The following is a 57,181-nucleotide window of genomic DNA, read 5'->3' as shown; positions in this document are numbered from 1 at the left end:
TCGACGAGGACGAGTCTGCACGGGAAACCAGAGGCTTCAATTGAGCGCAGAGGGAAAACGCCGGCTTCGCCTCGGCGAGGTGCCGGAAGATATATATATTCGCGAACTGCCACTCGGCGCTCCGAGCACCGGCAAGTCGCGGTAGCGTATGCGGGCGTGAATTCGCACTTCGAATGAAGCGCTGACGCATTGCGGGAATGTTGGAGACACAACGACAAGCCGCGGCGTCGGGTGAAGACGTGCGCGAAAACGATCAGATGGTTCCAGGAGATACGCGTCGGCGCGCGCAGCGCCGCCGGAAGTATGACGCCCTTGTCACGAACGTCGAATGTGCGAGAACACAGATTCCAGATGCACCACGATCCCCTCCAAGCCAGGGGACCCGCTTAAGAACTAGCGGTGTGAGCCGCTTTCTCTTGCTTACTTCTCTTTGCGGCGGCAAAGAGAAGTAAGTGCCCGCCCCGCACAGGGGCGACGCTGATAAACCAATAACAATTCAAGGAAAGGCCAACGCCATAAAAACACAGACAAACAAGCGCCGAACACGCATCAGATCAAGAAAAACCCAACGCCGTAGGCAATCAAAAAAACACCCCCCGCCGAACAGGCAAAAAAAACCTTAATCCGGCAATTCCGCCGCCCCCATCCGCCGGGCAATCACGCGCGATCGCTGCGCAAGATACCCCGAGCCTCTGTGTTCGTCGAAATACTTAGGCTGCGGCAGCATCACCGCCAACCGGGCCGACTGCCCAGCCGTCAATTTAGCAGCGGACGTCTTGTAGTAATAATGTGCGGCCGCTTCAGCACCATAAACCCCATTCCCCCACTCAACGGAGTTGAGATAAATCTCAAAGATCCGCTGCTTGTCCATCAGCGTCTCGAGCATCCACGTGATGATCAATTCCTGACCCTTTCGGATATAACTCTTCTCCCGCGACAAAAACAGATTCCGCGCCAACTGCTGGGTAATCGTCGAACCGCCGCGGACAATCTTGCCCTTGGACTTATTCCGCTCCCACGCCTGCAAAATGGCATCCGTCTCGTAGCCATTGTTATTCACGAAATTCGCGTCTTCGGAAGCGATAATCGCCCGCTTCAGATTGTGTGAAATCTGCTCATACGGCACCCACGTATGCTGCACCGACAGATCGGGCCGATCCTCCGACAACTGCCACGCGTCCGACCGCATGAAAGCCGTCGACTGAGGATTCACGTAATTCCACACTGCGATCTGCGCGAAGTAAAACGCCTGCGTCGCAAGCCACGCGATCGCCACCACGGCACCCAGATAAAACATCCATCGCACCGGACCTGGCCGGCTCGCGCGCCGCGTTGCTGTCATCGTGGTCTCAGTCCCCGAGTCGGTGAGTTCCGGAAAGTAAAACAGCGGCCTAAGCGGGCGACGGCGCGGTCAACAGCGCTCGCAATTCGGTCAGCACCGGCGCGCCGTCGGGCCGCACACCTCGCCACACGTAAAACGATTCGGCCGCCTGCTCGACCAGCATGCCGAGACCGTCGGCGCCGCGCGCACCCAGCTTCTGCGCGTGTTCCATAAATACCGTTGGATGCGCGCCGTACATCATGTCGTAAGCGAGCGTCCCGCTGCCGAACGCACGGTCGTCGCACTCTGGCAACGAAGCATCCAGACTACCCGCCGTCGCGTTGACGATCACGTCGTACTCGCCCGCTTCGATCGCTCGCGCACTGCCGCCGGTCAGACGGCAAGCTGCGTCGGCCGCAGCTTGCGCAAACTGGTCGGCAAGCGCTTCGGCCTTCGCCGCCGTACGGTTGACGATCGTCAGCGTGTGCGGCGTGCGCTCCAGCATCGGCAACACAACGCCGCGCGCAGCGCCGCCCGCACCAAGCAGCAAAATCCGCGCACCCTTCAACGAAACGCCGAGATTCACTTCGATGTCTCGTACGAGACCGAAGCCATCCGTGTTGTCGCCATAGATACCGCTCGCGTCGAACCGCAGTGTGTTCACCGCGCCAGCCGCCGCCGCGCGCGGCGACAGGGTGCTAGCGAACGAGTGCGCGTCGAGCTTGAACGGCACCGTCACGTTCAACCCTCGGCCGCCCGCTTCGATAAAAGCGCGCACATGCGGCACGAATGCATCGACCGGCGCGAGCAGGTGGCCGTACTCGATCGGCTCGCCGGTCTGCGTGGCAAACCGACCATGAATGAACGGCGATTTGCTATGGCCGACCGGGTTGCCAATGACCGCGTAGCGGTCGCGTGGATCGCTAGCGCTCATCGCCCTGGCTCCGCCACATGCTGCTGATCGGCTGCCGCATCACTGGCGCCGTCGCGGTTTTCGGAGTCGCCCTGTTCAGTTGCACCGCCGTCGAGGTCCGCTTCGGCTTGCGCCTCAGCTTCGCCTTCGGCGCTTTCATCCGCCACCTCGATGATTTCCTCTTCACCCTCGTCGGCTTCTTCAGCTTCGCTGCCGCTCGTCACAGTCGGCGCGTCGAGCACGTGCAGCAGGCGCACGGACGCTTCGACGGTCAGCTCGTCGATCGACATCACTTCCATCTGCAAGCGCGTACCGCGTGCATGCACGCCGAGACCCGGCACATGCAGCAGCAGCGGAATCTCTTCAAGGCGCACAAGATCGCCCTTCACCACCGACGCGACCACCTGCTTACGATTCTCCTGCTTCAGCCACCGCAGGCACCAGAAGTACTCCATGCGGCGCTGGTGATCGGCATACGCGGTGTAGGTGTCGTCGAAACCTTGCACGACGGCGAACAGATCGGCGTCCTTGGGCTTGAACGGCGCGGCCAGTTTTGCGGTGACGCCATGCTGCACGCAGGCGAGCAATTGCCACTGGTTCACGAGGTCGACGTAACGGCGCAGCGGCGACGTGCTCCACGCGTATTGCGTGACGCCCAGGCCTTCGTGCGGCGCGGCGTTGGTCTGCATGCGGGTGCGTTTCGGGCCAGTCGGCGCGCCGAACGCACGTTGTGTACGGTAGATGCCCGGCACGCCGTGGTCGTGCAGGAATCCGCCCCACGACGAGTTGGCGAGAATCGCGAGCTCCGCGACGATCGTGTCGAGCGGCGACCCGCGCCGGCGCGGTGTAATCGTGATGTGCTCGTCTTCCACGTAGAAGTTGAAATCGGTATTGCGCTGCACTTCGCGGCGCAGGCCATAACCGGCGCGCGCGGTCTGACGCTTTTCGAACAGCGCCTGCGCGAACGGCCACAGCACGGCGATGTCTTCCTTGTGCGGATAATCGCCGGTACCGGCAGCGAGCGCTTCTTCGGTGACCAGTTCGTCCAGCGTGTTGTGGCGCAAATTGCTCTTCACGAACACGCGCTCGGCGCGCGTTTCGCTCGCCACGATTTCCTGCGTCTCGCGATTGATGATCACATACAGCGACAGAGCCGGCCGCAAGCCACCTTCAGCCAGCGTGAACGCTTCGACGACGCTATCCGGCAGCATCGTGATCTTGTCGCCCGGCATATAGACGGTCGACAAACGCGTGCGTGCGATCGCATCGACATCGTCGCCGCGTGCGATGCCGAGCGCCGGCGCGGCGATGTGCACGCCGATCCGCACACGGCCGTCGGCCAGATGCTCGACGGAGAACGCATCGTCGATTTCAGTCGTAGTGATATCGTCGATCGAAAATGCCTGCACATCGGCTTCCGGAAGATCTTCCGGCAACGCGCCAACCGTGACCGGCGGAAAGCCAGTGCCGTGCGGGAAAAATTCGGAGAGGAACTTCGCCTCGTGCAATGCGCGAGCCGACGGAATAGCGCCGCACTCCAGCATCAGCCGTGCCTGCGAGATGCCGCGCGCCGCTGCCGCGCCTTCGAGCGCCTTGTATTCGATCGTGTTCTTGTCGGGCCGGGTAAGCAAAGCCAGCGCCTTGCTCCCGCTGAAGCCTTCCGGCAGACGGCCTGCCTTCAGTTCGTCTTCGTAGCCGGCCTGCACCAGCGCCTGCTGGCGCTTGCGCTCCAGCCCGGCGAGGGCCATCTTGAGTTGCTCCTGCGGCGCGCGCTGGTACATGCCGCGGCCCTTGCGGCGAAAGTACACCGGCGAACTGTGCATGCGCAGCACCAGCGCCGCGCGCTCGATCGAACCAAACGATTCGCCGAAGTACTCAGCGCCAAGCGTGGCAAACGGAAATTCGTCATCCGGCGCGCATTCCCACAGGAAGTCCAGATCGATGTCCTGCGCGGCGGCGTCCGCCTGCTGCATCAACTCGCCGGCGGTCGGTTTTTCGAATTCGATCAGCACATCTTTCGCGCGCACCTTGGCGCGGCGGCCGCCCGGCAACTCGACCTGAAAAGCATCGCCCTGGCGCGACAGCACGCTGCCCGCCTTGAAACTGCCCGATTCCTCGAAGAAAACGTTCACTCAATACTCTCGTTCTGACTTGCATTTGCCGGCGTGCCCGATTGAGTTCAGCTATCGGTCACTGCGCGCGGCACGGCAACATGTTCGTGGTAGTGGATCCGCGGCGCGATACGCGCGCCAGCGGCATGAATCTGGTGATCCGCAACGGCCTCGCTGCAGGATCGTCGGGGCTCTCAGGCCGCTTCGCGCGGCGCCGGCGGCTCGACGTCTTCGGCATCGCAAAAGGCCAGCACCTCGTCGACGTATTGTGCGAATTCGCTGATCGCGTGGTCACTCCCTTCGATCAGCGTAGTGCGCGCGCCCGGATAGTGCGCAAGCATTTCACGGTAATCGAGCACTTCGTCGCCAGTGGCAGCCATTAAATAATAGCGTTCGGGGCGCGTGATCGACGCGACGCCGAGCGCGCGCAGCTCATCCAGATGATGCGGCTCGACCGTGATGCTGCCGCCACCGTGCCATAAGGGCTGCTCGCCGAGATAGGCGCTCAGGTCGCGTTGCGGCACGACTGCCGGGTTCAGCAGCACCGCCGGCCAGCCGTGTTTTTCGGCAAGATGGGTGGCGAAGTAACCGCCAAGCGAACTGCCGATCACCGTGATGTTGTCCGGTTTCGCGGCCTCGACCAGCGATTCGGCGAGCGCCACGGTCTCGAACGGCGAAACCGGCAGCATCGGGCAGCACCATTCATCACTGCGGCCGAGTTCGACGAGCCGTGCGGCCAGCACGCGTGCCTTGAACGAATTGGGTGACGAACGGAAACCGTGCAGATAAAGGATCACGAAGCGCCTCGCGCGGAAAGTGCGTCGAGCAGCTTCTGATGCACGCCGCCAAAGCCGCCGTTGCTCATCACCAGAATCTGGTCGCCGGGGCGCGCCGCGTGAACCACCGCTTTGACCAGCGCGTCGAGATTGTCGAAAGCCTGCGCTTTGCCACCGAGCGGCGCGAGCGCTTCGCCGAGATCCCAGCCAAGTGCGTCGCGGCCGGCCGGCGCGCCGTAGCCGAACACCAGGTCGGCGTCGGCGAGGCTGGCCGGCAATTGTGCTTTCATCACGCCGAGCTTCATCGTGTTCGAGCGCGGCTCCAGCACGGCAAGGATTCGCGTGTTTTCGCGGCCGACGCGGGCGCGCAGCCCGGCCACCGTGGTTTCGATCGCAGTGGGGTGATGGGCGAAATCGTCGTAGACGGTCACGCCGTCGACACTGCCGCGCACTTCCATGCGGCGCTTCACATTCCGGAAACTCGCCAGCGACTTCGCGGCTTGTGCCGGCGGCACGCCGACATGGCGCGCGGCGGCGATCGCGGCAAGCGCGTTCATGCGGTTGTGCTCGCCCTGCACCAGCCACTCGACGACACCCGCGCGCTCGCTGTCGTGATACACGGCGAAACGCTCGTCGACCGGCACGCTGTCTTCCGCCGGCAGGGTTTCCCAGCCGCCTTGTACGCCGAACCGCTCGACTTCGCTCCAGCAACCGCGCGTCAGCACGCGCTCCAGCGCGTCTTCACGACCGTTCGTGACGATTCGGCCAATGCCCGGCACCGTGCGGATCAGATGATGGAACTGCGTTTCGATCGCCGCCAGATCCGGGAAAATGTCGGCGTGATCGAACTCGAGATTGTTCAGGATCACGGTTTTCGGCCGGTAGTGAACGAACTTGGAACGCTTGTCGAAGAAGGCCGTGTCGTACTCGTCGGCCTCGATCACGAAAAAGCTGGAGTCGGTCAGCCGCGCCGACACGCCGAAATTCAGTGGCACGCCACCGATCAGGAAACCCGGATTGAGACCCGCATCTTCGAGCAGCCAGGTCAGCATCGAACTGGTGGTGGTCTTGCCGTGCGTGCCGGCCACCGCCAGCACCCACTTGCCGTTCAGCACGTGCTCGCCGAGCCATTGCGGACCGGAGACGTAAGGCAGGCCGCGATCGAGGATCGCTTCCATCAGCGGGTTGCCGCGCGTAACCACATTGCCGATCACGAACAGGTCGGCATTGAGGCCGTTCAACTGATCAGCGTCATAACCCTCGATCAGACGAATGCCTTGCGCCTCGAGCTGCGTGCTCATCGGCGGATAAACGCCGGCGTCGCAGCCCGTCACGGTGTGCCCCGCGCCGCGCGCGAGGACCGCGAGTCCGCCCATGAACGTGCCGCAGATACCGAGGATGTGGATGTGCATAAGCCTGTCGTGCCGCGCGGGCGTATTTTGCAAGGGATGGGAGTGCAAGGAAGCGGTCGAAACGACCGTCTGCAAAGGACGCTATTGTAACCGACGCCTCTGAATCACCCTATGAACGGGGCAGTCAAGGTAGCCGGGCACCTTGCCCGCGCAAAGCGGCCGCCGCGAACCGCCCAGAAAGGGCTGACATCAATCTCTAGTATGATTGAGAGATGGTTCGCAAATCACATTTCGATCCGCAGCGCGTGCGTGAGGAAATCGCCATCGCGGCTGCACGGATGATCGCTGAAGACGGTCTGGACTATGCAACGGCCAAGCGCAAAGCGGCACGGCAGGTAGTCGGCGAGAGCCGTGTTGCCGGCGAATGGCTGCCGGATAACGACCAGATCGAAGCAGAAATCCGTGAATATCAGTCGCTCTTCCAGGGCGACAGTCAGCCGGCGCTGTTGCGGCGGTTACGCCGCATTGCCATCGACTGGATGGAGCGGCTCGCGCCGTTCAATCCGTATCTGACCGGCGCGGTGCTCGGTGGCACAGCCGGCGAACACTCGGATATTCACCTTCAGGTGTTCTGCGACAACCCGAAAGAAGTCGCGATCTATTTTCTGAACGCCAACATTCAGTACGACGTTTCGGAGACGCGGCATTTTGCCGGTCGCGGCTACGTCGAGACGCTGAGCTTTCTCTGGCGCCCCACGAACGAAGGGCGCGATGGGGAGCCGGCCGGCATCCACGTCGCCCTGTACGAAACGGACGACTTGCGCGGCGCGGTCCGGGCCGATGCGCGCGGCCGCACCGCTCGCGCGAACCAGCAGGCGGTTCAGGCGCTGCTCGATAGTAGCGACGCCACCTCTTCAACTAATTAGACAGACCTGAAATGAATACGAGACGGATTCTGGCAGGCGCGCTTGTCGCGGTCGCCGCTGCGGGCGGCGGGGTGCTGGCCAATCATTTGCTGAATGGCAGCCCGGAAATTGCTCATGCGACAGAGCCCGCTTCCACGCAAAGCGCAGTCGAGCAGCTTTGGGCCGCACCGGTCACGAATGTCGACGGCAAGCCGCAATCGCTAAGTTTGCTTAAAGGCCACCCAATCGTCGTCAACTTCTGGGCGTCTTGGTGCGGACCGTGTGTCGAAGAGATGCCCGCTCTTTCGCAACTTCAGCGCGAATATGCAAAGAAAGGAATCCAGTTCGTCGGACTTGGCGTCGATTCGGACAAAAACGTTCAGGCGTTCCTGCAGAAGGTGAAAGTAGCCTACCCCGTCTATGTGACCGGGTTCGGCGGCGCCGACCTCGCACGCGCGTTCGGCAATACTGCCGGCGCCCTGCCCTTTACCGTCGTAATTGACGCAAAAGGCAACATCCGCTCGACAAAATTAGGGCAAATCGACCCACAAGCGCTGAGACAGACGCTCGATGCGCTCTAAATTTCACATTCTTTTGACGATCAGATAGAGGCAAAAGGCGCGAAATTGCGCGCAGATTGCTCAAATTTGAGAGAAGATGGGCGCCCGGAGAGGCGGCGAAAGGTCGCTGAGATCGTTCTGAACGCGCAGGAAACTAGACAAGTTTCTCTAATCAGCGCTAAAGTGCGCCCAATTCCACGGAAAAAGAAGCGACCATGACGCGACTGCTGGTACTGCACGGCCCCAACCTCAATCTTCTCGGCACCCGGGAACCCGAGGTCTACGGCCGCGTGACGTTGCCGCAGATCGATCAGGCGCTGGCGGACCGCGCAGCGGACGCAGGCGTCGAACTCGCGTCGTTCCAGAGCAATCATGAAGGCGCCCTGGTCGATCGCATCCAATCCGGCCGGACTGAAAAAACCGATTTCATACTGATCAATCCCGCCGCGTACACGCACACCAGCGTGGCTATTCGGGACGCACTGGCGGGGGTCGGCATCCCGTTCGTCGAGATTCATCTGTCGAACGTACATCGCCGCGAACCGTTCCGGCATCACTCGTATTTCTCCGACCAGGCAGAGGGCGTGATCTGCGGCCTTGGCTGGAAGGGGTACATGTACGCGCTCGAATTCGCGCTCGACCGGCTGTCCGCCGGCTCATCGCGCGGCTGATTCCAAACACGTCCAATTTAAGCCGGGTATTGCGATTGCACGCGCCGGCACTTTACGCATTGAAAGGGGCTTCCTGATGGATCTACGTAAACTGAAAACTCTGATCGACCTCGTCTCCGAGTCCGGCATTTCCGAACTCGAAGTGACTGAAGGCGAAGGCAAGGTCCGCATCGTCAAGAATGCGCCGCCGGTTTACGTGCAACCGTCTGCTTCCTACGCGCCGCAATACATGCAGCCGGCACCGATCGCGGGCGGCGAAGCGCCGGCCGCGGCAGCAGGCGTCCCGGCCACGCCGGCCGCCGCCGCGCCGCAAGGCCACGTGGTGACCTCGCCGATGGTCGGCACGTTCTACCTGGCGCCGTCGCCGGGCGCCGAGCCGTTCGTCCAGGTGGGCGACACGGTCAAGGAAGGCCAGACGATCTGCATCATCGAAGCCATGAAGCTGCTCAACGAAATCGAGTCGGACAAGTCCGGCGTGGTCAAAGAAATCCTCGTCGACAACGGTCAAGCGGTCGAGTACGGCCAACCGCTGTTCGTGGTCGGCTAACACGGCGCGCTTTGCGTTTGCCGCCCGCGCGCCTGCCCTCCCGGGGCGCGCGACCGATCCTCTAAGGCAGCCTGCGTTGTGATCAGCCCGGCGCCTATTGATGAGTCGAAAAACCGCTATGTTTGAAAAAATCCTTATTGCCAATCGTGGCGAGATCGCGCTTCGTATCCAGCGCGCCTGCCGCGAACTCGGCGTTAAAACGGTCGTCGTCTATTCGGAAGCCGACAAGGAAGCCAAGTACGTGAAGCTCGCCGACGAAGCGGTCTGTATCGGCCCGGCGCCTTCGAATCTGAGCTACCTGAACATGCCGGCGCTGATCAGCGCAGCCGAGGTGACGGACGCCCAGGCGATCCACCCCGGTTACGGCTTCCTCTCGGAAAACGCCGACTTCGCCGAACGCGTCGAGCAGTCCGGCTTCACCTTCATCGGCCCGCGCCCGGAAACCATCCGGATGATGGGCGACAAGGTGACCGCCAAGCAGACCATGATCAAAACCGGCGTGCCCTGCGTGCCGGGTTCTGAAGGCGCGTTGCCGGACGATCCGAAAGAGATCGTGAAAATTGCCCGCCAGGTCGGCTATCCGGTGATCATCAAGGCCGCCGGCGGCGGCGGTGGCCGCGGCATGCGCGTGGTCCACACGGAAGCGGCGCTGGTCAACGCGGTCAACATGACGCGCGAAGAAGCCGGCCGTGCCTTCGGCAACCCGCAGGTCTACATGGAGAAATTCCTGGAGAACCCGCGGCACATCGAAATTCAGATCCTGGCGGATTCGTTCAAGAATGCGGTCTGGCTGGGCGAGCGCGATTGCTCGATGCAGCGCCGTCACCAGAAAGTGATCGAAGAAGCGCCGGCGCCGGGCATCGCGCGCCGCCTGATCGACCGTATCGGTGATCGTTGCGCGGATGCCTGCAAGAAGATGGGCTATCTTGGCGCGGGTACATTCGAATTCCTGTACGAAAACGGCGAGTTCTACTTCATCGAAATGAACACGCGCGTGCAGGTCGAGCATCCGGTGACCGAACTGATCACGGGCGTCGATATCGTGCAGGAACAGATCCGTATCGCGGCTGGCGAGAAGCTCGCGTTCCGTCAGCGCGACATCGTCTTCAAGGGTCATGCTATCGAATGCCGGATCAACGCTGAAGATCCGTTCAAGTTCACGCCGTCGCCGGGACGTTTGACGTCGTGGCATATGCCGGGCGGCCCTGGCATTCGCGTCGATTCGCACGCCTACAATGGTTATTTCGTTCCGCCGAACTATGATTCGATGATCGGCAAGCTGATCGCTTACGGCGCGACGCGCGAACAGGCAATCAAGCGGATGCGCATCGCATTGTCGGAAATGGTCGTCGAGGGTATTCAGACCAACATCCCGCTGCACCGCGAATTGATGCTGGACGCGAAGTTCGTTGAAGGCGGCACCAGCATTCATTACCTCGAAAACCGGTTGGCCGCGAAGCAGCAGGCCGCGCCGGAAGAAGCGTAAGTCATGAGCTACCGGGAACTGATCGCCGAGCTGGCACGCGAGCACGCGGAGGAGTTCTCCGACGCTCTGCTCGAGTTGGGTGCGCTGTCCGTATCGGTTGAAGATGCGGACGCCGACACGCCCGACGAGCAGCCGCTGTTCGGCGAGCCCGGTCTCACGCCGGACCGCGCCGCGTGGCAGCGTTCGCGGGTGATCGCGCTGCTCGCGCCGGAACACGAGCCGGCGGTGTTGCTCACCGCGGCGGCCAATGAACTGGGCCTCGATCCCGCGCCTTCATTCACTGTGCGTGAAGTCGAAGAGCAGGATTGGGTACGTCTCACGCAATCGCAATTCGATCCGATTTCAATCGGCGAGCGCATCTGGGTCGTGCCCTCGTGGCACGATGCACCGGACCCGGACGCCCTCGTGCTGGAGCTGGATCCCGGCCTCGCATTCGGAACCGGCAGCCATCCCACCACACGTTTGTGTATGGAATGGCTGGAGCAATCGGTGAAGGCGGAGCAATCCGTGCTCGATTATGGCTGCGGCTCGGGCATCCTCGCGATCCTCGCGAAGAAGTGCGGCGCCAACCCGGTGTACGGCATCGATATCGACCCGCAAGCGGTCGAATCGGCGCGTCATAACAGCGAGCGCAACCGGGTAGAAGTCACGTACGGTTTGCCTGACGAGTGCCCCACCGGCGAGTTCGATATCGTGGTCGCCAATATCCTGTCGAATCCGCTCAAGCTGATGGCGGCAATGCTGTCGTCGAAGGTCAAGCCTGGCGGCCGTATCGCGCTATCAGGCATTCTGGCGCGCCAGGCGGACGAAGTGGCGCAGGTCTACGCACAATGGATCGACATCGGCGTATGGCGCGAACACGAAGGTTGGGTATGTCTAACGGGAACGCGCCGCGAAAGCCATTAGAATAAGGCGTATTGTCCAACCAACGGCCTTTCGGCTTACCGGCTCAATATGCTCCTGGCGACGCGTTGCCCCTTCTGCGAAACCGTCTTCCGCCTGCAACCGGCGCAGCTCGCGCTGCGCCGCGGCCTCGTGCGTTGCGGGCATTGCCATGAAGTATTCGACGCATCCAGTAGCCTGTTCGAACTGAACGAGGGTGGCGACTTCTCCTCCGCCAAGCCAGTCGCCGCGACGGCGGCGATCGAGGCTTTGTCCGGCGTACGTCCCAAGGACCCCGATTTCAGCGCTGAAGCCTGGGATCCGTGGGCACCGGCGGCCGACGCCGTGATCGACAACCGTCTGCTTCACAACGCCAGCAATCTGCCGCTCACGCCGGTTTCCACCGGCGTAGGCGTCGCGGTCACGCCGCGCCATGCGACCGAGCCGGAACTGCCGGCGAGCGCTGTCACCACGCCGAGCCCTCACGACCACGAACCCGTTCTCGCGGACGCGCCGCTCGAACCCTTCGCCTACGAGTCCGACGCGCCGGTGAACGTCCCGCGTGAGCCTTCCGCGCCCCCTGCCAACCCGCCGGCGGAAGCCGCGCCACGGGTCTGGCACAAGACCGAGCGCTCCTCTGAACATTTTGCTCATGCAGACGAACCGGTTCTAAACAAGCCGGCCGCCTTGCATGGGATTCCTGACAATGAACCGCATTTCGGTGGGGCCACCTCAGGCGCGGCCGGCTTAGGTGGGGCCGCCTCAGGTGCAGCCGGCTTGGGCGCAGCGGCCGGCTTGGGTGCGGCCGCTGCGGGCGGCCTGGGCGCGGGCAGCGGCTCCGGCCCAGGTGGCCCGGGCGCAGCCTCATTTGGATCGAGCGGCGAACCTTTCACAGTCCAGCCGGTGCATGACGGCGTCGATCCCTTCCCGGTGGTACGCGAAACGCGTCCAGCCGAACCGCGCCGCCTCGGCTGGATCATCGCGGGCTCAGTAGTCGCGGCGCTGCTGGTTATCGCCCTGCTTGCGCAACTCGCCTGGTGGCAGCGCGAAACCGTGCAGGTCTACTTCCCACGTTCACAGACGCTCTATGCGAAGGCCTGTGCGCAGCTCGGCTGCCAGATCACGCCGCCGCACGACATCGACGGTTTGCAGGTCGAGCCGTCCGATCTGCGGCAGATTGACGGTCCACACAAGCTCGAACTGAAGATGCCGCTGCGCAACCGCTTCAATGTTGCGTTGGCCTACCCGGCCATCGAACTCACGCTGCTCGACGACCAGAACAATGTTGCCGTGCGCCGCGTTCTGTGGCCGCAAGACTATGTCCCACCCGGCACGCCAATCGCGGCCGGCCTGCCCGCGCATACGACCCAGACCATGATCGTCCATCTCGACACGGGCAATGCGGTCGCTTCCAATTTCCGCGTACAGATTTTTTATCCGTAACGCATCCTTGCGCGCCCGGCACTGACCGGGCGCGTTCACCGTCATTAATGACGAATTTTCGGAGCACAACAACATGAGTCAAGTCACGCTGGGTGGCAACCCGATCGAAGTAGCAGGCACGTTCCCGACCGTGGGCCAGAATGCTCCCACTTTCTCGCTGGTGGGCAAGGATCTGAAGCCGGTGTCGCTGGCTGACTTTGCCGGCAAGCGCAAGGTGCTGAACATCGTCCCGAGCCTCGACACGCCGACCTGCGCCACCTCGACCCGCAAGTTCAACGAAGCCGCAGCCAAGCTGACCAATACGGCTGTGATCGTCGTGTCGGGCGACCTGCCGTTCGCCGCATCGCGCTTCTGCACGACAGAAGGCATCGAGAACGTCGTGACGGCGTCCACGTTCCGCGGCCATGAGTTCGCGCAAGCCTACGGCGTCGATGTGACGAGCGGCCCGCTGACGGGCCTGACGGCACGCGCCGTGGTGGTCGTCGACGAAAACGACAAGGTCGTGCACGCTGAGCTGGTCGGCGAAATCAAGAACGAGCCGAACTACGACGCAGCACTCGCCGCGCTGAAGTAAAACCTTCGCGCGCGAACCCCGGCGCCGCGCTTCGTGCGCGGCGCTGTCACATCGTCGCGCCCATTCTCTTTATCGATTTTTACAGGAACGCTCGCCTTGGCTACGCTGATTTGCGGTTCGCTCGCCTACGACAACATCATGACCTTCGAGGGCCGCTTTCGGGATCACATCCTGCCGGAGCAGGTCCACATCCTGAACGTGAGCTTTCTCGTGCCGACGATGCGCCGGGAATTCGGCGGCTGCGCGGGCAACATCGCCTACTCGCTGCATCTGCTCGGTGGCGACGCGCGCATCATGGGGACGCTCGGCGCGATCGACGCGCAGCTCTACATGGACCACTTCAAGCAACTCGGCCTGTCGACGGAAAACGTACTCCTGGTGCCGAACACCCACTCGGCCCAGGCGATGATCACCACCGATCTGGAAAACAATCAGATCGCCGCATTCCACCCGGGCGCGATGATGCAGTCGCATCTGAATCGCGCCGACCAGGCAAAAGGCATCACGCTCGGCATCGTCGCCCCCGACGGCTATGACGGCATGATCCAGCATTCCGAGCACCTGGCAGCGGCCGGCGTACCCTTTATCTTCGATCCGGGCCAAGGTTTGCCGCTGTTCGACGGCGAGTCTCTGCGCCGTATGATTGAACTTGCTACTTATGTAGCTGTCAACGATTACGAAGCCAAACTGGTGAGCAACAAAACGGGTTGGTCGATCGAAGAGATCGCCGGCAAGGTCGAGGCGCTGGTTATCACGCTCGGCGAGCAAGGTGCGAAGATCCATCACGCCGGGGGCGTCGAAGATATTCCGGCGGTAAAGGCACAGCAGGTGCTCGATCCTACAGGTTGCGGCGACGCGTTCCGCGGCGGCTTGCTGTACGGCATCGAGAACAAGCTTGGCTGGGCGACCACTGGGCGTCTGGCGAGCCTGATGGGCGCGCTGAAGATCGAACACCAGGGCCCGCAAAACTACGCGCCCAGCCGGGCGGAGATCAACGAACGGTTCAAGCAGGCGTTCGGATACGACCTGCAGTAATGCCGCAAGCTATTGGAGTTAGGGAATGAGAACAACGAGTCGCCTGGTAGTGGCCGCCTTGATTGCCGGTTCACTGGCCATGTCGGGGTGTGCGTATAACAGCAGTTCTGCAGATGTCTACACGGCGTCGCAGGCACAGCGCGAAGAGACGGTCCGCATGGGCACGGTCGACAGCGTTCGGGCCGTGAAGATCAGTTCGAACAACGGCCAGCCGAGTGGCCTGGGCGCGATCGGCGGCGGCGCGTTGGGCGCGGTCGCCGGCAGCGCGATCGGCGGCGGTCGCGGCTCGATCGTGACGGGCATCATCGGTGGTCTGGCCGGCGCCGTGGCAGGCAACGCGGTCGAGAACGGCGTCGCTGTTCACGACGGTCTCGAGATCACCGTGCGACTCGATAACGGCGACATGCGCGCGATCACGCAAAGCGCCACCGGCGAAATATTCCGCGCCGGCGACCGCGTTCGTCTGCTCTCGAGCGGCGGCGTCACGCGCGTCACACACTAAGCTAGTTTCCCCTCTCGCGCGGCAACGCCTAACGCGCCGCCGCGGCGACTTCAAACGCATGCCCTCCCCTGTGCATGCGTTTTTTTTCGCCTGCATGTTTTGAGCCGACGCATTTTCAGGCGATGGGCGAGCGAGCGCCGGGCAAAAAAAATCCCGTCGCCAGAAACCCGGCAACGGGACCCTGACCGAGTAGCGCTCGGTAATGCTACTTAAGCGCTACTCGATCATCGACACACGGTACGACGTGTCGAAGTACTTCTACCGCTTATCCGCCAGTTACGGACGGCTGCCCGTCGGGAACGGCCATGCCGCTGCCGGGTTCAGCGCGGTTTTCACCGACGCCGCCGGTGCGCTCGAGACAGAAGTCGCAGCGGGTGCAGGCGCAGCCTTCTTGGCGACAGCCTTCTTCGCTGGGGCAGCCTTCTTGGCAGGAGCAGCGGCCTTCTTCGCGGCAGCCTTCTTGGCAGGCGCAGCCTTTTTAGCGGCAGCCTTCTTCGCAGGCGCAGCTTTCTTGGCAGCAGCCTTCTTGGCAGGCGCAGCCTTCTTGGCAGCAGCCTTCTTAGCCGGCGCCTTCTTTGCTGCAGCCTTCTTCGCCGGTGCCTTCTTTGCTGCAACCTTCTTCACAGCGGCTTTCTTAGCCGGCGCTGCCTTCTTAGCCGGCGCCTTCTTCGCTGCAACCTTCTTCACTGCGACTTTCTTGGCTGCAACCTTCTTGGCCGGAGCAGCTTTCTTCGCTGCAACCTTCTTCGCCGGTGCTTTCTTCGCTGCAACCTTCTTCGCCGCAACCTTCTTCACTGCGACTTTCTTGGCAGCGACTTTCTTCGCCGGAGCAGCCTTCTTAGCCGGTGCCTTCTTGGCTACGACCTTCTTCGCTGCGGGTTTCTTAGCTACGGCTTTTTTGATAGTTGCCATCATTTTCTCCTTCAGGTTTTCAGATGAGAGTCAGTTCAAACTACACCCTTCGTCAAAACCCGTTTCTCGCGGACGCTTCTCAGGGCGCGCGCTACGAAGCGGGCTATTCATCGGCGTACGCAGGTGCCGCGCGCTTACGCTAATGAATGCGGTAAGGCGCGCTGTGCCCTTGGGCACAGCGCGCCAGATCTGGTCGGCGCTGAATATCAACGCCGGCAATTGCTTGATCGGGCCGCTGGCGACAACGCCAGCGGCTTTTTCCGGGGGGAAGTTTGCCCATCCCACTGAAGGGTTCGCAAAGTGCCAGCCATGTTTGTGGACCGCGAAGGCACGCGACGCACCGGGCACAATTTGCATCAGGCGGTTCTGCTCCTAACTAAATTGCCGCGGCCGAAGCCTGCCGGCATCCCCAAAATGAATGCATCTGCGACACGAACCCGGATCACTCCCAGGTTAGCGCGCCGCCAGTCTGATATTCGATCACTCGCGTCTCGAAGAAGTTGCGTTCCTTCTTCAGGTCGATCATCTCGCTCATCCACGGGAACGGGTTTTCCTCGTTCGGGTACAGCGGATCGAGACCGATCTGCTGGCAACGACGGTTGCAGATGAAGCGCAGATAGCTCTTGAACATCGACGCATTGAGGCCGAGCACCCCGCGCGGCATCGTATCTTCTGCGTAACGATATTCAAGTTCGACCGCTTGCTGGAAGATTTCGCGGATTTCCGCGCGGAACTCAGCCGTCCAGAGTTGCGGGTTTTCGAGTTTGATCTGGTTGATCAGGTCGATGCCGAAATTGCAGTGCATCGACTCGTCGCGCAGGATGTATTGGTACTGCTCCGCCGCGCCGGTCATCTTGTTCTGGCGACCCAACGCCAGGATTTGCGTAAAGCCGACGTAGAAGAACAGACCTTCCATCACACAGGCGAACACGATCAGCGAGCGCAGCAGGGTCTGGTCTGCCTCGAGCGTGCCGGTCTTGAAGGCCGGGTCGGTCAGCGTATGGATGAACGGAATCAGGAATTCGTCTTTCGCGCGGATCGAGGAAACCTCGTGATACGCGTTGAAGATTTCGCCTTCGTCGAGGCCCAGGGACTCGACGATGTACTGGTAAGCGTGCGTGTGGATCGCCTCTTCGAACGCCTGGCGCAGCAGGAACTGGCGGCATTCGGGCGCCGTGATGTGGCGGTAGGTGCCCAGCACGATGTTGTTGGCGGCCAGCGAGTCTGCCGTCACGAAGAAGCCCAGGTTGCGCTTGACGATGCGGCGCTCGTCTTCGGTCAGCCCGTTCGGGTCTTTCCAGAGGGCGATGTCGCGCGACATGTTCACTTCTTGCGGCATCCAGTGGTTGGCGCAACCAGCCAGATACTTTTCCCAGGCCCACTTGTATTTGAACGGCACCAACTGATTGACGTCGGTCTGGCCGTTGATGATGCGCTTGTCGGCGACATTGACACGCGACTCGGAAACGGCAGCCGTTCCGGTAGCGTGAGAGACGGAAGCAACGGGAGCGACAGCAATGTCGTTCGCGAAGACGTCTTGAGCCGAGGGAGCGTGAGGAGCGGAACGCGTTCCGACTTGCGAACCGACAGCCGATCCCGCCGCGTTGCGCAACACATTCTGTTGCGTAGCGCTCGAGGGAGTTACGGCAGTGATCTCGTCATCCCAGTTGAGCATAAATGTCACCATCAATTTAGAACGGTTTGTACCATCTTTTCACGAGCGATAAAAGAGTTCGCTGATGAAAAATCCTGTTTTCGATTCGCGTTGCTACGTTCATACAACACTTTGTTCAACAGACTGTGTGTGTCGCCTCATGTGAAGCGTGTTGAACATGTGTCGTCGAAGTGCTTCGCGAACTCGAAGAGCAACGTGTTAAAGCGACGTTTCGCTGCTCTATCTATCTGTATTGCGGAGCGTGTTTGCAGCGTCTTGCGATTGCTTCCTGCTGCCTCGTGTCTGCCTGTTCGTCAGTGCTAGCGAGGCGAAGTTCAATGCAATGTCGGGCGATGCATCTGGCCGGCTGTGTCGAACGACCCTCGACCGGAGCGTTTGCTGAGCGCTTCATGTCGAGCGCTTCGTCTGTGTTGCCGGCTGCTGACCGCTTCATCTACCGCTTGTTACCGCTTCACGACTTCAGTTGCTTGCCGTGCTTCGCTGCTTGTCGACGAGCGGCGCAACTTCGATTTCGTTTCGCCGCGCCGCTCGTCTACTTCACTTCTGCATCACTTCTATCAGGCTTGCTGATCGCTGCATGCGGGTCTTTACCTACAACCCGTTCAGCAAACAGCGATCCTGCCGCCTGCTTCGTACTCGCCTCGCGCTTGAATCACGGTCGCGAGAGGTTCTTACTGGCAAGCCTCGCATTCGTCGAAACCCGGATCGCCCGGACGCATCATGCACACCGGACCATCCGCTTCCGGTGCTGCTTCGACTGCAACGGCCGGCGCTGCCGCCGCTGCCTGGATGCCGCCCGAAGCTGCACCGCCGCTGGCACCAAAGCCGCCTGCCGCGCCACCGCCGACACCACCCGAACCTTCGCCGCCACCCGAGCTCACCGCGTTCAGCGCGCCGTGAGCAACCGTCGACTTCTCGACGTGCGTCGCCGCCATCGTGCGGAGGTAGTAGGTCGTCTTCAGACCGCGCACCCATGCGAGCTTGTAGACTTCATCGAGCTTCTTACCCGACGCGCCGCCCATGTAGATGTTCAGCGACTGCGCCTGGTCGATCCACTTCTGACGACGCGAGGCCGCTTCGACCAGCCACACCGGATCGAGTTCGAACGCGGTCGCGTAGATCGCGCGCAGATCGGCCGGGATGCGGTCGATGCGCGACAGCGTGCCGTCGAAGTACTTCAGATCGGCGACCATCACTTCGTCCCACAGACCGCGTTCCTTCAGGTCGCGCACCAGGTAGTCGTTGACCACCGTGAATTCGCCCGACAGATTCGACTTCACATACAGGTTCTGGAACGTCGGCTCGATACAGGCCGACACGCCGATGATGTTCGAGATGGTCGCCGTCGGTGCGATTGCGACGCAGTTCGAGTTGCGCATGCCGTAGGTGGCGATGCGCGAACGCAGTTCGGTCCAGTCCATCGATTCGCTCGAATCGACTTCGACATAGCCGCCGCGCGCTTCGGCCAGCAGCTTCACCGAATCTTGCGGGAGGATGCCGCGGTCCCACAGCGAGCCGCGGTAGCTGGAGTAACGGCCACGTTCCTGGGCCAGTTCGGTCGACGCGTAGTAAGCGTAGTAGCAAACCGCTTCCATCGACGTATCGGCGAACGCCACCGCCTCTTGCGACGCGTACGGCGTGCGCAGCAGGTGCAGGCAGTCCTGGAAGCCCATGATGCCCATGCCGACCGGACGGTGCTTCAGGTTCGAGTTACGCGCCTTGGCAACCGCGTAGTAGTTGATGTCGATCACGTTGTCGAGCATGCGCATCGCCACGCTGACGGTGCGCTTCAGCTTGTCGTGGTCGAGCACCAGCGTGCCGTCGGCCTGTTCCTTCAGGTGGGCGACGAGGTTCACCGAGCCCAGGTTGCAGACGGCGATTTCGGCGTCGCTGGTGTTCAGCGTGATTTCCGTGCACAGGTTCGACGAGTGGACGACACCGACGTGCTGTTGCGGCGAGCGCACATTGCACGGATCCTTGAACGTGATCCACGGGTGGCCGGTTTCGAACAGCATGCCCAGCATCTTGCGCCACAGTTGCGCCGCCGGGATCTTCTTGAACAGCTTGATCTCGCCGCGCGCGACCTTGTCTTCGTAAGCCGTGTAAGCCGTTTCGAATTCCGCGCCGAACTTGTCGTGCAGATCCGGGCAGGTGGACGGCGAGAACAGCGTCCAGTCACCGCCTTCGTGCACGCGCTTCATGAACAGATCGGGAATCCAGTTCGCCGTGTTCATGTCGTGGGTGCGGCGACGGTCGTCGCCGGTGTTCTTACGCAGCTCGAGGAATTCTTCGATGTCCAGGTGCCACGTTTCCAGGTACGCACACACCGCGCCCTTGCGCTTGCCGCCCTGGTTGACCGCCACAGCCGTGTCGTTGACGACCTTCAGGAACGGCACGACGCCTTGCGACTTGCCGTTGGTACCCTTGATGTGCGAACCGAGCGCGCGCACGCGCGTCCAGTCGTTGCCCAGACCGCCGGCGAACTTCGACAGCAGCGCGTTTTCCTTCAGCGCTTCGTAGATGCCGTCGAGATCGTCGTCGACTGTGGTCAGGTAGCAGGACGAGAGTTGCGAGCGGCGGGTACCCGAGTTGAACAAAGTGGGCGTGGACGACATGAAGTCGAAGCTCGACAGCACCTTGTAAAACTCGATCGCGCGCGCTTCGCGGTCGATCTCGTTCAGCGACAGACCCATCGCGACACGCATAAAGAATGCCTGCGGCATTTCGATGCGCACGCCGTCGTGATGCAGGAAGTAGCGGTCGTACAGCGTTTGCAGGCCGAGGTAGCCGAATTGCAGGTCGCGGTTGTTGTCAAGTGCGGCGCCGAGGCGCTTCAGATCGAACTGCAGCAGCTTGTCGTCGAGCAGTTCGGCTTGCACGCCGCGCTTGATGAATTGCGGGAAGTACTCGGCGTAGCGCTCGCCCATTTCCGTTTGCGTGACTTCTTCTTCGAGAATCTCGCGGCGGATCGTGTGCAGCAGGATGCGGGCGGTGACCTGGCTGTATGCCGGGTCCTTTTCGATCATTGTGCGGGCAGCCAGAATCGCCGAGTCGTAGACCTGGGTCATCGGCACGCCGTCGTACAGATTCTTGACTGTTTCCGCGATGATCGGATCGGCGCTCACGGCGTCGCCCAGGTTCGAGCAAGCCAATTCGATGATGCCGCGCAGTGCAGCCATGTCGAGCGGACGCGTCACGCCGTTGTCGGTGACGTTCAGACCCGGCGTGTTAGCAACGATCTGGTCGTCATGACCGCGCGCCTGCGTGCGCTTCTCGCGATACAGCACGTACGCACGCGCGACGTTGTGTTCGCCGCCGCGCATCAGCGCGAGTTCGACCTGATCCTGGATGTCTTCTATATGGAACGTGCCGCCGTTCGGACGGCTGCGCACGAGTGCACGCACCACGCTCTGCGTAAGTTGCTCGACCAGTTCGCGCACGCGAGCCGACGCCGCGCCTTGACCACCGTTGACAGCCAGAAATGCCTTCGTCACTGCGATGGCGATTTTCGACGGCTCGAACGACACCACGCTGCCGTTACGACGGATCACCTTGTAGTCGGCATAGGTCACCTGCGGCGCAAGCGCCTGTGCGCCTTGTGTCTGGCCGAAGGCCTGGCCAGTCGGTGAGCCCTCATACCGGGTCGTCACGTTGTCGGTGGTTTGCATGTGCAAAGCTCCTGGTCTTGGAAATGGTGCGGAGAAAGCCGCGGATTAAAACGAACGCTGCGCCGCCGCGTGCGCAAGCGATGGTGTGCAGGAAAAAGGCCGGCTGAGCCGGGTGGCGGAATGCGACAGCGATGAAGCCTGGTTCGAACTTGTAACGGTCTTCATCATGTGTGTCGCGATCACTTGCTGTGCCCTTTTCCTGAATGCTTCTGGATGCCGCCGGAAGTCACTACCGGCCGCGCCGCAGGAATTTTTTCGCTGCCTGGAATGCTTGCGGCGCCATGCTCGGGGAGCGAGGCGCCGCATAACTTATGCACTCAGTTATGCACAGAGTTATACACACCGGACACTATATATAGTGCGAAACTGAATTTCTGGCACCAAGTATAGTGGAGTTTCAAGACAGGTCAAATCGATTTATTTACTTTCGAAGGGTTGACATCTGGATCCCGCGACGCAAAGCCGCCGCCCGCAGAACAAGGCTGCGCCTCGCTCTGCACGTATCACGCGAAGTCGCGCGAAGGGTCGTTACGGCGCGTTGGAAAACTTGAGATAGGGGAAGTACTGATCCGCCAACGCGGTGTCGCGCTGCAGACGCTGCCACTCGAAATGGGGCCCTGGATCGGTTTTGCGGCCGGGGGCAATGTCCGAGTGACCGGCAAGTCCTTCGACCGGATAGCGAGCCTTGAGCGCTGTCACAAGCGCACTGAGCGTGCGGTATTGCGCCGCTTCGAAAGCAGTCGTGTCACTGCCTTCCAGCTCGATACCGATTGAAAAATCGTTGCAGCGCTCACGCCCGAAAAAATTCGACGGGCCGGCGTGCCACGCGCGCTCGTTGCAGGACACGAATTGCTCAAGCGCGCCGTCGCGATGGATCACAAAGTGCGCGGACACCCGTACGCCGCGCAAATGCGTGTCGTAGTAAGGGTGGGCGTCGCAGTCGAGCGTGTTCTGGAACAGCTCGGCGATCGCCGGGCCGCCAAACTCATTGGGCGGCAGGCTGATGTTATGGACGACGATCAGCGTCGGCACGGCCCCGTCGGGCCGCGCTTCGAAATTCGGCGAAGGCAGTTTGCGTGCGGCGGCGACCCAACCGTCGGCATCGACGGTGAACTCGACGCTCATCGAGCGTCGCGGCCCGTGGGATGCGCGCCGTGACGCTGTGCATGTGCGGCGCTGCAGAACGGCTGCCCGGCCACCACCACGGAATCGCTTTTCGGCGCGTGCACGCCGCACTCGGCACAACGGATCATCGGCTCCGCGAGCTGCGGCTGCGCTTGCGCGGAGGCGGGCCCACGCGCGCCGCCATTCGGGCCACTCTGGCCTTTTGCACCAGCGGCGCCATTCGCACCGGCACCTCCGGCGCGTTGCGACGCTTGCGCGTCATGACGACGCAGCGCCTTGACCAGCCACTGGCCAACGATGAACAACAGGATCAGCAGAAAAATTTGTCGCATAGCAGGGCACTCACACTACAGCACGGTGCAACAGCACCTCGAATACAAAACGGCTGCCGACGTACGCCAGCAGCAGCGCGACGAACGACGCCAGCACCCAGCGCAATGCCGCACGGCCGCGCCAGCCGGAAACCTTGCGCGCAGTCAGCAGCGCGCCAAACATCACCCAGGAAAGAATCGCGAAAACGGTCTTGTGATCGAGCCGCAACGCGCGGTCGACCAGTTGCTCGCTGAACATGATGCCCGAGAGCAGCGTCAGCGTGAGCAGTACGAAGCCGGCGCCGATCAGACGGAACAGCAGCTTTTCCAAAGTCAGCAGCGGCGGCAGCGTATCGAGCCAGCTCGACAGCCAGCCGTTGCCCGCCGCAGCCGCGTTCCGTTGCGACACACCGCCGCGCATCGCGTGCAGACGCCGTTCGACCAGCAGCATCAGAATCGCGTGCAGTGCCGCGATCGCGAACAAACCGTAGGCGATATTGGCGATCAGGAAGTGCAGCTTGAACATCGGCGCGGCCGAATACGGCAGTACGCGCACGCCGTTGAATGCCAGCGGTAATAGAGAAGCGACGCAGGCCAGCGGCAACACCAGCAAGCGAAGGCCGTCGAGCGGAAAGAAAAAACTCTCGATCCAGTAGATGCCGGCGCCAAGCCAGAACATGGCCGACAGCGCGAACGCGAAACCGAACACCATCGCGTTCTGGGGAAAGATGGTGGTATGTAGCAGCACGCCGTGCGCGAGCAGCGCGACAAACAGCAGCGCGCGGCCCGACGTGCTCATACCCGAGGCGGCCGAAACGCTCGCGGCGACGGGCACCGCCGGCACGCTCTCGAGCATGGGGCGCAAAGCGGCGTGCCGGTGCGAGCGCCAGCCGGCCACGGCGAGACCGCCGTAGAGGAGCGCAGTGAGGGCATACAGTACAATATCCATATTCGAAGTTTACACTAGGCCCCTGCTCCGCGACGTCTTCCACTTCGCGCCCTGCTCCGGCCGCACTGTTCATCGCTCCCCATGCTCGACAATCTGACTCAACGGATGGCGCGCGTCGTCAAGACGCTGCGCGGCGAAGCCCGGCTCACCGAGGCGAACACCCAGGAAATGCTGCGCGAGGTCCGCCTCGCGCTTCTCGAGGCGGACGTGGCGCTGCCCGTCGTGCGCGAGTTCATCGCCAAGGTGAAGGAAAAAGCGCTTGGCGAAGAGGTCATCAGCAGCTTGTCGCCAGGACAGGCGCTGGTCGGCGTGGTGCAGCGCGAGCTGACGGCGATCATCGGCGGCGACTATGAAGGCAAGGCGGTCGAGTTGAATCTCGCCGTCACGCCGCCGGCCGTCATCCTGATGGCGGGTCTGCAAGGCGCCGGTAAGACGACCACGGTCGGCAAGCTCGCCAAGCTCCTGCGCGAAAAGTACAAAAAGAAGGTCCTGACCGTTTCGTGCGACGTTTACCGCCCGGCCGCTATTGCGCAGTTGAAGATGGTGACCGAACAGGTCGGCGCGGACTTCTTCCCGTCGGAGCCGGATCAGAAACCGGTGGATATCGCGCGCGCCGCGGTGGATTGGGCCAAGCGCCACTACCACGACGTGCTGCTGGTCGATACGGCCGGCCGTCTGGGTATCGACGAAGCGATGATGCAGGAAATCACCGCGTTGCACAGCGAACTGAAACCGGCGGAAACGCTGTTCGTCGTCGACGCGATGCTGGGTCAGGATGCGGTCAACACCGCGAAGGCCTTTAGCGACGCATTGCCGCTCACCGGCGTCGTCCTCACCAAGCTCGACGGCGATTCGCGTGGCGGTGCTGCGCTGTCCGTGCGTCACGTGACAGGCAAACCGATCAAATTCGTCGGCGTCGCCGAAAAGCTCGACGGGCTCGAAATTTTCTACCCGGATCGCATGGCGAACCGGATTCTCGGTATGGGCGACATTCTCGCCCTCGTCGAAGAAGCACAGAAGGGCGTCGACGTACAAGCCGCGCAGAAGCTAGCCGACAAGGTCAAGAAGGGCGGCGACTTCGACCTCAACGATTTCCGCGCGCAGCTAACGCAGATGAAGAGCATGGGCGGCCTGTCGTCGCTCATGGACAAACTGCCCGCGCAGTTCCAGCAGGCCGCGGCCGGCGCCAATATGGGCATGGCCGAATCGCAGATGCGCCGCATGGAAGGCATCATCAATTCCATGACGCCCCTGGAGCGCGCCAAGCCGGATCTGATCAAGGCCACCCGCAAGCGCCGCATTGCCGCCGGCGCAGGCGTGCAGGTGCAGGAAGTCAACCGCATGCTGAATCAGTACGACCAGATGCGCACGATGATGAAGAAGCTGAAGGGCGGCAATTTGCAGAAGATGATGCGCGGCATGAAGGGCATGATGCCCGGCATGCGCTAAGCTTTAGCAAAGACGGCGGCGCGCGTGCTTCTGTGCATGAACAAAGGCACGCGTAGCTGACTCCGGATTGGTGCGGGTTTATTCTGTACCGCACGCCGCCGTCCCCAAGGGGACTTCCTTCGGGGCGTTCTCACCCACACTATGTATACAGTTACCGCCCGTCAGACGTCATGAACCGCGAAGAAGCTCTCCACATTTTTAGCCACTCCGAAGAAATCGTTTCGGCCGACGACGTCAACGCGTCGATCAGCGGCATGGCTGCCGCCATCCGCAATGAGATGAGCGAGGACTTCCCGCTCGTGCTGTCGGTAATGGGCGGCGCGGCGGTGTTCACCGGCATGCTGCTGCCCCACCTCGATTTCCCACTCGAGTTCGACTACATCCACCTGACCCGCTACCGCAACACCACCAAGGGCGGCAGCGAGATGCAGTGGCGCGTGGCGCCGGCTGAGTCGGTGAAGGATCGCGTCGTGCTGGTGCTCGACGACATCCTCGACGAAGGCGAAACGATGGCCGCGATCCGCGACCGCATTCTTGCGATGGGCGCGAAGCGTTTCCTGAGCGCGGTGCTGTGCGAGAAGATCATTCCAAAGGCGAAGCCGCTGCATCCGGATTACTGTGGCTTTGAAGTGCCGGACCGCTACGTGTTCGGTTGTGGAATGGACGCTAAGGGCTACTGGCGCAACCTGCCGACCATTCGGGCGTTGACCGAGGGTGCCTAAAGCCTGGTCGCTCTAACAGCGCCATTTGAGGCGCGGCGTCGACGTAAAAAAGCGGCCTACGAGCCGCTTTTTTGTTTATCAAGCTTACTGATCGCACTACTCCGCTGCCCTATTGAATCCCGCACCGGATCTTGCTCAAAGTTGATGCACGAAAGAGCGGATGCCGCCGAGCATCATTTCGACTGAGATCGCCACCAGCACCAATCCCATCAGCCGTTCGAACGCCATCATGGTGCGCTCGCCAAGCCACGCCTGAATGCGCTCCGCCAGCATCAGCACGATCGCGCAGACAACCATCGTGACGGTCAGCGCACCGATCCATTCGTACATCTTGCCGGGCGCCTGTGATGTCAGCAGCATCACCGTAGCGAGCGCTGACGGGCCCGCCAGCGCAGGAATGGCCAGCGGCACGATGAGCGGCTCGCCACCCCGCGTGTCGCCACCGAACGGACCGTCTGGATGCGGGAACACCATTCTGAGCGCGATCAGAAACAACACGATCCCGCCACCGATGCGCAACGACTGATCGGTCAGGCTCATCATGCGCAGGAAGCCGTCGCCGACCACCATGAAGACCAGCAGGATCGCGAAGGCGATCGCCACCTCACGGAGAATGACGATCGTGCGCCGCTTCGGCGACACGCCCCGCAGGCAACTGATAAAGAGCGGAATGTTGCCGAGCGGGTCGGTGATCAGAATCAGCAGGATCGTCGCGGACAGGAAGGTGTACTCCACAGTCCGCTCCGCTTACTGCGCCAACGCGGCGCGAACTTTGCCAATCACGGTTTGCGCGGCGTCTTCGACCGGCAGCAGCGTCGCTTCAGCATCGCGGCGGCCTTGATACTCGAGCTTGCCGTCCTTGAGACCACGATCGCCGATCACCAGACGATGCGGCACACCGATCAGCTCCCAGTCGGCGAACATCACGCCCGGACGCTCACCACGGTTGTCGAGGATCACGTCGATGCCCGCTTCGACCAACTCCGCGTACAACTTGTCGGCCTGTTCGCGCACAGCATCGCTGCGGTCATAACCCATCGGGCACAGCACGACTTCAAACGGCGCGATCGATTCCGGCCAGATGATGCCCTTGTCGTCGAAATTCTGTTCGATCGCCGCGCCCAGAATACGCGTGATGCCGATGCCATAGCAGCCCATTTCCATCTGCCGCGGCTTGCCGGTCTCGTCGAGACACATCGCGTTCATCGCTTCCGAATACTTTGTGCCGAGCTGGAACACGTGGCCGACCTCGATACCACGGCAGATGTCGAGCACGCCCTTGCCGTCCGGCGACGGATCGCCCTTCTTCACATTGCGGATATCGGCGATGACCGGCTCCGGCAAATCGCGGCCCCAGTTCACGCCGGTGATGTGGTAATCCACCTCGTTCGCGCCAACCACGAAGTCGCTCATGTTCGCGACCGTGCGATCCGCAACGACCTTGACCGGCTTCTTCGTGTTGATCGGACCGAGGTAACCCGGCGGCGTGCCGAAGGTCTCGATGATCTCGGCCTCGGTGGCCATGCGGAATTCTGCGAGGCCCGGCAGCTTGCTTGCCTTGATCTCGTTCAGATCATGATCGCCACGCAGCATCAGCAACCAGATGGTCGGCTCCGCGCCTTCGTTTTCGGTGGCGAGGACGATCGACTTGATGGTGCGTTCGAGCGGAATGTTCAGCAGCTCGGCAACGGCTTCGCACTTCGCCTTGCCCGGCGTTGCCGTCTTCTTCATTTCTTCGACCGGCGCCGCGCGTTCCTTGTAGAGCGGCAACGCTTCAGCCGCTTCAACGTTTGCTGCGAAATCCGAGGTCGGGCAATAGGCGATTGCGTCTTCGCCGGTGTCGGCGATCACGTGGAATTCATGCGAACCGCTGCCGCCGATCGAACCGTTGTCCGCTGCCACTGCACGGAAATCCAGACCAAGGCGCGTGAAGATACGCACGTACGCGTCGTACATCTTGCGATACGACTCGCGCAGGCCTTCCACGTCTTTGTCGAACGAGTAGGCGTCTTTCATGATGAACTCGCGGCCACGCATCAAGCCGAAACGTGGACGGATCTCGTCGCGGAACTTCGTCTGGATCTGGTAGAAGTTCACCGGCAACTGGCGATAGCTCTTGATCTGGCCGCGCGCGATGTCTGTCACCACTTCTTCGTGGGTCGGTCCGAACACGAAATCGGATTGTTTGCGATCCTTGAAGCGCAGCAGTTCGGGACCGTATTTTTCCCAACGGCCCGATTCCTGCCACAGCTCCGCCGGCTGCACCGACGGCATCAACAACTCGATCCCGCCTGCCCGGTTCATTTCTTCGCGCACGATGGCTTCCACCTTGCGAATCGAACGCAGGCCGACCGGCAGGTAGTTATAGATACCGCCGGCGACGCGGCGGATCATGCCGGCGCGCACCATGAGCTTGTGGCTGACGATCTCGGCGTCGGCGGGCGCTTCTTTCAGCGTGCCGATAAAGAAACGGGAAGCTTTCATTCAGATTTTCCAAAAGCGGCGGCTCCGGAGGGACCGCCCGAAAGGTGAAAACGGTGGGGAAACCGACACAGACCCGGCTTGGAGCCGGCACGGACTCGCCGAACACCCGGCCAAAGTCTGGCCAAGCCCCGGCAAACGCCCTGCACATACCAGGCAAAACCCGCGCAAAACCGGCCCGCCCGGGGCCCCGAAGCCACCGCGCAAAGCCTTTGCAGCAAGGGATAAGGCACGGAAAGACTGACAGGCTACCGCAAACGCGGGCCTTTTGCGGCGAATCGTTCCAATCTGGTGCGATTCGGTGCGACGGGTCCGTTATCTGTTTATAATCAAAGCAATTTTAAAGGATTCGAAGGTGGTTGTATGCTGGATCGTGAAGGCTTTCGCCCGAACGTCGGCATCATCCTCTTGAACGCACACAACGAGGTGTTTTGGGGCAAACGGCTTCGTGAACATTCCTGGCAGTTTCCGCAAGGGGGCATCAAGTACGGAGAGACCCCCGTGCAAGCGATGTATCGGGAGTTACACGAAGAAACCGGGCTGCATCCTGAGCACGTCAAGGTGATTGGTCGCACGCGCGACTGGTTGCGTTACGAGGTGCCTGACAAGTTCATCAAGCGCGAAGTACGCGGTCATTACCGCGGCCAGAAACAAATCTGGTTTTTGCTCCGGATGGTTGGACGCGATTGCGACATCTGCTTGCGCGCCACCGACCACCCTGAGTTCGATGCGTGGCGCTGGAACGAGTACTGGGTGCCACTCGACTGTGTGATCGAGTTCAAGCGGGATGTGTATCAGTTGGCGCTGACGGAGCTATCCCGTTTCATGCGCCGGGCTGCGCCGCGTGCGGAAAAACCTGGCGGGCACCATGGGCCGCGTTATCCCCGGATAGCGTCGTCAATGGAAAGTCCGCCGGATTCGACAATGATGACGGTCACCGCCTCGGTGACCACCCTCAGTATCGAAACGTCGATTCACACGACGATCGTGTCTGATTGCGGTCCGGGCTCCGGGGCGGTAGCCGAGGTTGGCTCCGCGTCGGAGCGCGAAGACGAATCGGATCGCGAAACCGCCGGCTCGTTGTTCCGTCCTGGCGTACGCAATTAACAACTCTGTGCGGCTGTCCACGCCGTCTCTCTCTGGCGCGGCTCAATGAGCCGCGCCAGTGTTTCGAGGAAACCATATTGAAAGCACTTGCTCTCGTCGTGGCGTGCGTCGCCACCGGCGCCCTGCTGGCTGGTTGCGCCAGCAAACCCTCCAATAAAGACGACAGCGCGTTCGCCTACCTGCTGGACCGGCCGACCAACTGGGTGGAAAACAAAGTGGACACCTTGCCGCCACTGCCGCAAGACTCGAATCTTCTTCCTTTCGAGGTCTCCGGAAACACGCCGTTGCAGTTCGCGATCGATAGAAATTCGCTGAGCGTCGGCACTGACGGCGTAGTGCGTTACACCGTTGTCGTAACGAGCCCAAGCGGCGCGCGCAACGTGAACTACGAAGGAATTCGCTGCGACACGTATGAATGGCGCCAGTACGCGGGGCTGAACGCCGATCACGACGGCTGGGACCAAACCGTCGCCAACGACTTCAGGCGCATTGAGAATGGTGCGTTGAACGCCTATCAGGCAGCGCTGTATCAGGATTATTTCTGCGCGAACAAGATGCCCACGGCCACCGCGAAGCAGATTGTTGAGAACATCCGCTACAAGCGCACGCAGACTTCACTGGTTCACTAAGCCCGTTTTCGCGAGCGTACTTCGAATCTGAAAAACCGCCGCGGACGTGAAAAAGCCGTTCCAGCTCACACTGGAACGGCTTTTTTGTCTGTCGCATGTATCTTGCCTGGAAATCAGACCAGCACAAGATTGTCGCGGTGGATCACCTCAGGCTCCAGCATATAGCCGAGCACCGATTCAATCTCGCCACTCGGACGCCGCTGGATCAGCTTGGTTTCCGCGCTGCTGTAGTTCGTCAGGCCGCGCGCTACTTCACGGCCCGCCGCACTCAGGCAAGCGATTACTTCGCCGCGCGCAAACGCGCCTTGCACACCGACAATGCCGATCGGCAGCAAGCTCTTACCGCCTTCGGTCAGTTTTTCAACTGCACCGTCGTCGATCACCACGTGGCCGCGCACCTGAAGATGATCGGCCATCCATTGCTTGCGCGCCGCGATGCGTGCCGTGCGCGCGATCAACTGCGTGCCGATCGCCTCGCCCGAGGCCAGCCGCGACAAGACGTCCGCTTCACGCCCGCTCGCGATCACCGTATTGGCGCCGCTATGCGCTGCGCGTTTGGCCGCGAGAATCTTGGTCAGCATGCCGCCGCGGCCCAGGCTCGAACCCGCGCCACCCGCCATTGCTTCGAGCTCGGGCGCACCGGCATCGGCCTGCTGAACCAGCGTTGCGTTCGGGTCCTTGCGTGGGTCAGCGGTAAACAGCCCTTGCTGATCGGTGAGGATGACGAGCGCGTCGCCTTCGATCAGATTCGCGACCAATGCTCCCAGCGTGTCGTTGTCGCCGAACTTGATTTCGTCGGTAACGACTGTGTCGTTCTCGTTGATGATCGGCACGACGCCCAGACGCAGTAGTGTCAGCAACGTGGAGCGAGCGTTCAGATAGCGTTCGCGGTCGGCAAGATCGGCGTGAGTCAGCAGAATCTGCGCGGTCTGGATCGAATGCTCAGCAAAGCGGCTTTCGTAGACTTGCGCAAGGCCCATCTGACCAACAGCCGCGGCCGCCTGCAATTCGTCGATTTCGCGTGGCCGCTTGGTCCAGCCAAGCCGCTGCATGCCTTCGGCAATGGCGCCCGAACTGACCAGCACCACTTCCTTTCCTTGCGCACGCAGTGCGGCAATCTGAGCGGCCCAGCGGCCGATTGCTGCATGATCGAGGCCGCGCCCGTCATTAGTGACGAGGCTCGAGCCGACTTTCACTACCAATCGCCGTGAATCTGCGATGACGGAACGCATTGTGCGCGGTCTCCCAAGATGACGCGTGATGCATGCCGGCAGCCCTCGCGGACGCCGGCGCTCAGGCTTGTTATTACTGCGGGTCGGCGCCGGAGTCGTCCGGAGCAGCGGCCGGTGCTTCCGGTTTCTCGCGGAAACGCACATCAGCGGCGAGATCTTCGGCTTCGGCCGCGCGCTGCGCGTCTGAATGCGCGGCGATGTGGTCATACACCGCGTAACAAAGACTCTCGCAACCCTGACCGGTCAGCGCCGAGATTTCGAACACCGGACCCTCCCAGCCGTAGCCTTCGATGAATGCCGACACGCGCGCTTCGCGCTCGTCTTCGGGCACCATATCAAGCTTGTTGAGCACCAGCCAGCGCGGCTTCTCATAGAGCAGTTCGTCGTACTTGCGCAGTTCGTTGACGATCGCCTTGGCTTCCGCAACCGGATCGACAGCTTCGTCGAACGGCGCCAGGTCAACGATATGCAGCAGCAGACCGGTACGCTGCAGGTGACGCAGAAACTGGTGACCGAGGCCGGCGCCTTCTGCCGCGCCTTCGATCAGGCCAGGAATGTCGGCAATCACGAAGCTGCGACTCGGCCCGACACGCACCACGCCGAGATTGGGCGCGAGCGTCGTGAACGGGTAATCCGCGATTTTCGGCCGCGCATTCGACACCGACGAGATGAAGGTCGACTTGCCGGCGTTCGGCATGCCGAGCAGACCGACGTCGGCCAGCACCTTCAATTCGAGGCGCACCATGCGGCGCTCGCCGGGCTTGCCGTCGGTTTTCTGACGCGGCGCACGGTTCGTGCTGGATTTGAAATGCAGGTTACCGAGACCGCCTGCGCCGCCTTGTGCGATCTGCACGCTCTGGTTGTGCTCGGTCAAATCGGCGATCAGCTCGCCGGTTTCCATATCGCTGATGGTCGTGCCGACCGGCATGCGCAGCGTGATATCGTCGCCACCCTTGCCGTAGCAGTCCGCGCCGCGGCCGTTTTCGCCGTTGCGCGCCAAATGTTTTTTCGCGTAGCGGTAGTCGATCAGCGTGTTGATGTTGCGGTCCGCGACCGCGATCACGCTGCCGCCCCGGCCGCCGTCGCCGCCATCCGGACCGCCGAACGGAACGAATTTCTCGCGGCGCATCGACGCGCTGCCATCCCCTCCGTCGCCGGCGATGACTTCAATCCTCGCTTCGTCAATGAACTTCATGCGTAACTCCGTCCCGTGATGTGCTGCTAGATGGTGCTGCTGGGTTGATGCTTTCAGATGTTGCTATTTTGCCGCGCCCGCCGTGCGGTGAGCAATCAGCCAAACGGCTAGCCTTGCCGGCGCATGGCAATCCGATCCACAGAATCGCCAATTTCGGCCAGCAAAAAGATGCTGCAATAAAAAAGGCCCCGCGAACTTCGCGGGGCCTTTTTCCGGTCCTGAAGCCCGTGCCTGATTAAACTCAGACTGCTGCCGGGACGACGTTGACCATGTGCTTCTTCGCTGCGCCCTTCGTCGAGAAATTGACGTGGCCGTCCGTCAGCGCGAACAAGGTGTGATCCTTGCCGATACCGACGTTTTCGCCCGGGTGCATGCGCGTGCCACGTTGGCGAACGATGATGCCGCCAGCGTTGATGGCCTGACCGCCGTAAACCTTGACGCCGAGACGCTTCGATTCAGAGTCGCGGCCGTTGCGGGATGATCCGCCTGCCTTTTTGTGTGCCATTTGATTTGCTCCTTAACCGTTGCGCTTACGCGTTGATCGCGTCGATGCGCAGTTCGGTATAGTTCTGGCGGTGGCCGCCATGCTTCTGGTAGTGCTTCCGGCGACGCATCTTGAAGATGGTCACTTTTGCGTGACGACCTTGCGACACGACGGTAGCCTTGACGGAAGCCCCACTGACCAGCGGCGTACCGAACTTAATCGATTCGCCTTCGCCCACTGCGAGAACCTGGTCGAGCGTGATTTCAGCGTCAATGTCTGCCGGTATCTGTTCTACTTTAAGTTTTTCGCCGACGGCAACTTTATACTGCTTGCCACCGGTTTTTATGACCGCGTACATTGAGAACCTCACTCTGTGTTCATTTTTCCCACGCACCGCGCGCGGAAACCCGTGATTATACATAGAGTTAGCTGCTCGGTCAAAACTCATTGAGAGGCGCCACGCGCACCGCCCGGGGCCTTGCCGTCCAGCCCCGGCAGCGGCCCGGCCGCTACCTCCGTCGTGCCGTGCCGCAGCCAGCGACCCGGAACTGCCGCGATTCGCCTTATAATTCGCGGCACTACCCAATTCAGCCATCATGTCGTCGACTGCCACCCCCTCCTCCAACGCCGCCAGCCTGCTTGCTCCGATCGCCGAAGACATGCAGCAGGTCAATCGCGTCATACGGCACCGTCTGGCATCCGAAGTGATGCTGATCAATCAGATCTCAGAGTACATCATCAGCGCCGGGGGCAAACGGCTGCGGCCCGCGCTGCTGCTGCTGGTGGCGGGTGCACTGGGCGAAACCACCGGGCACCGGCACGAACTGGCCGCGGTAGTGGAATTCATCCACACGGCCACGCTGCTGCACGACGACGTGGTCGATGAATCCGATCTGCGGCGTGGCCGCCAGACTGCCAATGCGCTGTTCGGCAACGCCGCGAGCGTCCTGGTCGGCGACTTCCTGTACTCGCGCTCGTTCCAGATGATGGTCGGCGTGGGCAAGATGCGGGTGATGGAAATCCTGTCGGAGGCGACCAACATCATCTCCGAGGGCGAAGTCCTGCAACTGCTGAATATGCACGACGCCGACGTGGACGAAGCGCGCTACATGCAGGTCATCCGCTACAAAACCGCCAAGCTGTTCGAAGCTGCCGCCCAGCTCGGCGCGGTGCTGGCCGGTTCAGATGCAAAAACCGAAGCCGCCGCGGCGGAATTCGGCCGCCGCATCGGCACCGCGTTCCAGATCATGGACGACTGGCTCGACTACACGGGCACGGCTGAATCGATGGGCAAGAATGCCGGGGACGATCTGCGCGAAGGCAAACCCACGCTCCCGTTGATCTATCTGATCGAACGCGGCACGCCGGAGCAGTCGGCGCTCGCGCGGGAAGCCATCGAGCAAGGCGGCACAGATCGTTTCGACACGATTTTCGAAGCGATCACGCGCTCCGGCGCACTAGACCACACGCTCGAATGCGCGAAGCAGGAAGCTCTCGCCGCAGCTGCAGCAATTTCTTCATTTCCGGATTCCATTTTCAAAGATAGCCTGCTAGAATTATGTTCTTACTCGACGGCAAGACAGTCTTAAACGAGACTGAAACACCGTAGGAGTCCAGCAGTATGAATCGGGGTGTAGCTTAGCCTGGTAGAGCGCTACGTTCGGGACGTAGAGGCCGGAGGTTCGAATCCTCTCACCCCGACCAGATTTGCCTTGTTCGCTCAAGGCCCGAAAAACCGCCCAGCTTGCTTGGCGGTTTTTTTGTTTTGGGTCGCAGTTTTTTGCGCCTGGCCAGTGCCTTGCCGTTCCGTGTGATTTGCCTTAAGCGTCTTGGACCGTCCGCACAACCGGTTCGCACGGCCCCCTCTGCTATATTCTCTCCATCCTGTCCCCTATCCTTCGCTACGCGTGGAACAACTTCCCTTATGGGCGCAGATCGGCGCCATCTTTCTGCTGCTTATCTGCTCCAGCTTCTTTTCGATTTCCGAAACGGCGATGATGGCGATCAACCGCCATCGCCTGAAACATCTTGCCAATCAGAATGCGCTCGGCGCGAAGACTACTCAGGGTCTTCTGGCGCACACCGACCAACTGTTGAGCGTGGTCCTGATCGGCAACAATCTCTTCAACACGATCATTCCGGTGCTCACCACGTCGATCGCGCTGCATACGTTCGGCCGCAATAACGTCGTGCTGTCGATTGCGACCGGCATCGTCGCGTTTCTGATTATCGTGTTTGCGGAAATCACGCCGAAAATTGTCGGCGCGACGTTCCCGGAGAAGATCGCGCTGCCGGCCAGCCTGCTGATCGCACCGATGATGCGTATCGGCAAGCCACTCGTCTGGTTCGTCAATCTGTTCGCGAACGCCATCTTGCGAGTGCTGCATATCAATACCAAAGGCGCGCACGATCAACGGCTTTCCACTGAAGAGTTGCGCACCATCGTGCTCGAATCAGGCAGCTTCATGCCGACCAAGCACCGCAGCATTCTGTTGAACCTGTTCGACCTCGAGAACATCTCTGTCGACGACGTGATGATCCCGCGCCGCCGCATTGAAGCACTCGACTTCGACGCGCCGTTCGAACAGATCCTGCATCAGCTGGAAACCTGTTACCACAACAAACTGATCGTCTATCAAGGCGACATCGACCGCGTGCTCGGCGTGCTGCACGTGCGCAAAACACTGGCTGCCCTGCATAACCAGGAACTGGAGCGCGAGACGCTGCGCGAATTGCTGGCCGAGCCGTATTTCGTGCCGACCGGTACACCGGTATTCCAGCAACTACAGTACTTCCAGGAGAGCCGTCACCGCACGGCGCTGGTTGTGAACGAATACGGCGAGTTGCAAGGGCTGGTCACGCCGGAAGACATCATCGAAGAGCTGATCGGTGAATTCACCACGTCGATTCCGCGTAGCGCCAATTCGCGCGGCGGCTGGAACGAGAGCGGCGAATGTATCGTTGCGGGCAGCATGCCGCTACGCGAGCTGAACCGCTGGCTGCATCTCACGCTGCCGACCGACGGACCGAAAACGCTCAACGGGCTGATTCTCGAGATCCTCGAAGAGATTCCCGATGGCGACGTGTGCGTGCAGATCGGCGAGATGAAACTCGAAGTGATGCGTAGCGACGACCAGGCGATTCGCACCGTCAAGCTGTTCAAACCACCCACTCGGGCGGGTGCGAAAGCCACCAAAACTGCACGCGGCTAAGACTTATGCGCTGCAGCATCGCATATAGACACGGCGCGCGCCATTAGCCGATTGGCTGAATGGTGGTGTGAGTGGCCTTACCGGATGATGGAGTCGTCGTGTTCTACAGGCGGCTCATCACCGGTCTCCCATGCAAGATTCTTTTCAACGCGCGGCGTCGTTGCGGCCTGTCGCTGTCGATAGCGAAAGCGCAGCCAAACCCAGGCACAACGCCTTCGCGGCCGACGCCAGCGTCAGTGCCAATCTCAACTCGAGTCTCTCCAATTCCGACAATGCGCCTGCCGTACGCCTGCTAACGGACACGTTGCAGGAGGCAACCCGCCGCAATGCATCGGACCTGCACATCGAACCAGCGGAGCATGGCTGGCGCTTGCGTTTGCGCATCGACGGCGTACTGCATGAAATCCCGCAGCCCCCGGCGCATCTGCGCGACGCGTTCATCACGCGCGTGAAGGTGCTCGCGCGCATGGATATCGCCGAGCGGCGCGTGCCGCAGGACGGGCGGCTGCGTATTGCCACCTCGCCCGGCCGCGTCGAAGACTATCGCGTCAACTCGCTGCCTACACTGTTCGGTGAAAAGCTGGTTTTGCGCAGGCTCGACGCACTGCCCACCGATCTTTCGCTCGACTCGCTCGGCCTCGATCCTCGACAACGTGAAGCAGTCGATACCGCGATTCGCGCACCGCACGGCCTCGTGCTCGTCACCGGCCCTACCGGTAGCGGCAAGACGCTGTCGCTGTACTGCTTCCTGCACATGCTCAACGATGAGGCGCGCAATTTGTGCTCGGTGGAGGATCCGGCGGAAATCCAATTGGCGGGTATCAATCAGGTGAGCGTGCGCGAAAAAGCCGGCCTGACATTCGCGGTAGCGCTGCGTGCGTTTCTCCGCCAGGACCCCGATGTGATCATGGTTGGCGAGATCCGCGACGACGAAACCGCCGATGTTGCCGTGAAGGCCGCGCAGACCGGCCACCTCGTCCTGTCAACCTTGCACACGAATGACGCGCCTGCTGCCGTCGCGCGCCTGATCGACATCGGCGTCGAGCCATATAACCTGGCCGCCGCGCTAAGGATGGTGACGGCACAACGGCTCGTGCGGCGGCTTTGCGTAGCGTGTCGCGTACCTGCGCCGCAATCGGCGGCGGCGCTGCGAGCAGCGGGCTTCGCCGCCGATCAGCTCGGCTGCTGGCAACCCTTTGGCGCCGCCGGTTGCGCTGCATGCCACGGCATCGGCTACCGGGGCCGGGTCGGGGTTCATCAGGTGATGCCTGTGTCCGACGCGATGCGCGAGTTGATCGTGGCGCGCGCAGGCACCCATGAACTGGCTCGGCTCGCGCAAACTGAACAGGTCGCCACCTTGCGCAACGCAGCCTTGGCGCGTGTGCGCGACGGCACTACAAGCCTCGCCGAAGCGCTGGCAACCACCGAGGTCGCATGAGCACCGCGACGATTCATCCACCGCCAGCGACCGAGATGCGTTTCAAATGGCGCGGCGTCGATAGTGACGGCATACAAAAAGCCGGTGCCCTCATTGCGCCGGACGTAAGCACCGCGCGAGCCATACTCAAGCGCGACAAACTATTCATCGTCGAACTCACGGCGCGCGGACCGGCCCCGCGTCCCCAAACCCGCACCACCGACGTCACCGTGTTCACCCGTCAACTTGCCAGTCTGCTACGCGCCGGTTTGCCGCTCGCACCTTCACTGGAACTACTGGCACAAGCGCAGAGTTCGCGCCGGCAAGGCATGCCGCGGATCGTCGGCGTGCTGGCACGCGATATCACGAGCGGCCTGCGCTTTTCGGCGGCATTGCAGCGGCATCCTGCACAGTTCAACGCATTCTATTGCCAGCTTGTCGAAGTCGGCGAGGCGGCGGGCGCGCTGGCGGCGATCCTCGCCCGTATCGCCGACGACCGCGAACGCGCCGCCGCACAACGCGCCAAGGTCCGCGCGGCGCTGACCTATCCAGTCGCGATCCTGTTGCTTGCAGTCGCAATCACCGCGGCACTGCTGGTGTGGGTCGTACCGACCTTCAAGCAGATCTTCGACGGCTTCGGCGCGAAACTGCCCGCGCCGACGCAGTTCGTGCTGGCTTTATCGGCAGGTGCCGCGCGATGGAGCATTCCCCTGATCGTCATGATTTTCGCAGCGGGTTCGGCTGTGACTTTTCTGCAACGACGTTCCGAAGCGGCGCGCATCCGGCTCGCGCGCTTATCGCTGACAATGCCGGTCGCCGGTCCATTGCTGCGCACCTTGTGCGCGGCGCGCTGGAGCCGCGCGCTCGGCACCTTGCTGTCGGCCGGCACACCGCTCGCAGACGCGTTTGATTCACTGACTCACGCCACCGGCAACGCTTTCTTTGATCGCGCCACCGTGGAAATTGCCGCCAGGCTGCGGCGCGGCGAACGGCTCGCCGCAGCCATGCGCGCGGCGCACTGCTTTCCGCAGGAGGTCGTGCAGCCGGTTGCGGTTGCCGAGGAGTCCGGAGCACTCGACACAATGCTGATCGATGTAGCCTCGCTCGCCGACCGTCAGGTAGACGAAAAGATCAGCACGCTCTCAAGCCTGTGCGAGCCGCTTGTCATTATCGTGCTGGGTACGCTGGTCGGCGGACTCGTGATCGCGATGTATCTTCCCATTATTCAACTCGGCAACGTGGTGTAGCATCGCAGCCGAATCCCACCCTTTATCTATGCAGGCCACCATTCCGCTCGTGTCAGATACTTCTTCCAGCCTGCTCTCGGGCTTGCTGCCGGGCCACTACGCGACCAGTCTCGGCCTCGCCTTTGGCAGCTTGCCCAGCGGTCTGCAGATCGCATTCGCGATCGTAGTCGGTCTGGTGATCGGCAGCTTCCTGAACGTGGTCGTGCACAGGGTGCCGATCATGCTGGAGCGTGCATGGCGCGAGGAGGTCAGCGAAGCCACCGAAGAACCGCTCGAAAACGACGGTTTGCCCGCCCGCTACAACCTGTGGGCGCCGCGTAGCGCGTGCCCTCACTGCGGCCATGTGCTCAGCGCGTGGGAGAACCTGCCGGTGCTGAGCTATCTGCTGTTGCGCGGACGCTGCTCCGCATGCAAGACACGCATAAGCCTGCGCTATCCGCTGCTCGAAATCACCTGCGCCGGCTTTGCGACAGGGGCACTCGCGCTGTACGGACCGACCGGCATGGCACTCGCCGCCTTCGGACTATGCGCCGCATTGCTTGCAATGAGCGCGATCGACATCGACACCCATCTGCTTCCTGACTCCATGACGCTGCCGCTTTTGTGGGCGGGCCTCATCGTCAACTTCAATGGCATGTTCGCAAGTCTCCACGATGCCGTGCTGGGCGCGATCTTCGGCTATCTGGTGCTGTGGGCCGTGCATTGGCTGTTCCGGCTGGTGCGTGGCGTTGAAGGTATGGGTTATGGTGACTTCAAACTGCTGGCTGCGCTTGGCGCCTGGCTCGGCTGGGCCGCATTGCCGCAGATCGTGCTGATCGCGGCGGTCGCCGGCGCGGTGGTCGGTCTCGCGGCGACGTGGCGCGGCCGCATGCGCTTCGAGGAGCCGCTGCCGTTCGGGCCATTTCTCGCAGCGGGCGGTGCTGTCACGCTATTTCTCGGCACACCGCTTTATCTGGCGTTGGGAGGCTAAAGCATGTTTGCTGTGGGATTGACCGGTGGCATCGGCAGCGGCAAATCGACCGTGGCCGACCTGTTCACCGCGCATGGCGTGCCGCTTGTCGACACGGACCTGATCGCGCACCGCATTACGGCGCCACATGGCATTGCGATGCCGCAGATCGCCGCGGAGTTCGGCGACTCATTCGTTGCCGCAGACGGCTCGCTCGACCGCGCCCGCATGCGCACGCTGGTGTTCAGCGAGGACGGCGCGCGCAAACGCCTTGAAAGCATCACGCATCCGTTGATTCGCGCGGAGACCGAGCGCGAAAAGCGTGAGGCACAAGGGCCGTACGTAATCGTGGTGGTACCGCTGCTCGTCGAGTCGGGGAACTGGAAGACTCGCGTGAATCGCGTGCTGACGGTCGATTGCAGCGTCGAGACCCAAATCTCGCGCGTGATGAGTCGCAACGGGTTCAATCGTGAACAGGTGCTGGCAATCATCGCCCGCCAGGCAACGCGCGAAGCACGCCTCGCCGCGGCCGACGACGTAATCAACAATGACAGCGTGCCGCTCGACGCGCTCAAGACGCACGTCGATGCACAGCACCGCGTCTATCTGTCGCTAGCGGGCGCGTGAAAACGCACGGAACGCGGTTTGCAGAGCGGCATCTCCGCCGGTGAGCGTTCGATGACGCACCCTGACCCGACACATGCGCGCCACGTAAGCACCGTATAAGCACCTCACGAACGGCACATGCAGTCATGCGCACCACGTCTCGTGCCCATCCGTTGAACTTTGCTGCGGCACACGAGCCGAAGCATGCAGAAAACCGTCCAAAACACGTGAAAAAAGTTGTGAATGGGCGCTGAAAAAGTGCGTGATTGCTAGGGTAGTCTCACGGCATTAGAATGTTCTGCATTCCTGTCACCGACCACGCCCGAGGCGAGCCCGCTTGATCCTTTACGAGTATCCCTTCAACGAGCGAATCCGGACGCTATTGCGCCTCGAAGATCTGTTCGAGCGCTTCACGTTCTTTCTGACCCAGGAAGACGCCAGGGAACATCACGTCGCACTGACAACGTTGTTCGAAATCTCAGACGTTGCCGGTCGCGCGGATCTGAAGTCCGATCTGATGAAGGAACTCGAACGCCAACGGCAAACCCTGGCGCCGTTCCGGGGCAATCCGGGCATCGAGCAGAATGCGCTGGAGGCGGTGCTGGGAGAAATCGAGCAGACCCTGTCAGGGCTTTCACAGATGCAGGGCAAGACCGGCCAGCATCTGGCAGACAACGAGTGGCTCGCCAGCATCCGCAGCCGCGCGATCATCCCAGGTGGCACCTGCAAGTTCGATTTGCCTTCGTACTACGCGTGGCAGCAGATTCATCCCGATCAGCGCCGTCAGGACATCGCCAAATGGGTCACTCCGCTGCTGCCGTTGCGCGATGCGGCAACAATCGTGCTGCGCCTCGCGCGCGAATCCGGTCAGGCGTCCAAGGTCATGGCGATGCAGGGCAGCTATCAGCAGATGCTGTCAGGCCGTTCATACCAGTTGATGCAGGTACGGGTGACGCCTGAATTGCGGGTGATTCCAGAGGCCAGCGCTAACAAATACATGCTCTGGGTGCGGTTCACGGTGCAGGACGGCGATTTGCGTCCGCGCGCGGTGGATGTCGACGTGCCGTTCCAACTCACGCTTTGCAGCCTGTAAGCCAGCCTTTAAGGGCCGTCTCGTAGAGACGAATCGCGGGGCCGCGCCTTTAAAGCGGCGAACAATGCCCCTATATTCATTACTTGTTCCGTTTCCGATCGACTGCCTGACCGTATGCCTACTGCCGTCAAATGCCCCACTTGTGGGAAGGATGTCCGCTGGACCCCTGAAAACCGCTTCCGCCCGTTCTGCTCAGACCGCTGCAAGCAGACCGACCTTGGCGCCTGGGCCGCTGAGAAGTACAAGATAGGCGGCACGGAGGAAGAAACGCCACCGGACGAGTCGCCAGGTGAGGGTTACAACCCGCACTGAGCGCCAGTGCACTGCACAAGGCTGTAGAGGCACGCAAAAGCGTGCTGCAGTCGCGCGAGGCGACGCCGCTCACGCAGCGCCGCTTGCAACCACTCGCCATTTTTCTAGTTTTTCTCGGCCGCGAGCCATTCCAGCACGGGAATCGTCGCTGGCAATAACGGTGAGACGTCAGCCGGCAGCATCTGCCAGACAAATGCCTGACCCTCGCGACCGTGCGGCTCGCCGGTCCACTCCGTCACCTTGCAGAAGAACAGCCGCACGTACGCATGCGGGTAATCGTGTTCGAGCGTGTGCCAGAGATGGCTCGCCCTGACGTCGATACCCAGTTCCTCGTGCAGTTCGCGGGCTAGTGCGGCCTCGACCGACTCGCCCGCCTCCAGCTTGCCGCCCGGAAACTCCCAGTACCCTTCGTACGGCTTGCCTGCCGGGCGCTGCGCCAGCAGATAACGTCCGTCCGGCTGAATCAGCACACCAACGGCGACTTCAGTCACCGGGCGGCCTGCCGCGTTCTTCTGCGCGTCACTCATACGGGGGTCTTCCGGCCGGACCAGTCGCGAGCGAATTGCCATGCGACACGCCCGGAGCGCGAACCGCGCTCCAGCGCCCACACCAGTGCATCGCCGCGCGCCGCCTCGACTTCCGCGTCGTCGCAGCCGAAATGGCGCAGCCAGTGGCCGATGATCGACAGGTAGTCGTCCTGCTTGAACGGATAGAAACTGACCCATAACCCGAAGCGCTCGGACAGTGAGATCTTTTCTTCAACCAGTTCACCCGGATGAATCTCGCCGTCGGACGTGTGCTTGTACGTCTCGTTGTCGCTCATGTACTCCGGCAACAGATGGCGGCGGTTGGACGTTGCGTAAATCAGCACGTTGTCCGACTGCGCAGCGATCGAGCCGTCCAGCGCAACCTTCAGCGCTTTGTAGCCCGACTCACCGTCTTCGAACGACAGGTCGTCGCAGAACACCACGAAGCGCTCCGGCCGCTGCGCGATCAGATCGACGATGTCGCCGAGATCATGCAAATCGTCTTTATCCACTTCGATCAGGCGCAAACCGTCTTTCGCATAGGCGTTCAGGCAAGCCTTGATCAGCGACGACTTGCCAGTGCCGCGCGCGCCCGTCAACAGCACGTTATTGGCCGGCTGCTTGTGTACGAATTGACGGGTGTTCTGCTCGATCAGGCCTTTCTGGCGATCGATGTTTTGCAGGTCGTCGAGCGTGATCGACGAGATGGCCGGAACCGGCTGTAGATAGCCGCGCCCCTGGCGCTTGCGCCAGCGAAAAGCAACCGCTGCCGACCAGTCGATCTCCGGTGCAGCGGGCGGAAGCATCGCTTCGAGGCGGACGAGCACGGCTTCGGCCCGGGTCAGAAACTGTTCGAGTTTGTCCATGGCTGTGAGGTAAGCGGCCAGATGCCGCGTAAAAACCCTAATTAGGAACCTGGTTACGAGCGATAGTCGGCGTTGATGCTCACGTAGTCGTGCGACAGATCGCAAGTCCAGATCGTGGCTTGCGCATTGCCGCGGCCGAGTACGACGCGAATGCCGATCTCGCTCTTTTTCATGACGCGCTGGCCGTCTTCCTCACGGTAGGCCGGATTGCGGCCGCCGGCAGTGGCGACCAGCACGTCGTCCAGATACAGATCGATCTTGCCGACGTCGAGATCGTCCACGCCGGCATAGCCGATGGCCGCGAGAATGCGGCCGAGATTCGGGTCCGATGCATAGAAGGCCGTCTTCACGAGCGGCGAATGGCCAATCGCGTACGCGATCTGGCGGCATTCGCCGACGCTCGAGCCGCCTTCGACATGCACGGTCATAAATTTGGTCGCGCCTTCGCCGTCGCGCACGATCAGTTGTGCGAGGGTTTGAGCGACTTCGGTCACCGCGTCGCGCAACGCGGCATAAGCGGGCGAATCGGTGGACGTGACCGCCGGCAGGCTCGATTTGCCCGAGGCGATCAGGATGAAAGAATCGTTGGTCGACGTATCCCCGTCGATCGTGATGCAGTTGAACGAGCGATCCGCCACGTGCTTGACCAGTGCGTCGAGCACCGGTTGCGCGACGGCAGCGTCGAACGCGAGGAAGCCGAGCATGGTCGCCATGTTCGGCTTGATCATGCCGGCGCCCTTGCTGATGCCAGTGAGCGTGACGGTGTGGCCGTCGATTGTGACCTGGCGCGAGGTGGCTTTCGGCAGCGTGTCCGTGGTCATGATCGCCTGGGCGGCGTCATACCAGTTGGCTTCCTTGCGGTTCGCCAGTGCAGCCGGCAGACCTGCCTTCAAACGATCGACCGGCAACGGCTCCAGAATCACGCCTGTTGAGAACGGCAAAACCTGTTCCGGCGTGATGTCCGCGAGACGCGCGAGTTCGGCGCAGGTTTCGCGCGCAGCCACGAGACCCGGCTCACCGGTGCCTGCGTTTGCATTACCGGTGTTGATCACCAGCGCGCAAATCGGCTTGCCGCCGGCGCGTACGCGCTCCAGATTCTCGCGGCACACCGTCACGGGCGCCGCACAAAAGCGGTTCTGCGTAAACACACCGCCGACCGTTGCGCCTTCGCCGACGGAAATTACGAGCACGTCCTTGCGGTTCGGTTTGCGGATATTCGCCTCCGCCCAGCCTAGCGTGACGCCAGCGATGGGACGGAGTTGAGCGGGATCGATCGAGGGGAAATTGACAGCCATGGTCGCGACCTGTCGAAGAAAATGCCGGCAGGCGCCGGCATCGAGGGATCGAAAACTGATGGTTCGGGCGTGTTGCCGAACCATCGCGAAATCACCAGCAAAGCACCGTGTAAAACGAAACGGCGCGCTCGGAGCACGCCGCTTTCGGCATTACGCGATCTTGCCGTGGCACTGCTTGTACTTCTTGCCGCTACCGCACGGGCACGGGTCGTTGCGGCCGACCTTCGGCACGCTGTCCGCGCTCGGGTCCGACGCGAGGGCTTGCGAGGAGCCGTGGCTCATCGCGTCGCCGATCATTGCGGCGGTAGCGGCTTCCGCAGCGGCAGGCGCTGCTGCTGCCGCTTCGGCGAATTCGGCATGACGGAACTCGACGTTCTCGAGGTGGCTGCCCTGCTCTTCGTACTGCTCGGCAGCCTGTTCCAGCTGTTCCGGCGACTGGATCTGCACGTTCATCACCACACGGGTGACTTCGAGCTTCACGGCGTCGAGCATCGCAGCGAACAGTTCGAACGCCTCGCGCTTGTATTCCTGCTTCGGATTCTTCTGCGCGTAACCGCGCAGATGGATGCCCTGGCGCAGGTGATCGAGCGCGGCCAGATGTTCGCGCCAGCTGCGGTCCAGCGTTTGCAGCATGATCGAGCGTTCGAACGCGCTGAATGATTCGCGGCCGACCTGTTCGACCTTCGATTCGTACGCTTCGTCCGCGGCGGCTTCAACAGCTTCGAGGATCTCGTCCACGCTGATCGAGTTCGACTCGTTGATCATTTCCTGAATCGCGAGGTCGAGCTGCCATTCGTTGCGCAGCACTTCTTCCAGCTCGGGCACGTCCCACTGCTCTTCAATGCTGCCGGCCGGCACAAACTGGTGAACGATATCGGCGATCACGCCATGACGCATGGCGCCGATGGTTTCGGTGATGTCGTTCGCTTCGAGCAATTCATTGCGCTGCTGATAGATCACCTTGCGCTGATCGTTCGACACATCGTCGTATTCGAGCAATTGCTTGCGAACGTCGAAGTTGCGCGCTTCAACCTTGCGCTGCGCCGATTCGATCGAACGCGACACGATGCCCGCCTCGATCGCCTCGCCTTCCGGCATTTTCAGGCGGTCCATGATCGCGCGCACGCGATCGCCCGCGAAAATGCGCAGCAGCGGATCTTCCAGCGACAGATAGAAGCGTGACGAACCCGGGTCGCCCTGACGGCCGGCACGGCCGCGCAGCTGGTTATCGATCCGGCGCGATTCGTGACGTTCGGTGCCGATGATGTGCAGACCGCCCGCGGCCTTCACCTGGTCGTGCAGCGCCTGCCATTCGTCGTGCAGCTTCTGGATACGAGTCTGCTTTTCAGCGTCGGAAAGCGTTTCATCCAACTCGAGGAACGACGCCTGCTTTTCGGCATTGCCGCCGAGCACGATGTCGGTACCGCGACCGGCCATGTTCGTGGCGATCGTGACCCGCTTCGGACGGCCGGCTTCGGCGACGATCTCAGCTTCACGCGCGTGCTGCTTGGCGTTCAGCACTTCGTGCGGCAACCCGGCCTGCTTCAGCAAATGCGACAGCAGTTCCGAGTTTTCGATCGACGTCGTACCGACCAGCACCGGCTGACCACGCTCATAGCAATCGCGGATGTCGCGAATCACCGCGTCGTAGCGCTCCTTGGCGGTCTTGTAGATCTGATCCTGCTTGTCGAGCCGCTTCGGCGGACGATTGGTCGGGATCACGACCGTTTCGAGACCGTAGATCTCGTTGAATTCGTACGCTTCGGTATCGGCCGTGCCGGTCATGCCGGACAGCTTCGCGTACATACGGAAGTAGTTCTGGAACGTGATCGACGCGAGCGTCTGGTTCTCGCTCTGGATCTTGACGTGTTCTTTCGCCTCAACCGCCTGGTGCAGGCCATCCGACCAGCGGCGGCCCGACATCAGACGGCCGGTGAATTCGTCGACGATCACGACTTCGCCGTTCTGCACGACGTAGTGCTGATCCTTGAAGAACAGCGTGTGCGCGCGCAGTGCGGCGTACACGTGGTGCATCAGCGTGATGTTCTGCGGCGCATACAGGCTTTCGCCTTCACCGATCAGGCCCCATTCGCCGAGCAGGTGCTCGGCCTTTTCGTGGCCCGATTCCGTCAGGAAAACCTGGCGGCCTTTCTCGTCCAGCGTGTAGTCGCCCGGCTTTTCGACGCCGGTGCCGTCCGCCTTCTCTTCGCCGATCTGGCGTTCGAGCAGCGGCGGCAGCGCATTCATGCGCACGTAGAGTTCGGTGTGATCTTCGGCCTGGCCGGAGATGATCAGCGGGGTGCGGGCTTCGTCGATCAGGATCGAGTCGACCTCGTCGACCACCGCGAAATTCAGGGCTCGCTGCACGCGCGCGTCGGTCTCGTAGACCATGTTGTCGCGCAGGTAGTCGAAGCCGAATTCGTTGTTGGTGCCGTAGGTAATGTCAGCGGCGTACGCTTCCTGCTTCGCGCCATGATCCATCTGCGACAGATTAATGCCGACCGACAGACCGAGGAAGTTGTACAGACGCGCCATCCATTCCGCGTCGCGCTGAGCCAGGTAGTCGTTGACCGTGACGACGTGCACGCCGCGGCCGGACAGCGCATTCAGGTACACCGGCAACGTAGCGACGAGCGTCTTGCCTTCGCCGGTACGCATTTCGCCGATCTTGCCGTAGTGCAGGACCATGCCGCCGATCAGCTGAACGTCGAAGTGGCGCATTTTCAGCACCCGCTTGCTGGCCTCGCGGCACACCGCGAAGGCTTCCGGCAGGAGCTTGTCGAGCGACTCGCCACTCGCGACACGCTGGCGGAATTCACCCGTTTTGGCGCGCAGTTGGTCGTCCGTCAATTGCTCGATCTGCGGCTCGAGCGCATTGATCGCCGTGACGGTCTTTTGATATTGCTTGACTAGCCGCTGGTTGCGGCTGCCAAAAATCTTCTGTAGAAAACCGGTGGTCATCGGATCGGTGTCTGCGTCGCGGCTTCGGCTGGTTCGCGGCGTGCGGTTCATGCACGTGCGCTCCGGGGTCGGAAGGGCCTCGGCGGCTTAGTCCAAGAGTGAATTCGAATCGGGCATTTTAGCACGCGCCCCCGCCCGCGCCTGTGTCAGCAGCGCGACGGCGGCAAGGCACAGAAAGCCCGCCGCAGCGACCTCCAACGGGTCGCATTGAGGCGGGTCCGCGTGCATCCCGCGCGGTACAATCGCGGCGTGAACGCGCATAGGGTGCGAACACGCCGTCACGACTAAACATGAGCCGTTTTCCGTCCTTTTCAAGGCCGCCGCCCAAGCAGTTCAAAGCGCGCCGCCCGCAGCCCGTCGCCGAAGTGCTGAATCGCACCGACGCGTTCGTGGCACTGCGCGCGGGCGTCGAGCAGATTGCTGCGCTGGAAAAGGATCTGCGCGAGCTGTTGCCGGATTATCTGGCCACGAGCGTCGAACCGAGCTTCATCAAGGAAGGCGTGCTGGCCCTGTTTGCCGCGCACAACGCACTGGCAGCGCGCCTGCGCCAGATTGAGCCGAGACTGCTGTCGGACCTGCAGCAGCGCGGCTGGCCGGTCAATGCGCTGCGGATTCGCGTGCGGCCACAACCCCTGAAGGAGCCGCCGCCGGTCAAGCAGGCGCGCATGACGCCGGTCGGCGCGGATGCGCTGCAAGCGCTCTCCGAATCGCTCGCGCCTTCGCCGCTGCAGGAAGCGTTGGCCAAAATGGCTGCGCGGCATCGGAGAAATCGCTGAACAAAAAATAAGCGGCCCTGATGGGCCGCTTATTTTTCATCCATTCGCTTCGGAAATTTCATCCGAAGCCACTATTCAGATTACGCAAACGCCGTCTGCGTTTCGTACGCGAAGCCGCGCGGCGCCTTCTGCGTGTCGTCGAACGTGACGATTTCGTACGAATCCTCGTGCGCCAGAAGTTCGCGCAGCAGTGCGTTGTTCAACCCGTGGCCCGACTTGTACGCCGTGTACGAAGCCAGCAACGGATGACCGATCACATACAGATCGCCGATCGCGTCGAGCATCTTATGCTTCACGAATTCGTCGTCGTAACGAAGCCCGTCGTTGTTCAGAATGCGGTATTCGTCCAGCACGATGGCGTTATCCATGCTGCCGCCGCGCGCCAAACCGAGTTCGCGCATCATTTCTACTTCATGCGCAAAACCAAACGTACGCGCACGAGCGATTTCCCGCACATACGACGTATGGGCAAAATCCACTTCCAGCGCCTGGCCGGTTTTATCCACAGCCGGGTGACGGAAATCGATGGTGAATTTGAGCTTGAAACCGAAATACGGATCGAGACGCGCGAATTTATCGCCGTCGCGAATTTCCACAGGCTTGGTGACCTTGATGAATTTCTTCGGCGCGTTCTGTTCTTCAATACCGGCCGACTGAATCAGAAACACGAACGAACCTGCACTGCCGTCCATGATCGGAATTTCTTCAGCGGTAACGTCGATATAAAGATTATCGATGCCGAGGCCTGCGCATGCGGACATCAAATGCTCGATGGTCGACACGCGCGCGCCGTCTTTCTGCAAAACGGAAGCCAGACGCGTATCGCCAATCGCCAACGCCGACGCAGGGATGTCCACCGGCGTGGCCAAATCCACGCGCGAAAACACGATGCCAGTGTCCGCCGCCGCCGGGCGGAGCGTCAGGTCGACTTTGCGGCCGGAGTGCAGGCCGATGCCGACTGTCTTGACGATTGATTTGATAGTGCGCTGCTTCAACATGGTGATCTTCTGTTCGATTGAAAATCCCAATCGGGACTTTTTATTCCATAGCGCGAAGTATACTCCAATACCCTAGGGAGCGTCTTTGCGCGGAACGTATCAATCTGTTTCGCTGCATTACCCAATGGGCGCCCGTCAGGGAAAGCGTGACGGGCCGATGTCCGGAACGGAGGCGTTTCCGGTCATCGGCCCGCGTAACGGCCTGTCACAAAAGCGTCTTAAGCGCCGTTGCCCTGATACAACGCGGTAACCGCGCAGGCTCGAGGCGAAGCGATCTAACGCAATCGTAACTAGCTCAACGTAGCGAGAATACTCCCTGCATCGCTCACTTCGAATTTGCCGGCAGCCTCGACGTTCAACGTCTTGACCACGCCGTCGTCGACAACCATTGCGTAGCGCTGGGAACGGATTCCCATGCCGCGCGCCGACAAATCCTGCTCAAGACCGAGCGCCCGCGTGAAAGCCGCACTGCCGTCCGCCATCATGCGCACCTTGCCCGAGGCGTGCTGATCGCGTCCCCACGCGCCCATTACGAACGCGTCGTTGACGGACACGCACCAGATCTCGTCGACGCCAAGAGCGCGCAACTGCTCGGCGTGCTCGACGTAACCCGGTACATGTTTGGCCGAACAGGTCGGCGTGAACGCGCCCGGCAACCCGAAGATCACCACGCGCTTGCCCGTCGTCTGCTCGTGCACGTTGAAGCTGTTAGGCCCCAGCGTGCAGCCCGCTCGCGCGTCTTCGACGAATTCGAAGAGCGTCGCGTCGGGCAGCTTTTCACCTGTCTGAATCATGCTCAGTCCTTTGCATCGATGCGAAGCACGCTCGCACGTTGTCGTGTCGCAGTGAATTCAGCGTCTGCCTAACTACAGGCTCCGCCATCCGGCGACAGTCGCCCCATCCGCTTCGCGAATCCGAAGAGGGCACTTGTCCTTGCCGCGAATCAGACGATACGCGGCTTGTTTGCCGTTCACCCGCCACGCTCGTGCATTCGTCCGCCAGCGCTGCTAAAAACAACGCGGCAACGAAAGCCTGCTCGTGCGTTCAGTCCGCCTGCTTGCGCAGGAACGCCGGAATGTCGTACGTATCGACGCCCTTTTCCTGCAGCGCCTGCACGTGCGAAGCCGCCGTATCGCGCGACGTGCGCCACACGGCCGGCGTGTCCAGCGCGCCGTAATCGGCCGTGCTTGCATGCGACGACGACGGTGTGTAGGCAGCATGCGTGCTGATCGGCTGGTTGTCCGTGCCGGTGCGCAGCAGCGTCATCGGCGCCGATTGCTGCTTCTTCGCCGCACGGCCCAGGCCCGTTGCCACGACCGTCACACGCAGTGCATCGCCCATTGCATCGTCGTACACCGCGCCGAAGATCACGGTTGCGTCTTCTGCAGCATAGCTCTTGATGGTGTTCATCACTTCGCGCGTTTCCGACAGACGCAGCGAACGGCTCGACGTGATGTTGACCAGCACGCCACGCGCGCCCGACAGATCCACCCCTTCCAGCAGCGGGCTGGCCACAGCCTGCTCAGCAGCCAGACGTGCGCGATCGACACCGGCAACCGTCGCCGTGCCCATCATCGCCTTGCCCTGCTCGCCCATCACCGTCTTCACGTCTTCGAAGTCGACGTTCACCAGACCATCAACGTTGATTATTTCCGCGATACCGGCAACTGCGTTGTTCAGAACGTCGTCTGCGCACTGGAAGCACTTGTCCATCTCGGCGTCATCGCCCATCACCTCGAACAGCTTGTCGTTCAGAACGACGATCAGCGAGTCGACGTGATCCTCCAGTTGCTGCGAACCCGCTTCTGCCACACGCATACGCTTGCCGCCTTCGAATTCGAACGGCTTGCTGACCACGCCAACAGTCAAGATACCCATTTCCTTGGCGATCTGCGCGACCACCGGTGCTGCACCCGTACCCGTGCCGCCACCCATGCCTGCGGTGATGAACACCATGTGGGCGCCGCGCAGTGCGTCTGCGATGCGCTCACGTGCTTCTTCTGCAGCGGCGCGGCCCATTTCCGGCTTGGCACCAGCGCCCAGACCCGTGTTGCCGAGCTGGATCACCGCGGAAGCGCGCGAACGCGACAGAGCCTGCGCGTCCGTGTTCATCACGATGAAGTCGACGCCTTGCACGCCTTTGTTGATCATGTGCTGAACGGCATTGCCGCCAGCGCCACCTACTCCGATCACCTTGATGATGGTGCCGTTCGTTTCGGTTTCCAGCATCTGGAATTCCATGTTGCCTCCGTCAAGATAAAAAATTGCAGCCACTTCGGCCGTTATTCGGCAGGAGATCGGGCAACCCCCTGTCGCGCGCCAGCCGCCGGCACCAGCGCGTGTTTACGTCAAACCGTTCAAAACTCGAATTCGTCAGAAGTTGCCGAGGAACCAGTCTTTCATTCGCGTGAAGACCTGACCCATCGACCCCGACTGCACTGCGACCTTGCGGCCGCGCATCCGTTGCGAGCGCCCTTCGACGAGCAGACCCATCGCCGTCGAGTAGCGCGGGTTCCGCACTACGTCAGCGAGACCGCCCGCGTATTCCGGCACACCAATGCGCACCGGCTTCAGGAAAATGTCCTCGCCGAGTTCGACCATGCCGAGCATCATCGACGCGCCGCCGGTCAGCACCACGCCGGAGCTCAGCAATTCCTCGTAACCCGACTCGCGCACGACTTGCTGCACGAGCGAAAACAGTTCTTCGACACGCGGCTCGACCACCGCCGCCAGCGCCTGGCGCGACAGCGTGCGCGGACCGCGCTCGCCGAGACCCGGCACTTCGATCATTTCGTCCGGGTCGGCCAAGGCCTGCTTCGCAATGCCGTAGTCGACCTTGATGTCTTCCGCGTCCGGCGTCGGCGTACGCAATGCCATCGCGATGTCGCTCGTGATCTGGTCGCCGGCGATCGGAATCACCGCCGTGTGACGAATCGCGCCTTCGCTGAAAATCGCAATATCAGTCGTGCCGCCGCCGATATCGACCAGCACCACGCCAAGTTCTTTTTCATCTTCTGTCAGCACCGCCAGCGACGAAGCGAGCGGCTGCAGGATCAGATCGTTGACCTCTAGCCCGCAACGGCGCACGCACTTGACGATGTTCTGCGCCGCGCTCACCGCGCCGGTGACGATATGCACCTTCACTTCCAGCCGGATGCCGCTCATACCGATCGGCTCGCGCACATCTTCCTGACCGTCGATGATGAATTCCTGCGTCAGGATGTGCAGCACCTGCTGATCGGTCGGGATGTTGATCGCCTTCGCCGTCTCGATCACGCGCGCGACGTCGGTCTGCGTGACTTCCTTCTCCTTGATCGCCACCATGCCGCTCGAATTGAAGCTGCGGATATGGCTGCCGGCGATCCCGGTAAACACGTTTGTAATCTTGCAGTCGGCCATCAGTTCGGCTTCTTCAAGCGCGCGCTGAATGGACTGCACGGTGGCCTCGATGTTCACCACCACGCCTTTCTTGAGCCCCTTGGATTCGCTCTGGCCGAGGCCGATCACCTCGTAGTGACCCTCGCCCTTCAATTCGGCGACGATAGCCACTACCTTCGACGTCCCAATGTCGAGGGCGACCAGCAGATCTTTATAGTCTTTACTCATAGCGTGCTCATTGCGTGTGATGTCCGTTTACTTCTTGCCCTTGTCGGGTTCGCTGATGAAGCGCATGCCAGCGGCACGAATCGCGAAACCGTTCGGATAGCGCAAGTCCGCATACTCAATATCCTTCCCCCAACGTTGCGTCACCGCGTTCCACGCCGCGGTCAGGCGCTTGCTGCGATCCAGCAGCGTGTCCTGATTGCGTTCGCGCCCAAGTTCCACCTGCATTCCGTTCGACAGCTTCACCGTCCACGCGTAACGCGGCGACAGCGTGACTTCATCCGGCGTCGCGCCTAACGGCGCAAACCACTTCTTGAAATCGCTATAACGCGCGACGACTTCTTTTGCCGTACCGTCCGGGCCGTCGAACGCGGGCAGCTCTTCTTCGAGCTCACCCTGGTTCGCGGTGAACAGTTCGCCGTCCACGCTCACCAGTTGATCGCTGCCCCACGTTCCAAGCGGTTTGTACTCCTCGAGCGTGACAGCCAGCGCATTCGGCCAGACTCGCCGCACGCTCGCGTGTCGCACCCACGGCATCTGCTCGAACGCCTGCCGCGCGACATCGAGATCCACCGTAAAAAAGTTGCCCTTCAACCGCCCTACCACACCGGCGCGCACCGTCGGCGAATTGATGTGCTCCGTGTCGCCGTCGATCTGGATTTCGCGCAGCGCGAAATTCGGACGCTGGATCAGCCAGTAACCGCCTGCCGCCAGCAGCACGAGCACCAGCAACGCATGCAATGCGTTGGCGGCGAGATTGAGCTGGCGAACGTTGTTCCACATGGTGTTGCTTTCGGGTTGCCCCGCTTAGTCCTTGGTTAGTCCTTAAGCGTCAGCGCCAACACGCTGACAACCAGTTCCTGATAGCTGATGCCCACCGCACGCGCCGCTTTTGGCGGCAGCGAGTGATCGGTCATGCCAGGCGCCGTGTTCACTTCCAGGAAATACGGATTGCCGTCCGCATCCAGCATGAAATCGGCACGGCCCCAATCGGTGCAGCCGAGTACGTCGAACGAACGGCGCGCCAGCACTTTCAGACGCGCCTCTTCGTCGGTTGCCAGACCGCACGGAATCAAATACTGCGTGTCGTTAGCGATGTACTTAGCGTGGTAGTCGTAGAACTCGCCGGCCGGCACGATGCGGATCACCGGCAGATCGAGATCGCCGGCGATACACGCGGTGTACTCGCCGCCACCTTCAATGCTCTTTTCGACCACGACGATCTTGTCGTACTTGACCGCTTCGATCAGCGCTGCTGGCAATGCGTCGGCACTTTTCACCTTGATCACCGCGACGCTCGAGCCTTCGCTCGCTGGCTTCACGAACAACGGCAAGCCGAGCTTCGCGACGATGTCTTTCGCGCGTGCTTCGTAGTCGTCGCCGCGCAGCACGGCCTCGAACGGCGGCGTCGGAATGCCGAGTTGCTGCCACACGAGCTTGGTGCGGAACTTGTCCAGACCGAGCGCCGAGCCGAGCACGCCGCTGCCGTTGTACTTGATGCCGTAAAAATCGAGCGCGCCCTGAATCTGGCCATTCTCGCCATAGCCGCCATGCAGTGCAATGAACGCACGGTCGAAACCTTCTGCCTTCAGCTCGGCGAGCGGACGCTCGGACGGGTCGAAAGAATGGGCGTCGATACCGGCATCGCGCAGCGCTTGCAACACCAGGCGGCCGGACGTAAGCGACACTTCGCGCTCGGCAGATACACCACCGAGCAGCACTGCCACTTTGCCGAATTGTTTAGGGTCGATGCTGCTCATCTCACACCTTCGTTTCTTGCGCCAGGCGACCCGGCACACCGCCGATCGAACCCGCGCCCATCGTGATCACCACATCGCCGTCGCGCACCACTGCTGAGAGCGCGTCCGGCACTTCATCCACCGTATCGACAAACACCGGTTCGACCTTGCCCGCCACACGCAGCGCGCGTGCCAGGGCGCGGCCGTCCGCGGCGACGATCGGCGCTTCACCGGCCGAATAGACTTCGGTCAGCACAAGAGCGTCGACGGTCGACAGCACCTTCACAAAATCTTCGAAGCAATCGCGCGTGCGCGTGAAGCGGTGCGGCTGGAATGCCAGCACCAGACGCCGCCCCGGAAACGCACCGCGCGCCGCTGCTACCGTAGCCGCCATTTCAACCGGGTGATGACCGTAGTCGTCGACCAGCGTGTACGCGCCGGCAGGTTTGCCTTCCGACACGACCGGCACTTCACCGTAACGCTGGAAGCGCCGTCCCACGCCGTTGAAATCCGCGAGTGCTCGCTGGATATCGGCATCTTTCACTTCAAGTTCAGTCGCGATTGCGATTGCGGCCAAAGCGTTCTGCACGTTGTGCTCGCCCGGCAGGTTCAGGACGATGTCGATCGGCGCCGCGTCTTCGCGCATTGCCGTGAAATGCATCTTGCCGTTGTGTGCTTCTACATTGACCGCGCGCACTTGCGCGTCCGGAGCAAAACCGTAGCGGATGATCGGCTTCGACACGAACGGCAGGATCTCCTTCACGTTCGGATCGTCGACACACAGCACCGCGATCCCATAGAACGGCAGACGGTGCGTGAATTCGATGAACGCCTGCTTGAGCCGCGCGAAGTCGTGGCCGTAGGTGTCCATGTGATCGGCGTCGATGTTCGTGATGACCTCGATCACCGGGAACAGATTCAGGAACGACGCATCCGACTCATCCGCTTCAGCAACGATGAAGTCGCCCGTACCCAGACGCGCATTCGCGCCCGCGCTGATCAGACGGCCGCCAATCACAAACGTCGGATCCAGGCCGCCCGCCGCCAGCACGCTCGCCACCAGCGACGTGGTTGTGGTCTTGCCGTGCGTGCCGGCAATCGCGATGCCCTGCTTCAGGCGCATCAGTTCCGCGAGCATCACCGCGCGCGGCACGATCGGAATGCGGCGATGACGCGCGGCCAGCACTTCCGGGTTGTCGCTGCGCACCGCTGTGGAAACGACCACGGCGTTGGCGCCTTCGATGTTCTCCGCCGCGTGACCGATCTCGATCCGCGCGCCGAGTGCGGCGAGGCGATCGGTGATCGCGTTGCTCGTAAGATCCGAACCGCTCACCTGATAGCCGAGGTTGACCAGCACCTCCGCGATGCCGCTCATGCCGACACCGCCGATGCCGACAAAGTGAATATGTTTGACGATGTGTTTCATTGCTTTCCTTCTGGGCTCGCGCCCGAAATCGAACCCGCCACAGTCGCGCAAATCTGTGCGACCTGTTCCGTGGCGTCGGGTTTCGCGAGCGAGCGCGAACGCTCCGCCATTTCCGCGAGCGTCTCTCGCGTCTGGCTGCGCAACCAGTCGGCGAGCTTTTCCGCCGACAGATCGCGTTGCTGCACGACCAGCGCCGCGCCGTTATCAGCGAGGAACGCTGCATTAGTGGTTTGGTGATCGTCTACTGCAAATGGGAACGGCACAAAAAACGCCGCCACCCCTACTGCTGAAATTTCCGACACCGTCATCGCGCCCGAACGGCAGATCACCAGATCCGCATTTGCATACGCGCTCGTCATGTCGTCGATGAAGGGTACGAGTTCTACATCGGCACCAGCCTGCAGACCCGCTGCCGCGTAGTTCTCACGCAGCGCGTCAATATGCTTCGCGCCCGCCTGATGCACGATGCGCGGACGTTCATTCGGCGCCAGCAGCGCAACCGCGCGAGGCACCACTTCATTCAACGCCGCCGCGCCCAGACTGCCGCCCACCACCAGCACATTCAGTGGACCGCTGCGCTGCGCGTAGCGTGCTTTGGGTGCAGTTGCGCGCGCAAGTTCCGCGCGAATCGGGTTTCCGGTCCATTCGCCGTGCGGCAGCGCATTCGGAAATGCCACCAGCACGCGTTTGGCGACTTTCGCAAGCACCTTGTTCGCGAGACCCGCGATCGAATTCTGTTCATGCAGCACCAGCGGACGGCCGCTTAACGCAGTCATCAAACCTGCCGGGAACGTGATGTAGCCGCCCATGCCGAGCACGACGTCCGGCTTCACGCGACGCAACACGCTCAGACTCTGCGAGCAGGCGCGCAGCAGATTCAGCGGCAACATCAGCTTGGTCTTCAGGCCTTTGCCTCGCAGTCCGCCAAAGCGCACGTATTCCATCGGGATGCCGTGTTTCGGCACTAGCGTGGCTTCCATGCCCGCCGGGTTGCCAAGCCATACGACCTTCCAGCCCCACGCCTGCATCAGGTGCGCGACCGCGAGCCCCGGGAACACATGTCCCCCGGTGCCACCGGCCATCACCATCAGCGTGCGTTGCGGGAGAGCCGTCATACCTTCCCCCCACGCATCAGCA

The 57,181-nt window shown here is 61.7% G+C and carries 53 protein-coding genes and 1 tRNA gene; 24 read left to right on the top strand and 30 right to left on the bottom strand.

Translation table 11 applies throughout. The annotated features are described in order from the left end of the window. Positions 1 to 619: 619 nt before the first annotated feature. The 5 genes from mtgA to mpl all read right to left on the bottom strand — a co-directional run bounded on the left by mtgA (position 620) and on the right by mpl (position 6,533). On the bottom strand, positions 620 to 1,342 hold the full coding sequence (mtgA, locus tag PQR40_RS29810; RefSeq protein WP_408231301.1) for a monofunctional biosynthetic peptidoglycan transglycosylase: 723 nt from the start codon (positions 1,340 to 1,342) through the stop codon (positions 620 to 622). 49 nt (positions 1,343 to 1,391) lie between these two features. Further along, entirely contained in the window at positions 1,392 to 2,255 is an 864-nt protein-coding gene (aroE, locus tag PQR40_RS29805) for a shikimate dehydrogenase (protein WP_408510468.1), read from the bottom strand. Beyond that, positions 2,252 to 4,366: a ribonuclease catalytic domain-containing protein gene (locus tag PQR40_RS29800; protein ID WP_408510467.1), complete on the bottom strand. Its 2,115-nt coding sequence runs from the start codon at positions 4,364 to 4,366 to the stop codon at positions 2,252 to 2,254. The genes aroE and PQR40_RS29800 overlap by 4 nt, the downstream gene beginning before the upstream one ends. Positions 4,367 to 4,539: 173 nt before the next feature. Further along, complete coding sequence (locus PQR40_RS29795; protein WP_408231292.1) at positions 4,540 to 5,142, bottom strand: YqiA/YcfP family alpha/beta fold hydrolase; 603 nt, start codon at positions 5,140 to 5,142, stop codon at positions 4,540 to 4,542. Continuing rightward, positions 5,139 to 6,533: a UDP-N-acetylmuramate:L-alanyl-gamma-D-glutamyl-meso-diaminopimelate ligase gene (gene mpl / locus PQR40_RS29790; RefSeq protein WP_408510466.1), complete on the bottom strand. Its 1,395-nt coding sequence runs from the start codon at positions 6,531 to 6,533 to the stop codon at positions 5,139 to 5,141. Before mpl ends, PQR40_RS29795 begins: the two co-directional genes overlap by 4 nt. Before the next feature lie 212 nt (positions 6,534 to 6,745). Between mpl and PQR40_RS29785 the strand changes: the two genes are divergently transcribed. The 10 genes from PQR40_RS29785 to PQR40_RS29740 all read left to right on the top strand — a co-directional run bounded on the left by PQR40_RS29785 (position 6,746) and on the right by PQR40_RS29740 (position 15,078). After that, positions 6,746 to 7,399, top strand: a complete 654-nt coding sequence (locus PQR40_RS29785) for a UDP-N-acetylmuramate--alanine ligase (RefSeq protein WP_408510465.1) — start codon at positions 6,746 to 6,748, stop codon at positions 7,397 to 7,399. Positions 7,400 to 7,410: 11 nt separating this feature from the next. Continuing rightward, positions 7,411 to 7,959: a TlpA family protein disulfide reductase gene (locus PQR40_RS29780; protein WP_408231283.1), complete on the top strand. Its 549-nt coding sequence runs from the start codon at positions 7,411 to 7,413 to the stop codon at positions 7,957 to 7,959. A gap of 194 nt (positions 7,960 to 8,153) precedes the next feature. Next, positions 8,154 to 8,609, top strand: coding sequence for a type II 3-dehydroquinate dehydratase (gene aroQ / locus PQR40_RS29775; protein ID WP_408231280.1), 456 nt, complete (start codon positions 8,154 to 8,156; stop codon positions 8,607 to 8,609). A 76-nt stretch (positions 8,610 to 8,685) separates the two neighbouring features. After that, on the top strand, positions 8,686 to 9,156 hold the full coding sequence (accB, locus tag PQR40_RS29770) for an acetyl-CoA carboxylase biotin carboxyl carrier protein (RefSeq protein ID WP_408231277.1): 471 nt from the start codon (positions 8,686 to 8,688) through the stop codon (positions 9,154 to 9,156). A 118-nt stretch (positions 9,157 to 9,274) separates the two neighbouring features. Beyond that, positions 9,275 to 10,642, top strand: coding sequence for an acetyl-CoA carboxylase biotin carboxylase subunit (gene accC, locus PQR40_RS29765; RefSeq protein WP_408231274.1), 1,368 nt, complete (start codon positions 9,275 to 9,277; stop codon positions 10,640 to 10,642). Between the two features lie 3 nt (positions 10,643 to 10,645). Beyond that, the gene (gene prmA / locus PQR40_RS29760) at positions 10,646 to 11,548 is read left to right on the top strand and encodes a 50S ribosomal protein L11 methyltransferase (protein WP_408231271.1); all 903 of its coding nucleotides are present in this window, start codon (positions 10,646 to 10,648) and stop codon (positions 11,546 to 11,548) included. A 48-nt stretch (positions 11,549 to 11,596) separates the two neighbouring features. Beyond that, the gene (locus tag PQR40_RS29755) at positions 11,597 to 12,967 is read left to right on the top strand and encodes a zinc-ribbon and DUF3426 domain-containing protein (RefSeq protein ID WP_408510464.1); all 1,371 of its coding nucleotides are present in this window, start codon (positions 11,597 to 11,599) and stop codon (positions 12,965 to 12,967) included. A gap of 73 nt (positions 12,968 to 13,040) precedes the next feature. Further along, on the top strand, positions 13,041 to 13,541 hold the full coding sequence (gene tpx, locus PQR40_RS29750; RefSeq protein WP_408231265.1) for a thiol peroxidase: 501 nt from the start codon (positions 13,041 to 13,043) through the stop codon (positions 13,539 to 13,541). A 96-nt stretch (positions 13,542 to 13,637) separates the two neighbouring features. Continuing rightward, positions 13,638 to 14,576 carry a carbohydrate kinase family protein gene (locus PQR40_RS29745; protein ID WP_408510463.1) on the top strand — a complete coding sequence of 313 codons (939 nt, stop codon included), beginning with the start codon at positions 13,638 to 13,640 and terminating at the stop codon, positions 14,574 to 14,576. A gap of 25 nt (positions 14,577 to 14,601) precedes the next feature. Then, positions 14,602 to 15,078, top strand: a complete 477-nt coding sequence (locus tag PQR40_RS29740; protein WP_028196458.1) for an outer membrane lipoprotein — start codon at positions 14,602 to 14,604, stop codon at positions 15,076 to 15,078. Between the two features lie 276 nt (positions 15,079 to 15,354). On the opposite strand, the gene PQR40_RS29735 is transcribed toward PQR40_RS29740, so the two are convergent. From PQR40_RS29735 to PQR40_RS29705, 7 genes are all read right to left on the bottom strand, one after another. After that, positions 15,355 to 15,990, bottom strand: a complete 636-nt coding sequence (locus PQR40_RS29735) for a histone H1-like DNA-binding protein (protein WP_408231259.1) — start codon at positions 15,988 to 15,990, stop codon at positions 15,355 to 15,357. A gap of 30 nt (positions 15,991 to 16,020) precedes the next feature. Further along, the gene (locus PQR40_RS29730; RefSeq protein ID WP_408231256.1) at positions 16,021 to 16,347 is read right to left on the bottom strand and encodes a hypothetical protein; all 327 of its coding nucleotides are present in this window, start codon (positions 16,345 to 16,347) and stop codon (positions 16,021 to 16,023) included. A gap of 85 nt (positions 16,348 to 16,432) precedes the next feature. Then, positions 16,433 to 17,665 (bottom strand): ribonucleotide-diphosphate reductase subunit beta, encoded by a 1,233-nt coding sequence (locus tag PQR40_RS29725; RefSeq protein ID WP_325043204.1) that lies wholly within the window; start codon positions 17,663 to 17,665, stop codon positions 16,433 to 16,435. 671 nt (positions 17,666 to 18,336) lie between these two features. Further along, positions 18,337 to 21,333 (bottom strand): ribonucleoside-diphosphate reductase subunit alpha, encoded by a 2,997-nt coding sequence (locus PQR40_RS29720; RefSeq protein WP_408510462.1) that lies wholly within the window; start codon positions 21,331 to 21,333, stop codon positions 18,337 to 18,339. Between the two features lie 528 nt (positions 21,334 to 21,861). After that, the gene (ampD, locus tag PQR40_RS29715) at positions 21,862 to 22,458 is read right to left on the bottom strand and encodes a 1,6-anhydro-N-acetylmuramyl-L-alanine amidase AmpD (RefSeq protein WP_408510461.1); all 597 of its coding nucleotides are present in this window, start codon (positions 22,456 to 22,458) and stop codon (positions 21,862 to 21,864) included. Then, positions 22,455 to 22,790: a PP0621 family protein gene (locus PQR40_RS29710; RefSeq protein WP_408231247.1), complete on the bottom strand. Its 336-nt coding sequence runs from the start codon at positions 22,788 to 22,790 to the stop codon at positions 22,455 to 22,457. The genes ampD and PQR40_RS29710 overlap by 4 nt, the downstream gene beginning before the upstream one ends. 10 nt (positions 22,791 to 22,800) lie before the next feature. Next, complete coding sequence (locus tag PQR40_RS29705) at positions 22,801 to 23,718, bottom strand: cytochrome C assembly family protein (RefSeq protein ID WP_408231245.1); 918 nt, start codon at positions 23,716 to 23,718, stop codon at positions 22,801 to 22,803. Between the two features lie 81 nt (positions 23,719 to 23,799). Between PQR40_RS29705 and ffh the strand changes: the two genes are divergently transcribed. Together ffh and PQR40_RS29695 are read left to right on the top strand one after the other, a co-directional pair. Next, positions 23,800 to 25,167: a signal recognition particle protein gene (gene ffh, locus PQR40_RS29700; RefSeq protein ID WP_408231242.1), complete on the top strand. Its 1,368-nt coding sequence runs from the start codon at positions 23,800 to 23,802 to the stop codon at positions 25,165 to 25,167. A gap of 170 nt (positions 25,168 to 25,337) precedes the next feature. Continuing rightward, a complete protein-coding gene (locus PQR40_RS29695; protein WP_408231239.1) occupies positions 25,338 to 25,889 on the top strand; it encodes a hypoxanthine-guanine phosphoribosyltransferase in 552 nt (183 codons plus the stop codon). Positions 25,890 to 26,024: 135 nt separating this feature from the next. Here PQR40_RS29695 and PQR40_RS29690 read toward each other — a convergent pair whose 3' ends face one another. Together PQR40_RS29690 and PQR40_RS29685 are read right to left on the bottom strand one after the other, a co-directional pair. Next, on the bottom strand, positions 26,025 to 26,624 hold the full coding sequence (locus tag PQR40_RS29690; protein ID WP_408231236.1) for a MarC family protein: 600 nt from the start codon (positions 26,622 to 26,624) through the stop codon (positions 26,025 to 26,027). 12 nt (positions 26,625 to 26,636) lie between these two features. Beyond that, the gene (locus tag PQR40_RS29685) at positions 26,637 to 28,373 is read right to left on the bottom strand and encodes a proline--tRNA ligase (RefSeq protein WP_408510460.1); all 1,737 of its coding nucleotides are present in this window, start codon (positions 28,371 to 28,373) and stop codon (positions 26,637 to 26,639) included. A 360-nt stretch (positions 28,374 to 28,733) separates the two neighbouring features. Between PQR40_RS29685 and PQR40_RS29680 the strand changes: the two genes are divergently transcribed. Then, complete coding sequence (locus PQR40_RS29680) at positions 28,734 to 29,477, top strand: RNA pyrophosphohydrolase (protein ID WP_408231230.1); 744 nt, start codon at positions 28,734 to 28,736, stop codon at positions 29,475 to 29,477. A 77-nt stretch (positions 29,478 to 29,554) separates the two neighbouring features. Then, positions 29,555 to 30,106 (top strand): CNP1-like family protein, encoded by a 552-nt coding sequence (locus PQR40_RS29675; protein ID WP_408231227.1) that lies wholly within the window; start codon positions 29,555 to 29,557, stop codon positions 30,104 to 30,106. 113 nt (positions 30,107 to 30,219) lie between these two features. On the opposite strand, the gene proB is transcribed toward PQR40_RS29675, so the two are convergent. From proB to rplU, 4 genes are all read right to left on the bottom strand, one after another. Beyond that, entirely contained in the window at positions 30,220 to 31,338 is a 1,119-nt protein-coding gene (gene proB / locus PQR40_RS29670; protein ID WP_408231224.1) for a glutamate 5-kinase, read from the bottom strand. A 73-nt stretch (positions 31,339 to 31,411) separates the two neighbouring features. Beyond that, on the bottom strand, positions 31,412 to 32,533 hold the full coding sequence (gene cgtA / locus PQR40_RS29665; RefSeq protein WP_408231221.1) for an Obg family GTPase CgtA: 1,122 nt from the start codon (positions 32,531 to 32,533) through the stop codon (positions 31,412 to 31,414). 241 nt (positions 32,534 to 32,774) lie between these two features. Beyond that, the gene (rpmA, locus tag PQR40_RS29660; protein ID WP_007180330.1) at positions 32,775 to 33,038 is read right to left on the bottom strand and encodes a 50S ribosomal protein L27; all 264 of its coding nucleotides are present in this window, start codon (positions 33,036 to 33,038) and stop codon (positions 32,775 to 32,777) included. 25 nt (positions 33,039 to 33,063) lie between these two features. Continuing rightward, a complete protein-coding gene (gene rplU / locus PQR40_RS29655; protein ID WP_007180329.1) occupies positions 33,064 to 33,375 on the bottom strand; it encodes a 50S ribosomal protein L21 in 312 nt (103 codons plus the stop codon). Positions 33,376 to 33,613: 238 nt separating this feature from the next. Between rplU and PQR40_RS29650 the strand changes: the two genes are divergently transcribed. From PQR40_RS29650 to PQR40_RS29610, 9 genes are all read left to right on the top strand, one after another. Beyond that, positions 33,614 to 34,606: a polyprenyl synthetase family protein gene (locus tag PQR40_RS29650; protein WP_408231218.1), complete on the top strand. Its 993-nt coding sequence runs from the start codon at positions 33,614 to 33,616 to the stop codon at positions 34,604 to 34,606. A gap of 38 nt (positions 34,607 to 34,644) precedes the next feature. Continuing rightward, positions 34,645 to 34,721, top strand: a tRNA-Pro gene (locus PQR40_RS29645). Positions 34,722 to 34,924: 203 nt separating this feature from the next. Further along, positions 34,925 to 36,229, top strand: a complete 1,305-nt coding sequence (locus PQR40_RS29640; protein WP_408510459.1) for an HlyC/CorC family transporter — start codon at positions 34,925 to 34,927, stop codon at positions 36,227 to 36,229. Positions 36,230 to 36,359: 130 nt separating this feature from the next. Continuing rightward, complete coding sequence (locus PQR40_RS29635) at positions 36,360 to 37,667, top strand: GspE/PulE family protein (RefSeq protein ID WP_408510458.1); 1,308 nt, start codon at positions 36,360 to 36,362, stop codon at positions 37,665 to 37,667. After that, the gene (locus tag PQR40_RS29630) at positions 37,664 to 38,893 is read left to right on the top strand and encodes a type II secretion system F family protein (RefSeq protein WP_408510457.1); all 1,230 of its coding nucleotides are present in this window, start codon (positions 37,664 to 37,666) and stop codon (positions 38,891 to 38,893) included. The genes PQR40_RS29635 and PQR40_RS29630 overlap by 4 nt, the downstream gene beginning before the upstream one ends. A gap of 28 nt (positions 38,894 to 38,921) precedes the next feature. Then, positions 38,922 to 39,863 carry a prepilin peptidase gene (locus tag PQR40_RS29625; RefSeq protein ID WP_408510456.1) on the top strand — a complete coding sequence of 314 codons (942 nt, stop codon included), beginning with the start codon at positions 38,922 to 38,924 and terminating at the stop codon, positions 39,861 to 39,863. A gap of 3 nt (positions 39,864 to 39,866) precedes the next feature. After that, positions 39,867 to 40,469, top strand: coding sequence for a dephospho-CoA kinase (gene coaE, locus PQR40_RS29620; RefSeq protein WP_408510455.1), 603 nt, complete (start codon positions 39,867 to 39,869; stop codon positions 40,467 to 40,469). Positions 40,470 to 40,785: 316 nt separating this feature from the next. Next, positions 40,786 to 41,541 (top strand): cell division protein ZapD, encoded by a 756-nt coding sequence (gene zapD / locus PQR40_RS29615; RefSeq protein ID WP_325046545.1) that lies wholly within the window; start codon positions 40,786 to 40,788, stop codon positions 41,539 to 41,541. Between the two features lie 114 nt (positions 41,542 to 41,655). Continuing rightward, positions 41,656 to 41,853, top strand: a complete 198-nt coding sequence (locus tag PQR40_RS29610; protein WP_408231201.1) for a DNA gyrase inhibitor YacG — start codon at positions 41,656 to 41,658, stop codon at positions 41,851 to 41,853. 104 nt (positions 41,854 to 41,957) lie between these two features. Here PQR40_RS29610 and PQR40_RS29605 read toward each other — a convergent pair whose 3' ends face one another. From PQR40_RS29605 to secA, 4 genes are all read right to left on the bottom strand, one after another. Continuing rightward, positions 41,958 to 42,380 (bottom strand): NUDIX domain-containing protein, encoded by a 423-nt coding sequence (locus tag PQR40_RS29605; protein ID WP_325046547.1) that lies wholly within the window; start codon positions 42,378 to 42,380, stop codon positions 41,958 to 41,960. Beyond that, entirely contained in the window at positions 42,377 to 43,246 is an 870-nt protein-coding gene (locus PQR40_RS29600; RefSeq protein WP_408231197.1) for an ATP-binding protein, read from the bottom strand. Before PQR40_RS29600 ends, PQR40_RS29605 begins: the two co-directional genes overlap by 4 nt. Positions 43,247 to 43,299: 53 nt before the next feature. Next, entirely contained in the window at positions 43,300 to 44,541 is a 1,242-nt protein-coding gene (gene argJ, locus PQR40_RS29595; RefSeq protein ID WP_408510454.1) for a bifunctional glutamate N-acetyltransferase/amino-acid acetyltransferase ArgJ, read from the bottom strand. 150 nt (positions 44,542 to 44,691) lie between these two features. Beyond that, on the bottom strand, positions 44,692 to 47,502 hold the full coding sequence (secA, locus tag PQR40_RS29590; RefSeq protein WP_408510484.1) for a preprotein translocase subunit SecA: 2,811 nt from the start codon (positions 47,500 to 47,502) through the stop codon (positions 44,692 to 44,694). A gap of 290 nt (positions 47,503 to 47,792) precedes the next feature. On the opposite strand from secA, the gene PQR40_RS29585 reads away from it, so the two are divergent. Then, the gene (locus tag PQR40_RS29585; protein ID WP_325046550.1) at positions 47,793 to 48,278 is read left to right on the top strand and encodes a DciA family protein; all 486 of its coding nucleotides are present in this window, start codon (positions 47,793 to 47,795) and stop codon (positions 48,276 to 48,278) included. Between the two features lie 80 nt (positions 48,279 to 48,358). Here the strand turns inward: PQR40_RS29585 and lpxC are convergent, their stop codons facing one another. From lpxC to murG, 8 genes are all read right to left on the bottom strand, one after another. Next, positions 48,359 to 49,276, bottom strand: a complete 918-nt coding sequence (lpxC, locus tag PQR40_RS29580; protein ID WP_408231190.1) for a UDP-3-O-acyl-N-acetylglucosamine deacetylase — start codon at positions 49,274 to 49,276, stop codon at positions 48,359 to 48,361. Between the two features lie 290 nt (positions 49,277 to 49,566). After that, positions 49,567 to 50,070 (bottom strand): peroxiredoxin, encoded by a 504-nt coding sequence (locus PQR40_RS29575; protein WP_408231187.1) that lies wholly within the window; start codon positions 50,068 to 50,070, stop codon positions 49,567 to 49,569. 250 nt (positions 50,071 to 50,320) lie between these two features. Next, the gene (gene ftsZ, locus PQR40_RS29570) at positions 50,321 to 51,517 is read right to left on the bottom strand and encodes a cell division protein FtsZ (protein WP_408231184.1); all 1,197 of its coding nucleotides are present in this window, start codon (positions 51,515 to 51,517) and stop codon (positions 50,321 to 50,323) included. Positions 51,518 to 51,649: 132 nt separating this feature from the next. Further along, a complete protein-coding gene (gene ftsA, locus PQR40_RS29565; protein WP_007180311.1) occupies positions 51,650 to 52,882 on the bottom strand; it encodes a cell division protein FtsA in 1,233 nt (410 codons plus the stop codon). Positions 52,883 to 52,909: 27 nt separating this feature from the next. After that, positions 52,910 to 53,662: a cell division protein FtsQ/DivIB gene (locus tag PQR40_RS29560; RefSeq protein ID WP_408231181.1), complete on the bottom strand. Its 753-nt coding sequence runs from the start codon at positions 53,660 to 53,662 to the stop codon at positions 52,910 to 52,912. A gap of 35 nt (positions 53,663 to 53,697) precedes the next feature. Next, a complete protein-coding gene (locus PQR40_RS29555) occupies positions 53,698 to 54,639 on the bottom strand; it encodes a D-alanine--D-alanine ligase (RefSeq protein ID WP_408231178.1) in 942 nt (313 codons plus the stop codon). A gap of 1 nt (position 54,640) precedes the next feature. Continuing rightward, positions 54,641 to 56,044, bottom strand: coding sequence for a UDP-N-acetylmuramate--L-alanine ligase (murC, locus tag PQR40_RS29550; protein ID WP_408510453.1), 1,404 nt, complete (start codon positions 56,042 to 56,044; stop codon positions 54,641 to 54,643). After that, positions 56,041 to 57,159 (bottom strand): undecaprenyldiphospho-muramoylpentapeptide beta-N-acetylglucosaminyltransferase, encoded by a 1,119-nt coding sequence (murG, locus tag PQR40_RS29545; RefSeq protein ID WP_408231542.1) that lies wholly within the window; start codon positions 57,157 to 57,159, stop codon positions 56,041 to 56,043. Before murG ends, murC begins: the two co-directional genes overlap by 4 nt. Positions 57,160 to 57,181: the final 22 nt, after the last annotated feature.

The sequence above is a fragment of the Paraburkholderia sediminicola genome, assembly GCF_046026855.1.
In the GTDB taxonomy this organism is placed as follows: Bacteria; Pseudomonadota; Gammaproteobacteria; order Burkholderiales; family Burkholderiaceae; genus Paraburkholderia; species Paraburkholderia sediminicola_A.
This window is presented reverse-complemented; position numbering and strand designations above follow the sequence as displayed.

Coding starts and splice junctions, on each gene's coding strand:
- mtgA (WP_408231301.1), bottom strand. CDS start 1,342: ATGACAGCAACGCGGCGCGCGAGCCGGCCAGGTCCGGTGCGATGGATG.
- aroE (WP_408510468.1), bottom strand. CDS start 2,255: ATGAGCGCTAGCGATCCACGCGACCGCTACGCGGTCATTGGCAACCCG.
- mpl (WP_408510466.1), bottom strand. CDS start 6,533: ATGCACATCCACATCCTCGGTATCTGCGGCACGTTCATGGGCGGACTC.
- PQR40_RS29785 (WP_408510465.1), top strand. CDS start 6,746: ATGGTTCGCAAATCACATTTCGATCCGCAGCGCGTGCGTGAGGAAATC.
- PQR40_RS29780 (WP_408231283.1), top strand. CDS start 7,411: ATGAATACGAGACGGATTCTGGCAGGCGCGCTTGTCGCGGTCGCCGCT.
- aroQ (WP_408231280.1), top strand. CDS start 8,154: ATGACGCGACTGCTGGTACTGCACGGCCCCAACCTCAATCTTCTCGGC.
- accB (WP_408231277.1), top strand. CDS start 8,686: ATGGATCTACGTAAACTGAAAACTCTGATCGACCTCGTCTCCGAGTCC.
- accC (WP_408231274.1), top strand. CDS start 9,275: ATGTTTGAAAAAATCCTTATTGCCAATCGTGGCGAGATCGCGCTTCGT.
- prmA (WP_408231271.1), top strand. CDS start 10,646: ATGAGCTACCGGGAACTGATCGCCGAGCTGGCACGCGAGCACGCGGAG.
- PQR40_RS29755 (WP_408510464.1), top strand. CDS start 11,597: ATGCTCCTGGCGACGCGTTGCCCCTTCTGCGAAACCGTCTTCCGCCTG.
- tpx (WP_408231265.1), top strand. CDS start 13,041: ATGAGTCAAGTCACGCTGGGTGGCAACCCGATCGAAGTAGCAGGCACG.
- PQR40_RS29740 (WP_028196458.1), top strand. CDS start 14,602: ATGAGAACAACGAGTCGCCTGGTAGTGGCCGCCTTGATTGCCGGTTCA.
- PQR40_RS29735 (WP_408231259.1), bottom strand. CDS start 15,990: ATGGCAACTATCAAAAAAGCCGTAGCTAAGAAACCCGCAGCGAAGAAG.
- PQR40_RS29730 (WP_408231256.1), bottom strand. CDS start 16,347: ATGCAAATTGTGCCCGGTGCGTCGCGTGCCTTCGCGGTCCACAAACAT.
- PQR40_RS29725 (WP_325043204.1), bottom strand. CDS start 17,665: ATGCTCAACTGGGATGACGAGATCACTGCCGTAACTCCCTCGAGCGCT.
- PQR40_RS29720 (WP_408510462.1), bottom strand. CDS start 21,333: ATGCAAACCACCGACAACGTGACGACCCGGTATGAGGGCTCACCGACT.
- ampD (WP_408510461.1), bottom strand. CDS start 22,458: ATGAGCGTCGAGTTCACCGTCGATGCCGACGGTTGGGTCGCCGCCGCA.
- PQR40_RS29710 (WP_408231247.1), bottom strand. CDS start 22,790: ATGCGACAAATTTTTCTGCTGATCCTGTTGTTCATCGTTGGCCAGTGG.
- PQR40_RS29705 (WP_408231245.1), bottom strand. CDS start 23,718: ATGGATATTGTACTGTATGCCCTCACTGCGCTCCTCTACGGCGGTCTC.
- ffh (WP_408231242.1), top strand. CDS start 23,800: ATGCTCGACAATCTGACTCAACGGATGGCGCGCGTCGTCAAGACGCTG.
- PQR40_RS29695 (WP_408231239.1), top strand. CDS start 25,338: ATGAACCGCGAAGAAGCTCTCCACATTTTTAGCCACTCCGAAGAAATC.
- PQR40_RS29685 (WP_408510460.1), bottom strand. CDS start 28,373: ATGAAAGCTTCCCGTTTCTTTATCGGCACGCTGAAAGAAGCGCCCGCC.
- PQR40_RS29680 (WP_408231230.1), top strand. CDS start 28,734: ATGCTGGATCGTGAAGGCTTTCGCCCGAACGTCGGCATCATCCTCTTG.
- proB (WP_408231224.1), bottom strand. CDS start 31,338: ATGCGTTCCGTCATCGCAGATTCACGGCGATTGGTAGTGAAAGTCGGC.
- cgtA (WP_408231221.1), bottom strand. CDS start 32,533: ATGAAGTTCATTGACGAAGCGAGGATTGAAGTCATCGCCGGCGACGGA.
- rpmA (WP_007180330.1), bottom strand. CDS start 33,038: ATGGCACACAAAAAGGCAGGCGGATCATCCCGCAACGGCCGCGACTCT.
- rplU (WP_007180329.1), bottom strand. CDS start 33,375: ATGTACGCGGTCATAAAAACCGGTGGCAAGCAGTATAAAGTTGCCGTC.
- PQR40_RS29650 (WP_408231218.1), top strand. CDS start 33,614: ATGTCGTCGACTGCCACCCCCTCCTCCAACGCCGCCAGCCTGCTTGCT.
- PQR40_RS29635 (WP_408510458.1), top strand. CDS start 36,360: ATGCAAGATTCTTTTCAACGCGCGGCGTCGTTGCGGCCTGTCGCTGTC.
- PQR40_RS29630 (WP_408510457.1), top strand. CDS start 37,664: ATGAGCACCGCGACGATTCATCCACCGCCAGCGACCGAGATGCGTTTC.
- PQR40_RS29625 (WP_408510456.1), top strand. CDS start 38,922: ATGCAGGCCACCATTCCGCTCGTGTCAGATACTTCTTCCAGCCTGCTC.
- coaE (WP_408510455.1), top strand. CDS start 39,867: ATGTTTGCTGTGGGATTGACCGGTGGCATCGGCAGCGGCAAATCGACC.
- PQR40_RS29610 (WP_408231201.1), top strand. CDS start 41,656: ATGCCTACTGCCGTCAAATGCCCCACTTGTGGGAAGGATGTCCGCTGG.
- PQR40_RS29605 (WP_325046547.1), bottom strand. CDS start 42,380: ATGAGTGACGCGCAGAAGAACGCGGCAGGCCGCCCGGTGACTGAAGTC.
- PQR40_RS29600 (WP_408231197.1), bottom strand. CDS start 43,246: ATGGACAAACTCGAACAGTTTCTGACCCGGGCCGAAGCCGTGCTCGTC.
- argJ (WP_408510454.1), bottom strand. CDS start 44,541: ATGGCTGTCAATTTCCCCTCGATCGATCCCGCTCAACTCCGTCCCATC.
- secA (WP_408510484.1), bottom strand. CDS start 47,502: ATGACCACCGGTTTTCTACAGAAGATTTTTGGCAGCCGCAACCAGCGG.
- PQR40_RS29585 (WP_325046550.1), top strand. CDS start 47,793: ATGAGCCGTTTTCCGTCCTTTTCAAGGCCGCCGCCCAAGCAGTTCAAA.
- lpxC (WP_408231190.1), bottom strand. CDS start 49,276: ATGTTGAAGCAGCGCACTATCAAATCAATCGTCAAGACAGTCGGCATC.
- PQR40_RS29575 (WP_408231187.1), bottom strand. CDS start 50,070: ATGATTCAGACAGGTGAAAAGCTGCCCGACGCGACGCTCTTCGAATTC.
- ftsZ (WP_408231184.1), bottom strand. CDS start 51,517: ATGGAATTCCAGATGCTGGAAACCGAAACGAACGGCACCATCATCAAG.
- ftsA (WP_007180311.1), bottom strand. CDS start 52,882: ATGAGTAAAGACTATAAAGATCTGCTGGTCGCCCTCGACATTGGGACG.
- PQR40_RS29560 (WP_408231181.1), bottom strand. CDS start 53,662: ATGTGGAACAACGTTCGCCAGCTCAATCTCGCCGCCAACGCATTGCAT.
- PQR40_RS29555 (WP_408231178.1), bottom strand. CDS start 54,639: ATGAGCAGCATCGACCCTAAACAATTCGGCAAAGTGGCAGTGCTGCTC.
- murC (WP_408510453.1), bottom strand. CDS start 56,044: ATGAAACACATCGTCAAACATATTCACTTTGTCGGCATCGGCGGTGTC.
- murG (WP_408231542.1), bottom strand. CDS start 57,159: ATGACGGCTCTCCCGCAACGCACGCTGATGGTGATGGCCGGTGGCACC.